The organism is Vibrio sp. SCSIO 43133, from assembly GCF_023716845.1.
GTDB classification, from domain to species: Bacteria; Pseudomonadota; Gammaproteobacteria; order Enterobacterales; family Vibrionaceae; genus Vibrio; species Vibrio mediterranei.
Map to the genome: position 1 here is coordinate 1,960,834 of NZ_CP068024.1, position 57,671 is coordinate 2,018,504.

Below are 57,671 nucleotides of genomic sequence, written 5' to 3' on the forward strand. Positions count from 1 at the left end.
AGATGTACAATACGCAGCGATTATCTTGTGCGATTGTCGCTTGGCCGTCTACGATACCTGGATGACGAGCACCAACTAAATCGGTCGAAACAATCTCTGTTGAATCGGTATAGTCTATTTGTGCCGATAGAGATGAGGTAAGAGAGATTTCACGCAAGTACGCATTAAGCTCATCTTTTGAGGTTTCTTTTTCAAGATTTAAGTTAGCCACCGCCATCGAGACATTAGGTGTTGGGACACGAATAGCGTTACCACTTAGTTTGCCTGCCAGCTCCGGAAGCGCTTTAGCAACGGCTTTTGCTGCACCCGTTGATGTTAAAACCATATTCAAAGAAGCAGAACGTCCGCGACGGTCACCTTTATGATAGTTATCAATAAGGTTTTGATCATTCGTGTATGAGTGAACCGTCTCAATGTGGCCTGAAATAATGCCATACTTATCATTGACCGCTTTTAAAGTCGGAGTAATCGCGTTGGTCGTACAGCTCGCTGCCGATACAATAATATCGTCCTCCAAAATCGACTCATGGTTCACACCAAATACGATATTTTTAATGTCACCCTTACCCGGAGCAGTCAGTAACACTTTATTTGCGCCATTGCACGCTACGTGCTGACCTAAACCTTCAGCATCACGCCAAACGCCAGTATTATCAACAACCAGTGCATTGTTGATTCCGTATTCGGTATAGTCCACGTCAGCAGGGCTGTTGGCATAGATAATTTGAATATAATTACCGTTAACAATCAGCGCTTTATTCTCTTCATCAACTACTATGCTGCCATTGAACTGGCCATGCACGGAGTCACGACGCAAAAGGCTAGCACGTTTTTGTAAGTCACCTTCACGACCTCCACGAACTACAATCGCTCTAAGAGTCAGTGGGTAACCTGGGCCACTTTTCTCGACCAAGATACGAGTTAGTAGACGACCAATACGACCAAAGCCATATAAGACAACATCACGAGACTCAAGTGCCCCATTGCTTTCTATACTCTCAACTAGCGCTGTCATTAAGAAATCATCGATGTTTTGTTCATTATCGTTATTCGCCCAATACTGTTGAGCTAGTTGGCCGATATCGATGCAGCATGGAGACAGGTTTAATTGAGACAGTTTTTCGATGAGAGGAGCAGTTTGAACAATGTTGATGGCTTGAGGAGAATAGTGTCGTGATACGCGATGAGTTTTAATAATGTCGATGGTCGTTGCATTGACGAGAGTTTTGCCGAACAACAGTATTTCAACGCCCTTCTCTCTGTACAGTCGACCTAAGATAGGTAGCATGGACTCAGCGAGTGTTTGGTTTAGTTGCCACTGATTCTGGTGAATTTCAGTTTGCGAGATGTTGCTATTACTCATAGTAACTGGGGGACCTCTATAAGTTAAAGGCTCGTTACTCTTGAATGTAGGGTACAAGAAATAAGGAGCTGTTTGGGGGATGTAATTGTGTTGTTATTTTTTATGCGCGGAAGTGTAACAAACAGAGACTTAATCTGCTAGGAAAAATAATTGACAGAATATATAAGGAAAAGTGTGACTTAAGTAGAATTAATGCAGGATATGATACCAACCTTAGTCGTAAAAGAACCTGACTTAGGTCGAGCTTATTTTTCGCATTCAATCAAGAAAAGGAATGGCTAACTCAACACCATTCCTATCATTAACACGTCACTAGGGAATATGGTGGCTAGTTGGACTCAAACTCTTCGTGATCTTGCTTTTTAATCACTTTGTGACCATCTTCTGCCACCCCTCGCTTCCAATAGCTACTGATATAGATGTCTTGTCTTGGAATTTCTTTTTCGTTGCGGAAATAACGGCGAAGTGCTCTCATTTCATCAAACTCACAAGCACACCAAACGAAAGGTGAACCTGTTAACCAATCTAAGTCCTCTGATGTTTTAGACAGAGAGTCAGTGGTCCAAATCAGTCTGATGCCCTCTGGGACCTCCAATATTTGTTCATCCGCACTGTCTTCTATTTGAATCACAGCATATCCTTTTGCATCGCTTGGGAGCATTTTTAGCTTAACCGCCAACGCTGGTAAAGAAGTCATGTCAGCATTGAAGAAAAACCAGTCTTTACTAGTATCAACATCTTGAAGAGTCCCTGGCCCCATGATGGATATCATATCGCCCTCTTTCGCAGAACTTGCCCAGCGTGCACCAAATCCACACAACTTGTCTTCAGTAATATGAGTGACGAAATCGACATCCATTTCACCTGACTCGACATTAAGGCTTCTTATGGTATAGGTACGTAACTTGGGGCGATTATCTTCCGAAAGCCCGGTGATATCTGTACCACCATATTCATTAAACAAGAACTTAATATAGCCACCGACACTATCCGATGGAAAGGCCTTCAGTTCTTCTGAATAAAAAGAAATACGTAGCATGTTAGGAGAAAGTGGATGCACTTTAGTGACTTTGAGAGTCTTAGGACGTGGCTTTTTCATGATTTTCTCTTAATGATTATTGTTTTCATTTAAGTCTATCATAACAATTCCAATTGTTACGCTCTATTTTCGTTGCTTTACACTTTACGATCTTTAACTAATAAGTTTCATAAGCTCGAACACCTCCCAAATTTCGCAGATAACATCATTTCATATGGAATGCCATAAAACACTGCTCATTATTTGACCAGCTTCAAATTTACTCCTATGTTTGATAAACCGCTCACGGCAAAGGAGGTAAAACATGAAGAAAATGAGCAAGGCATATCGCATGCAAATCATCAAGGAAGTAGCTGAGAAAAAACGCCGCGACCAGTTCGATGATCCTATGGCGGTCTACATCAACCATCTATTAGATGAAAGGCCACAAGCGGATAATGTCGTTGAATATAAACAAGAATTCAGTGGAAATTACTTTGATGAGAGCATAGGGGGATGGATCAGTAAAACTTGGCAGAGCAAATAACATATTCGCTTCACTCAACCACATGATTAATCTAATCTGAAAATTTGGGACTGAGCAGAAAAGCTCACTATGAGGCGCCATGATCTAGCGGCGCCCCCAGAGCTTATTTCTTACATCACTAGCCTTTTCTAACCGCTATTACCTCGATCTCTACTTTTGCATCCATAGGAAGACGCGCGACTTCTACACAAGACCTTGCGGGGAAAGGAGCATTGTGAGCGTTAAAGAACGCTTCATAAGCTGCATTGACTAAAGCAAAATCGTTGAGGTCTTTGACAAACACTGTCGTTTTTACAATATTACTTGCTTCCAAGCCAGCTTTCTTGACGATCGCTAATGCATTGGTTAATGACTGAGTTGCCTGCTCTGCCACATCTTCAACCATTGCCTTAGTTTCGGGGTCAATTGGCAACTGCCCTGAAGTAATAACCATATCACCAAATGTAACGCCTTGAACATAAGGGCCAATAGCAGCTGGTGCGTTATTTGTAGCTATTGCAGTCATAGTTGTCTCCTCTTGTTTTTATCTGGTTAAGCTAGCTCGTCTTTTGCAAGCACAAGCTAGCTGCGAATAGTTGTTTAAGGTTTAGCCAACAAATGTCGGCAACAGACCCATCATAGAAAGGATGTGGAACACCGCAGTCAGGACACCAAAAGTAATCACTAGAGTAATCATCACCTGACCACCAGGTGCTTTAAATCCATCAGCGCCTGCATGCACTTCGCGTGTTTTCTTCGCCAATAATGCCGGGATGATACATGCCCATACCGTTGCCGCAGCACCCGCGTAGCCAATAGCGATCACGAAACCAAATGGGAATAGTAGAGACATAACAAGTGGCGGTAGGAAGGTAACGAGCCACGTTTTGGTGCGACCTTGTTTTGTATCTTCGAACTTAAAGAAGTCTGCAAGGAAATCAAAAACACCCAGACCAACACCAATAAATGAAGACAAAATTGCTGCCATTGAGAAAGTATTGATTGCGTTCGCGACTTTATCTGACTCAATTACTGAGCCAAGAGCTTTTAGCAATGCATCTACATTACCACCCTGCTCGATAACTGGGCCGAAGTTTGCTCTAGGAAGATTGCCGAAAATACTAAATAGCCATAGGAAATAAAGACTAAGTGCGATAACAGTACCGCCTAGAATGGCGTATTTGGCTTTTGTCTCTTCACCGTAATAAGCGCGCATTGAAGACACTGAGTGATGGTATCCAAATGAGGTCAGTGCTACAGGCAACATTGCCATGGCGTATGGCGCATAAGCATTCTCTTCACTAATGGTATCGAAAAGTACCGCCATATTTACTTTCACAGCCAAGCCTGATACACCAAACACAAAGCTTAGAATCATGAAAGCAATTAGCACAACCGAAATTCGGTCTACCGCACGGGTTGAATGCCAAACAAACGCAGAAAAAATCAAGACAAAAAGAACGGATGCGATTTTAGCATTAAGACCGAGTACATCCTGTAATATAAGTCCTGAAGAAGTGATGTATGCGTAGAGTAAAATACCACCCACGAAATACACTGTAATGTTGTTAATAAGATTAATCTTATCGCCTAATAAGTCCTTTGTAACTGTGTCAAAAGACACTTTTAATTCGTAGTGTTTGAATGCTTCTAATAGCATCCAACCAGAAATTGTCATGACCACCATAGTTATTGCGATGGCCAACATCGACCAAATAGTCCAGGCGCCAGCACCTGCACTTGGTAGTCCCAACATACCAGCGCCTACACAGACACTCGCTATAATACAGGCACCACCTATCAGAGACGGATTCTTTTTCATCATTCTGTTCTCATCAAATTCACGTTATTAGATTAGGGAGATTCCCCCTACTTCTCTGCTTTTATTTTTTGTATTGCTAGAGAAAAAGAGCGCAGCCAAATGACTGCGCTCTGAAGTGGTTATGCTTCTTCGAGCACTTTCGCTTCTGCTGGATTAACTACGGGTTCAACTTCTTTTAATCGAGCAGTAAAGTGACGTAAAACTTCAGGCTCATAAGTGAAATCCAATCCTTTCACTTTATGCGCGTTCTCTTTCACTTTCTCAAATGCTTCAATAACGTAATCCATATGCGTTTGAGTATAAGTAGCACGTGGAATTGTTAAGCGAAGCAATTCAGCTGGACATGGATGCTGTTTGCCAGTTGCAGGATCACGACCTAGAAGTAGTGAACCGATTTCCACTGCACGAATGCCAGCTACTTTATAAAGCTCACAAGCAAGAGCGTGTGCAGGGAATTGGTCTGCTGGAATATGAGGTAGCAATTTACCTGCATCAACGAACGCAGCGTGACCACCCGCTTGCTGACAGACGACGCCTATAGCTTCTAGGCCATCGACTAGGTATTGGATTTGGTTAATGCGGTACTCTAACCAGTCTTGACGCATACCGTCGTAAAGACCTACTGCTAGACGCTCCATTGCGCCACCTTCTAGGCCACCGTATGTAGGGAAACCTTCTTGAACCACACATAGAGTACGACAGTCAGTATATACATCCATGAAAGATTCATCTTTGAAGCACAATAAGCCGCCCATTTGAACCATTGCGTCTTTCTTCGCAGACATTGCTAGGCCATCAGCATACTTGTATGACTCACGAGTGATCTCTTCGATAGTCCAATCTTTATATCCAGGTTCACGTTGCTGGACAAAGTATGCGTTTTCAGCATAGCGAGCAGAGTCCATAATGACCGGAATATCGTATTTTTGTGCGATTTCATATACCGCTTTTAAGTTCGCGATAGAGACTGGCTGACCACCCGCAGAGTTACACGTGATAGTACTTACGATGTAAGGCACGTTAGCTGGGCCAGCTTCAATGATAGCTTCTTCTAGCTTCTCTAAGTCAAAGTTACCTTTAAAGTCTGCATTTACTGCTGTATCAAACGCGTCTTTTGTATAAACGTTCTTAGCTACGCAGCAGTTCACTTGAGTGTGACCTTGTGTAGTATCAAAGAAGTAGTTAGACAGTGCTACCATCTTTGAACGGTCCAAACCTTTCTCTTTTTCACGCTTTTTAATTAGTACTGGGATGTAGATCTGTTCAGCACCACGACCTTGGTGAGTCGGAATGGTCAGTTCATAACCAAAGATGTCTTTTACTGCGTTAGCTAAAGCGTAATAGCTGCGGCTACCACTGTATGCTTCATCACCGCGTAGCATTGCTGCTTGCATATCTTGAGTAATTGAACCTGTACCACTGTCTGTTAGTAGATCAATAAATACATCTTCACTATCTAGTAGGAATGGGTTCATACCCGCTTTAATAATTGCTTCTTCACGGTACTCACGCGTAGTACGTTTTACTGGCTCAACAACGCGAATACGGAACGGTTCTGGTAGATGTTTGAAGTTTTCCATTTTAATTTACCTAATATATTTATTTCTTATCTAATATTTAATTAACCAACAGCAAGACAAGAAATATAATTAAAGAGAACCCTATCCAGAATATATATCCAGATACGATTTAATTTGTTTCTATATTTAATCTATGAACATATTTAAACCATCACAAAAATGCACTCTATTGCATATCAATTCGTTAGGTATAGCTGCACATAGGCTATGCGCACTGGACAGTGCGAGAGACAGGGTTATCTCGAAGGGAAGAAGAAAGCGATTTTGTAATCTAGAGTAATCCAGATACTTGTGATGTTGAACTTTTCCATTTGTTTACCTACTTGAGATGTTCAATACCTTGCTGAGTGAGGTATATTCCAAAGTAACTAAGTTAATTATCTATAATTAACCGTATATGTCATTACTATAGAATATAATTTGAGAAGTCGCTAACAAAAAAGTTGATTATGCAGGATATACGGCTGTTTAATAAAGTTTATTTTTGACGACGATCAACACAGCGTACTAGTTAATAAAAACACTTCGAGCCATTAATAAAAATAAATCTATAAATATCACTATTCTTGAGTCATAAATTCGATAACTCGTACCATCATAGGTTCAAAGTAAGGATTCCAACTCAATCTCGCGCTGATGGTATCTTCATTAAACAATCCCCAAGCTGAGTAAGACAAAGTTGGCATCTTAGCGCAGTCGACCATATAGACCTCTCCTTCTTGAGAGCCACCGCATTGTCTCATCCACCCTCTACGTCCATACAAGATATTATCGTCGCGATACAAGACAGAAATGTGTGAACCACTCTGTATGTTAGAATCTGGCAGTTTCATACTAAATTGCACGAAGCGCGGATCTGAGTAGTTCTGTTCACCAAACCAAATAAGTGAACTATTCTCGTTACTAAAACGGGTTTTAAAGAGATCGTATATAACTTTGGAGTTTATTAACTCATCTGTTTCCGTCACTAACAGTAGTGCAGGCAATTCAAAAGGTTTCTCTTTTAGCGCGTCTTGAACATCAACCGCAGTTTGGTAGTACAGCGCCGCCCCATTCATTGCCAGTGAATCATAGCGAGTAAAGTTCTGCTCCTTCTCGACACTTACCCAATCGACAAAATGACGCGCAAAACTCGCCATTGAAACTAGTGGGTCTTTCGGCGCAAACGCTGGCGAAAATAGCACAAGCCCCTGAATTGCTTTCGGATGAGCTAAAGCGTATTCAGTCACCAAATTGGTGCCTGTTGAAAAACCGCCTAACCATATTTTGTCGACATCATCACGCAGCAGGTTTACTTGATGTTCCACCGCCAAACGCCAGTCTTCATTGGTTGGGTTCATTAGATCAGCTGGTCGAGAACCGTGACCCGGTAACAGCATGACATGAACTAAATAGCCATGCTCTGCTAAGTAAGGCGCAATATCGACAAAGGAGTAAGGCGAGTCCCCCAGTCCATGGACCAGTAATATACCTTCCCCATTCGGATTGTCAGGTAGCAGTCTGTAAGGGCTTACAACATCCATTTCGACTTGGTAACCGGCTCCGTGAAATACTCGAGTTTCATCAAGCCAAGTTCTAGTCTCATCGACATATTGTTCAAAACTGGATTGTGTATAAGGAGCGATAGAGCCCGAACTGGTATACATTTCGGGCTCTTGTTGGATAATTTGATTACTACAACCAACAATGACGAGTGCAATGATGAAAACGAAAAAACCTGTTACTTTACTCTTTTGCACTATACCGTCCTTGTTGTTAGCAGCAATACGAACTTAGCTGCTGGTAGATTGATGATCTCTGAAGTAGCTTTCGGCATCCATAACTTTACCGTCTGGGAGCGCACATTTGCTCGAATCTTGCATATAGACGCCACCTGTAGATTCACAATATCTCGCCGCCTCGTTTGGCATTTCCTTGTGGTTTTCTCGGTAATAATCCCAGGCGTCCACCATCTCACCCGACTTTAACGTACATTGACCACTTTGAAGATCATAAGAACCATGCTCTTCACAATATACTGCGGCAGGATTAGCCATCCCGATAGGTTGCTCTTTGTTAGCCTGGTCGCTGTTTGAGCATCCAGCTAATGCCAGCGTAGATACCGCAATAAGACCAGCAAGGTATTTTAAGCTATTCTTTTTCATATTATTTCCTCTTACTTACCTTAGATAAAGTTAGATGAATCTAATCAAACTTCAACCTTTTCCGCATATTGTGTAGGTAATCTAAGTTCTAGTATCTTCAAAGAATATTTGAAACTGCATCAAATTCCACAGTGTTTTTACTTGCGGCTGGTTTCGCTATCCTCGGGCTAACTCCCGTTAAGTAGAGACACGTTTATGAACATTGCTGACAACGCTAAAAACCGCTATTCAACCAAAGTATTCGACCCATCTTTTAAGCTATCTTCCCAGCAGGTAGATGCGATTAAAACACTCCTCCGATTTAGTCCATCCAGTGTGAACTCTCAACCATGGCACTTTATCATTGCCAGTACTGACGAGGCCAAACAGCGTGTTGCGACTGCCACACAAGACCGCTACAGTTTCAATGCTCCCAAAGTGCTTAACGCTTCTCATGTCATCGTATTCTGTACAAGAACAGAAATTGATGACAACTACTTACAGTTGTTGCTAGAAAATGAAGAGAAGGACGGCCGCTTTGCTACTCCAGATGCAAAACTAGGACAACAGAATGGCCGACACTACTTCGTTGATATGCATCGCTCCGATTTGAAAGATGCTCAGCATTGGATGGAGAAGCAAGTGTACCTTAATGTAGGTACGCTCCTACTTGGCGCTTCGACTCTGGGTATTGATGCCGTACCTATCGAAGGGTTTGACAGCACTGTTCTTGATAAAGAATTCAACTTGGCAGCGCAAGGATACCGTAGTTCGGTTATCGTACCGCTCGGAAAACATAGTGAGCAGGACTTCAATGCAAAACTGCCTAAGTCGAGACACAGCTCAGACTACCTATTCAGTGAATGTTAACTATTTAAACGAGGTAAACAAAAACTAGCCTTATATGATTAGGGCTAGTTATTTAAAATATCACTAACCTTGTCAAACTGACTTTGACACTTCTCTTTCAAGAACTTTTGGAATTCTCGAATAATTGGTCTTAACTGCCTCTTATCAGCACATACCATATAAAGCGGCACTGACTCACCTTGCCAGTCAGGCAGAACTTTTCTCAGCTTCCCCTCAATAATGTCCTGACTAGCGTCGATTAACGACTTATTGACGATTCCTCTGCCTTTTAACCCTAAACGCCTCACGACATCACCATCATTAGCTGATATCGCTCCTTTGGTCTCTATAACAACTTGTTGAGAATCGTAGGATAATGGCCAGTGGTTATGTACTGAGCCCGCCACCATAAAGCTGATGCAGTTATGTTGATTCAAATCGTTTGGGTGTAGCACTGGAGAGTGATGACGAATGTAGTCTGGGCTAGCACAAAGCACTCGAACATTCTGCGGACATAACGGTATTGCCACCATATTGGAATCTGGAAGTTCCCCATATCGAATAGCAACATCAATTGGTTTGCTATACATATCCACCAACTGATCAGATAACTCAAGACGAACCGTAACGTTTTCATGTAAGTCAGTGAACTCATTAATCCAATCAAGCAGTAAGTTTCGCCCAAAGTCAGACGGTGCAGACACATAAATGTTACCTGTTAGCGCGCCACGAGCATTTGCGATCTCCTCGACACCTTCATTCAAAGTTGCAAGAGCACAATTAACTTTGGCTAGGAATAGTTCTCCCTCTCCAGTTAAGCTCAATCTTCGTGTTGTTCGAACAAACAGCGGGAAGCCAACTTGCTCTTCTAAACGCTTTATTGATGCACTAACGGCTGCAGGCGTCATATCCATTTGATTCGCTACTTTAGAAAAACTACCTTGTTTGGCCGTTTCGGCAAACAAAGTCAGTTCGTTCAGTGCTTTCATGTTACTTTCACCATATTCACTACAATCTTTTCCATCATATACAAAAAATACCTCGACTCATAAAAGAAGAGGTATTTTTAACTAACATGCTGATTGTTTAATCAAAATTGATGGCAAGCTTACCGATCATAGCGCCACTTTCCATCAATCGGTGCCCTTGCTTTAATGACTCTGCATTGAAACCATTGATCTCTTTGGTCAAGGTTGATTGAATTCGTCCAGAGTCAATAAGATTAGCGACTTGTTTTAAGATATCACCTTGTTTGTACATATCCTGTGTTTTGTATATTGAGCGTGTGAACATAAGCTCCCAAACAAAACCGACTGACTTACCTTGAAGCTTACTAAGATCAATACCGCTATCAAACTCAACGATTGAACCGATCATACCTTGAGGTGCAATAAGTTCTGCCATCGCATCCCAATGACCAACCGTGTCAGCGACATTGAAAATATAATCTACCGTCTCAAACCCTAAGTCATGAACAGATTCGACCAAGTTTCTATGATTGGCCACATAGTCTGCACCCATCTCTTTTACCCAAGCTTCGGTCTCTGGGCGTGATGCTGTCGCTATAACCGTTAGGTTAGTGAGCTGTTTTGCAATTTGAGTAGTAATAGAGCCGACACCACCAGCACCACCGATAATTAATAGCGTTTTACGCTCTGACGGGTCTACACGAAGACGATCAAACAGAGCCTCCCATCCCGTTAATGCAGTCAACGGGACTACAGCCGCTTCTGCGTCAGTGAGTCCTTTTGGAGCTCTCGCGACAATTCTTGAATCAACAGCATGATATTGTGCATTGGTGCCTGGGCGAGTGACATCACCAGCATAGTATACTCGATCGCCCTCAGTGAAGTTGGTGACCTTACTGCCCACTGATACCACTTCTCCCACGGCATCAAAACCCAGAACACGTGGACTTTCTAATGTTTTATTCACTGCTGAACGAACACGTATTTTTGCATCTGCAGGGTTAACGGAAATGGCCGCAACTTTTACAAGTAGGTCAAATTCGCCGATTTCAGGCATAGCCATTTCAAACTCATACAAGCTGTTTTCTTCATCGATAGTTTTTGATTCACTAAAACCGATTGCTTTCATCATTGTTGTCATAACGTGTTCCTCTATAGTGTCTAGCTGCAAGTGTTCTTGCTCAATGACTTAACTATAGGTTGAGAGAAGGAAGCTAAAAACCACCAAAGACTTGAAACACTTTCAAATAAAAACCGATGTATCTAACAAGCTCAAAACTCCAGATGATAAATATTCTTATCTTTACTTAACTTTACACATATGCGTCTAGAACAAAAAAAGAGCATAAGGAATAATTATCGCCATAATCCCACAACAAAAATATGGACTAATATGCTCAACAACAAACTTAGTAAACCTACCATGGTGTTTCATTGGCTAACTGCTGTTTTCTTTATAGCGACGCTTGCCATAGGACTTTATCTCGGCGATATGGCCAATGGCCCAGACAAAAATGAGCTAAGGAATCTTCATAAATCACTCGGAGTACTTGTGATGTTTGCAGCTTCAATCAGGCTAGTTTGGCGCCTGAAAGAAGGCATGATCGGTTCCATCAAACAGCTACCTGAGTGGCAAGAGAAATCTGCCCACTTTGTTCACTGGTTTTTGCTTTTAGCTACAATAATGATGCCGCTATCTGGAATCACTATGAGTATCGGAGGAGGACGTTCGGTCGAGTTTTTTGGCATAAGTCTTATCTCAGCAGGAGAGAAAATCGAATGGCTACAACAAATTAGCTCTACCATTCACTTCTCATCGGTGAACATTGTAATCGCTATACTTGTATTGCACGTTCTGGCAGCCCTAAAACACCAACTCGTTGATAAAGATGGCACACTCTCACGTATGTTAGGCAGAAGCTAAAAACATAATTTCAAATGATGAAAGCACCACGTTTTGGTCTTTCATCATTTGATGTCATTAGAAGACGGGGCGTAATTATTCGATTGTGAGAAGGTAACGGGGAGTATGTTACTTGTTTCTCTTTCCAATTCCTTGAAAATTCATGAGTAAATTATTAATAGAGGTTCTCACTCATGAATGGCATTCGACTGTGGCATTTCGCACAAGCTTCTCTTGGTATTGTCCAATGGGTTGGTATTGCGATTCTTCTCAACCCAATCATCATTGAAAGAACATCTAGTGGCGCACTACTAGGCCAAGTCATGGCACTCATTGGAGGTGCCGGTTTATTAGCACCGTTGATTGGTGGGATGGCCGATCGTTATTGTTGTCATCGTCTACTACAACGAATGGCCTTGTTTATTCATTTTATTGCTCTGTTAATTCTTTACTTCGCTGAGACAACCGCAGCGATCTACTGGACAGTAGGTATTCTGATAGGCATTGGTAGTGTCGCATTGTTAGTACTGAATCCGACCTTTGTAATCGCGTCTAGCAAAAACCAAAATGATGAAGGCCGGGGTCTAGCCAGCTTATATCAATGTCAGTTCTTTGGTGTTGTTGTGACTGGTTTACTTATTTCTATTGCTGACTTCTACAATGTGCCAAGTGACGATCAGCTGCTTATACTTATGTCTTTGGTCATCATCGTGCTTTGTTTGGTTTCTGTTTGCCCTCCTCCATCCATTGAAACGGATAAATCCTACTTTGAGGGTGCTGAGAAGAAATTAGGTAATGAAACCACTTCACAACAAGGTGCAGCACCTTGGTTTCTCTTTTTGTTGGCAGTCTTCTTCTCAATGTTTCTCTCTTCTAACCTGATGGAACTTGGTCCTTTGCTAATCAAAGAAGTTTATCAAGTCAATATCGGCAACTCCGCACTTGGTATGGCTATCTCTGCCATTATCAGCATTTTTATGCTCGAATCGGCCGGAAGATGGATGCAAAGAAGCGGGCCATTTAAAGTTTGGTATGCCGCTCAAGTGATTTATTTAATAGTCGGCACTCTATTTTGGTTAACCGCTGGAAATGATGTTCAGGCTTTCGTGCCTATCGCACTGTTAGTGTTACTCATGCAAGCAATGTCTTGGAATGACATGATCATTCCATCCATCGCAGGTCGTTTGAGTCCTAATTCTCCAGCGTTAACTCAGGGTCTTTTGATGTTATGTATGGCAGGCGGTTTTGGTGTCGGCGCAATGCTTGCTGGCTTATCCATTGATAAATTCGGCTACGCATCAGTATTCACCTTGTCATTAATCGGGATTATCATTGCGCTCTTGTGTATAGGATTACTCACCCTGTCTACCCAGAAAAACCGACGTACCATTTCTGCCTCTTAAAGCCCCTTTCCGCTACACTCCCAAAGCACAGTAGCTCGATACTGTGCTTTGATATTGCTCACATTCTTCCTTAACTACCTATACTGTTTAGTATCTAGTGCTAATCTTAGAATATTATCAAAGGCTTAGTTCAAGGAAGACAGAATGGCCGATCTATACTTGGCATCGACCAGTGAGTTCACTGCCAAAGATTATAAGAACAATGAGTACCTAGTAACTCATGCGACAATTCAAGAGCGGTTCTTTGAACCTTTTGAGATCAATCTACAACTGGTCGCAAAAGGGCTCTCTGCCTCTGATCAACTCGGTCAGACAATGACGCTTAATCGCTATACTTTTGAGTCAGGCTCACAAAGCCTAGTGCGTAGCTTTCATGGCTACATCGCAAAGATCGTTTGCACGGGTTTCGATGAAACTCAGCAATATGCGTTTTACAACATCACTTTACGGCCTTGGCTATGGTTACTTAACTTTTCTAAGAAAAGCCGTGTTTTCCAAAACCAATCAACCAAAGATATCATTTCTTCTGTGTTTAGTGATGCCGGTTTCTCAAGCCTATTTACAGCCAAATCTCTACCAAGTACCAAACGTGAGTACTGCATACAGTTCAATGAAACGGATTATGACTTTGTCTGTCGGTTGCTTGCTCAAGAAGGAATTCAATTTCACTTTGAACACACATCAAGCAGCCATAAACTGATCTTACAAGACGCGGAGAAACCATACAGCAAAGCGGATATCAATAAGTTCGATATGGCTAACCTACCCTCTGGTAGCAACCCACTCATTCAATCTTGGCATTCTGACCTTCAGTTTCACGGAACGAGTTTGGAGCTCACTGATTACGACTACAGTCAATCTAAGTTGCTCTCCAGTAAAGCAAGTAAATCGAGCAATAAAATCGCCAATAACACTAAACTAGCCGCAACACATTTTTCTAACGATAGCGTTTCTGGAGACATGACCGATCTGTCCACTCTGGTCAAACGTCGTGTGGAAGCGATAGAAAGCCAGTACAGTACAATACAGGCATCCAGTGATGTAGACGCATTTTATGTGGGGCAATACTTTTCACTAGCCAGTCACACAGACAATACACAGTTGGGTGAATACTTAGTAGTCTCGCAAACCGTTCAATATGATGGCCAGTCAAGCGGTCAATCGAACTGCCAAACTCAAATCACTGTAGTGCCCAATTCCACTCCCTATTTGCCAACCGTCATTGACAAACCTTCAATTCAAGGCGTTCACAACGCCGTAGTTGCAGGAAAAACAAGTGGTGATATTAGTCAGGATGACCAGGGGAGAGTAAAAATCCAATTTTTGTGGGACAACGAAACGAGCGGCGATGATACCAGTTGCTATGTTCGCGTTGCTCAACTAATGGCGGGGAAAGGTTACGGGACACAGTTTATCCCACGAGTTGGCCAAGAAGTGCTTGTCACTTTCATTAATGGCGACGCGGATAAGCCAATTATTACTGGCTCGGTATACAATAGTCAGAATGCTCCTCCATATAAGACAGCAAACTCTACTCAAACTGGTATTAAAACCATGCTTAAAGGTCAGAGTAATGAGTGGTACTTCGATGATAAAAAAGATAACGAACTGTTTTATCAACATGCCGCTAAGGACTTTACCTTAGAAGTAGAAAACAACGTCACCACGACCATCAAAGGTGAAGTCGCCTATAAAGCGACCAAAGCTATTACCTATACCGCTGAGGACGCGATGACGATGAGCGTTGCTAAAGCGTTTAGCGGCAAAGCCAAGACCGTCAGCATTGAGGGCGAAGACTCTCTAGAGCTAAAAGTAGGCTCAAGCAAAATCACCATCAGCTCTTCCTCTATCAAGATTGAATCTAGTGCAATCGAAATTAAAGCCTCTAACGCACTAAAACTTCAGGGCATGACGTTGGATGCCAAAGGCTCAACGTCTGCCAAATTATCCGCTGCGTCTGTAACTGTAGACGCCTCAGGAAGTGGAACTATAAAAGGGGCGAGCTTGACATTAGACGCCCAGACGACTTTAACCGCTCAAGGAAAGCTCTCAGCCGATCTCAAGTCAAACCTGAAGGCATCCATTAACGGTGCTGTCATGTCTGAAGTCAAAGGCGCTATAGTGAAGGTAAATTAATGATGACTCAACAACTTCAGTATCGAAAGATACCCTACGTAAACCCTGAGCAAATCACGCCATTGTTTAGTGCTTCAGAGGATCTCACTGAGATACTAGCTCAGTCACAGAGCATTGAAGATTTTATAGCGGCATTGCAAGAGAAAGAGCTCTATTTCGATCTGGTTCAATTTCTTGCACACGCTTTACCGGTAAGGGAAGCCATCCTTTGGGCTTACTTATGCCTTGAAATTCGGATGCCGGACTGGAACAAAACACAACAGACTTGCCTTGCAAACTGCAAACAATGGGTATTTGAACCAAGTGAAGAGGGAAGGCGGCGCTGCGAACTCTATGCAACTCGATTAGAGTTAAAGTGCGCACCATCATGGTTAGCACAAGCTGTATTTTGGAACGGTGCTGGTAGTATTGTGTCACCTGAACTCCCCAGTGTACTCCCCGACCCCAAGCTATACGCCAAAGCCTGCGCTGGGGCTATTAACACCGCCGCTGCGATACCTGAATGGGACAAGCATGCCGACTATTATCAACAATCCATCGCAGTCGCTCTCAATATAGCTCATGGAGGCTTAGGAAAGTTATGACTTTGCCAGCAGCTCGTTCAACAGACATGCATGTCTGCCCAATGCAAACACCTGCAGTGCCCCCTATTCCGCACGTAGGAGGGCCTATAATTGGGCCAGGAGTACCAACCGTTTTAATCGGGAACATGCCTGCGTCAGTCATGGGAGACATGTGCACATGCGTAGGGCCACCGGACAGCATAATTAAGGGCAGTGCGACAGTGCTTATTTGCAATCGGCCAGCAGCTAGATTAGGTGACACAACAGCACACGGAGGTACCATTGTTGCGGGAATGCCCACAGTCCTAATAGGGGGATAAGCCCCTAATTTTATTATAGTTAATTAGCGTTCGCGTGTGACGTCGTTCCAATATTCCTACCGAAAAGTAAAAAAATGACGAAATTTCACAAATTTCCGAGACTTTCTGAAAAACGCTTCTAATATTAAAGCAATGTAATCATGTTGTTAAGCTATTGACACTTTAAAAAGTAAATAGTTTTGTTAATTGCTTTGATATGCATAAATGAAATAAACCAAGGAATGGTATGTACAGTTTCGATGACCTATCAGGCGCTCTATCGGAAGACGCTCCCAGTGGACAATACTTAAAGCTTGATCGCGGCGAATATAGAGCGATCAGAAATGGATATAACACCGCCCTTTCATCCTTTAGACAAATGTTAGAAGCCCCAGATGCATTTGCTGACGAAGAAAAGTCTGAACTCAATGATCAAAACTGGCAGCAGTTTAGAGAACAGCTCAACGAAGCACTCGGTTCGAAAACAAAAGATACGGAACTTTGGAGCTGGTACATAACTAGCTTGTCATTTGACCGAGAACCTATACCGAAGCTGATTGAAGGTTTTAAGCTTCTTCAAAACTACATTGACAACTTCTGGGATACCTTGCATCCAACACTGCCTGACAACAAGGTCAAGGCGACGGATGAGTCTGGAAAACAAAAAGAACTGGTGGAGTTTCGCATCAAACCGTTATCGCAGTTCATCGGTGACGCACCCGAGGCCTCCGCGCTCTTTATGCCAACACAGTTCATTCCTCTTGTTGGCAACATCACTTATTCTCGCTATTTCCAAGCAGAACGCAGCGGCACATTGAGTGATCTGCAAAACGAAGCTAACGACGCTTTTAGCCTTGAATGTACCGACTTGATTCTCGGCTTAGGGCAATTGGTAGAGCAGGTAAATCAGGTAGAAACTGTGCTTGCAGAACGTTGCCAAAGCCATGGCGTCCAAGCGCTCAGCTTTAAATTCGTCCGTGAAATCTTCGAAAGCCATTTAACGGCACTGCGAACATTAATCGGTAACCAATATAGTCAGTGGCCTTTAGACGATATTAACACTGAAGCAGCTTCTGGCGAGACTCAATCTCAACCAGATAGCTCTGAGCAGTCAGACGCTCACGATAATATAGACTCGGTCAGTTCTAATCCAGATACCGTTAGTATTCCCGATGCGACGCCTAATAAAGCACCGGAATCTACACCCCCTATTTCAGCGACAGTTTCAACTATCTCTACACAGCCTCTCACAAGAGACGCCGCTTATAATCAATTGAGAACTCTGGCGGACTTCTTTAAGCAAACTGAACCACATAACCCAACTAGTTACCTACTTGAACGGGCAATTGTTTGGGGACAACTACCCTTACCAGAACTGATGAAAATTCTGGTAGGAAATAATTCCAATGCACTTAATCAAATCGATTCACTGATTGGAATGAATGACGCCCCTATAAACATGGAAAACAGTTCACTATCAACTCAGTCTGGTGGTCACTCTAAGCAGTACTCAGAGTCTCCTACTAGCAACTCGAATGATGCCGAATCCTCGGCCTCAAACCAATCCAACAACAATGAAGTAACTCAAGCTACCGCAAATTCAGACGTTTCTGATTTTGAATGGTAACGGTTTAACGCGATACGCGAAGGAGAAAACTGATGGCTTCTATTTTTATGAGAATTGACGGAACCAAACCTAAAGGTGCAGCAACCGTTGAGAAAATTGGTGGTAAAGATGGGTTCTTTGCCATTGATAATGTTTCTTGGAGCGCCGTTCGTGGCGTAGGTATTGATGTTGGTAATGCCAACAATGCTGACCAAGGTATGGTAGCTCTAGGGGAAATCACTATTGGCCGTGGCTGTGATGGTGCCTCACCTTACCTTACAACTTTCTTATATGCACCAGGTGCTGAAGGTAAAACCATTGAAGTGGTGATGACTAAACCAAATCGCGAAGGTTCTGGTGCTGATCCATACCTTATCTTAACGCTGAAAAACGCACGTATGTCTAACTACACAATGACAGGAACAAACGGTTCATTACCAAGTGAGAGCTTTGCGCTTACCTACACCGAGATTTCAAAAGCTTACTATATCGAGGGAGAAGGCGGAAAAATCGAGAAAGGCCCAGAAGTCGGCTTTGATGCAACTGAAGCGAAAGTCACTTCAACCGCTAGCTAATTAATCAAGGAGAGATGTTGTGGCACTAAATTCTCAGCACAAACGCGTAAGTAAGAACCGCGTTAGCATCACATATGATGTAGAAACCAATGGAGCAGTTGAAACAAAAGAGCTGCCTTTTGTTGTGGGTGTAATCGGTGATTATTCTGGTCATAAACAAGACAAAGAAGATGTTGAAGATCGCACATTCTATAACTTAGACAAAGATAACTTCGATCATGTTATGAAACGCGTTGGTCCTGAGTTATCCATGAAAGTAGACAATGTTCTTGCCGAAGATGATAGTCAATTTGAAGCAAGCCTTAAGTTTAATTCTATGAAGGACTTCGAGCCTGAAGCCATCATTGACCAAGTCGAGCCCTTAAAAAAGCTCGTAGAGACTCGCAATCAGTTGAAGGTACTACTTTCTAAGGCTGATCGCTCTCGTGATCTAGAGAAGTTATTGAAAGAAGTGTTGCAAAGTGCAGACACCATCAACGCCTTATCTCAAGAACTTGGTATTGAACAGAAAGGAGCAGAAGAATGAGCACTGAATCAGACGTACAAGGCCAACCGTCCGCTGAGGAAGGCTCACTGAGTTTCCTTGACAGAGCGATTGAAGCCACAACACAAACTCCTGCGGATACAACTAAAGAGCTGTTTTCAGTACTTGCTGAACAGGCACTTTCAGGCACCGTAACGTGGGATAAAAACTTAACTAAAACTATTGAAAGCGCCATCGGCGAAATCGACAAGAAGCTGTCAAAGCAGCTTTCTGCGGTGATGCAACAAGACGACTTTCAAAAGCTTGAAGGTTCTTGGCGTGGTCTACAAAAACTCGTCAAAGAGAGCGACACTGGGCGTTCATTGAAAATCAAAATGGTTGATTTCTCACAAGATGAATTGCTCGAACAATTTGAAGATGCACCAGCTATAGACCGCAGTCCTCTCTTCAACGCCCTGTATCAAGATGAATACGGTACAGCAGGTGGTGAGCCCTACGGCACATTCATCGGTGACTACGAGTTCAGCGCAAAAGATGAAGATGTAGCACTTCTTCGTTACATGGGCGAAGTAGCTGCAGCGTGCCACGCTCCATTCATTGCCGCAGCCAATGCGCAAATGTTTGAGTTCAATGACTTCTCTACATTTGAAGAAGGCAAACCTGTCGCAGCAGGCTTTGACTCTCCTGCATACGCTGCTTGGAACTCGTTTAGGGAAAGTGATGACGCGCGTTATGTCACTCTGACGCTTCCTCGTACTATGGCACGCTTACCATATGGACAAAAAGGGCTAAGCACAGACGTCTTCGCTTATGAAGAGCTGGATGTTGATATGGATGGTAATCCGAATCCGAAGAATAACGATGAACTTGTCTGGTCTAATGCGGCGTATGATCTAGGTCTTAAGATGACTCAAGCATTCACTGCATATGGCTGGTGTACTGCTATTCGAGGTCTTGATAACGGCGGTAAAGTAGAAAACCTGCCTAACCTAACGTACAAGACTGAGGCTGGCGATCTAGTCCAGCAATGTCCAACAGAAGTGAATCTCACCGACGAACGAGAGAAAGAACTCAGCGACCTTGGTTTCCTTCCTCTAGTTCATTACAAGAACACCAACTATGGCGTTTTTATCGGCGGGCAAACTACCCAAAAACCGAAAATCTATACCGATCCGGATGCTACGGCTAACGCTGCTATCTCCGCACGACTGCCATACATCATGGCAAGTGGTCGAATTGCCCATTATTTGAAAGTAATGGGACGTGATCGTTTGGGTTCAAACATTGAAGCACCCGATATTCAACGTGAACTTCAACTTTGGATCGACCAATACACCAACGCAGGTGCGATTGGTAACGATTCTCGAGCTCGTACGCCACTGGCAGAGTCTCGTATTGAAGTGGTTGAACAGCCGGGTAAACCTGGGGCTTACTCTGCGATTGCACACCTAAGACCATGGCTTCAACTCGAAGAACTTACCACCTCTGTTCGCATGGTTGCGAAGATTCCTGGTTAATTGTGATAAGCCGCAACCTTTGTGGTTGCGGCTAAATGCTGCGGTAGTTGATGTAGATGTTTAGTACAGACTGGCAAAAACAATTTAACGCGCTCGACCCCAAACAAGATTCATACTTGTTTGACGCACTCGCAATGATGGTCGAACTAGCAAAAAAAGAACACCAATACTCTACTTATTCAGCAGAGCGTATTATTGCGCAAATTACTCAACTCATTCTTGTCTTAGATGAGCGCCTTTCCAAACAAATGGATCTCATTCTGCACAATGACGACTTTCAAGCTCTAGAGGCAAGTTGGCGTCAAGCGCTTTACCTAGCAACACAACCAGTCAGCAGGCAAAGAACCAAACTCAAAATTCTTGATATGAGCTGGGAAGAGGTATCAAACGACCTCAATCAATCATATTCCATCAAACAAACTTTTTTGTTCAATGCCATTGGCAATAAAGAACTTAATACGCTAGGTGGACAACCCTTTGGTTGTATCGCCTTCACACACCCTATTTCCATGGACCTAGACGTTAATAGCGAATTTGACGACATCTACACACTGGGTCTAATTGGTCAACTGGGTGAACAAACTTTATGTACCATGCTAGCTTCTCCTGATTCACTTTTTTTTGCCGACTCAGGCGCCGACTGGCTTTCCAATACACAAAGAATAGAAAAGGTCTTAAACGGCCCAGATTACACAGCTTGGCAAGCTCTGCGCAAGCAACCTAGTGCTCGTTTTCTTGGCTTAGCGATGCCACGTATCAAATTGCGTCAACCGTACAAAGATCATCGCTGTGGATTCCTTTATCAAGAAAAAGGCGACACGCTTTGGGGATATGCCAATATTGCTTTCCTATCTACGGTCATGAAGGAACACCATCGTATCGGTTGGTTTGGCTTCCTAAAAGCTCGTTGGAGTGATAAAGAACAAGGGGCTCTTCTGGCATGGAAACACAAAACATCTGAGCTTACTTACAGCGAATGTGACAGTTATTTAATTGGTAGAATCGCTAGCTTTTATTCCAATCAAGGTTTCATCTCTCTCGCAAGAAACGCACTAACAGGCAAGCTCTACTTCTCTGGTAACAATTCAGTGTGGGCACCATCAGATAGCGATAACGACAAAGTTTTGGCTCAACTACAAACGACACTAATGTGCTGCCGTGTCGCCCATTTTCTCAAAGTTCAAGTGCGTGAAATGATTGGTAACTTCAGCGATGCGCGAGAATGTGAACAGTTTCTACGAAACTGGATTGAGAAATTCTCCAGTAATGTGAACTACGCCAACGAAGAGACCTTGGCAAAATATCCTCTCAGCAAAGCACACATTGCCGTTAACGAGATAGAGTCCCTTCCCGGCCATTTCTCTTGCACGTTACGAATGGTTCCCCAATATCAGTTTGACCATTTTAACGGTGAAGTGGTGTTAACTACGGAGCTTGGGGAGGTCAGCCAGTGAGTTTCTACAATGCTTTTATTCAATCATCTCGCCAAGACGATGAGATTGACGATATTCGCTACCATCTGACTCGATTACTAGAGTCTGAAGCACCGTTAATTGCTGTCGAAAACAGTCTTTCTGAGGTCAGACGTTCTAGCTTTACCTTCGGTATTACTGATGTTCAGCTGTTGACCGCCAACCTCGACCAAACACAGTTGGCAAGAAAAATAGAAACATGGCTTACCACATATGAACCGCGATTATCCGATGTTTCTGTGGAGATGTTAGAACGCCGGGAAGGTCAAAACTGTATTCAATTTACCATTGTAGCCAAGCATCTATCTCAGGACGGAGAACAAACCCTCGTCTTTGACTCGAAAATAGCGCTTGGTGACTTCAGTGCCAAGATATCAGAGGAAGAATATGACTGATCCTTTGCTTCGATATTATGAAAGAGAGTTAGCTTTAGTAAAGCGTTCCTTAGGGTTCTATGCCGAGGAGCACTCTCATATTGCCTCATTACTCGATATGCATCAGGGGCAAATCGAAGATCCCAGCCTCGCGCGTTTGCTGGACGGTGTTGCCTTGCTCAACGCTAAAACAGAAATGGCATTGGAGACCCAATATTCGCAAGTTATCGATAGCTTGATAGACGTGATATACCCTTCCATCAATCAACGAGTTCCAAGTATTGGTTACGCAGAATTGAATGCACCGGATGGTATTACAGAGAACGCGAATATTCCATTGGGTAGTCAATTTTCAAATATGATTGGGGAGCAAGAGTGCTTGTTTCAAACGGTTGATAACTTAGCGATCAACCCATTCAGCATAACAGATATTTCAGCAACCACTGCACCGTTCTCAGTCCATAAGCCAGAAGAGGCGGAACTGGCCAATGCTGCGCTTCAGATTCAATTATCAACGGGAGATGAAGGTGTCTACTTTTCCTCGCTAGCTTGTTCTGACTTAAACTTCTTTGTAAAAGGTTTTGCTAACAACGCAGACTTATTAGTAGAACTCCTGCTCTCAAACTGTCTCGCTATCTCTCTGTCAGATCGTGAAAATAACACAATTGCAGAATTGAGTGGCGTGCAACTACAGAGCCGTGTCGGTGATCCTGATTTTAAGTTTTTACCCGCAAAAGGTAATCAGTTTGATGGCTTTCAAATCATAAGAGAGTTTTTCTTATTCAAAGAAAAGCGACAGTTTTTCATTATAAGAAATTTCGCTAGCGCTATTAGCAAAGTTAATGACCATCAATGTACTTTGAATATCTTCCTGAATGACATTCCTTCTGAGTTTTTGCGTTTATTTGATACCGACGTCATTCGTTTAAATGTTGTGCCCGTAATTAATACTTTCGAGCACATAAGCGAACCGATTACTGTCGATGGGCGTCGCCTCGCTTATCTTATTCAACCTAACAGTGGCAATGACTCTGTCATCGACATCATCAAGATCCAATCAGTCAAACAAATCACTGCATACGGAGATGTCGAACTGGTGCCTGTTCTAGGGGACAAATACAAACACAGCAAAAAGACACACGCTACAAGTACTGCCTATTGGGAAGCGAAAATGAACTTAGAGCGACAGTTTGAAGTCGTCGTTTCAGAGTCTCTTTATCAATCGGAAAATGCCACGCTAATTGCACGTTTATTGTGCTGCAATGACAAACTGGCCTGTAGTGCGTCTGGTGAGCTTGAATGCCGAGAGAGCATTGATCTCCCCGGAGTCATGACCCTGATGTACCCGCCATCCGCGCCGCAAGATGTACAAAATAGTGAAAAGTCATTAAGCCAGCTGATTGGGCTTTTAACATGTAACTTTAACTCCTTGCTGCAAAGCGATGATCCCGCATCCATGCTAAAAGGAATTTTTAAGCTATTCGCTCATGATGCCAAAAACCTCGATGAAATTAACACCATCAACAATGTGAAATTCCAAACGCAAGTCTCTACCCTGCGAGTTCACAATAAAAATGTATTTGTCCCGGGTACAGAAATCACGGTAGAGCTCAACTCTGAGATGCCCTATCACTCGTTCTCAATAGTCATGAACGAGTTTTTCAAACAATTCTGCAGCTTTGACCGCTATATACAACTTAGTGTCAATCTATATGGTAAGCCGCAAAGCGGCCTCTGTTTCGCGAAAGTTCACGGGAACCAGCTATGTCTTTAAACCTGTCTAGTTCACCTATGAACAGTCTCTGCAATCAGCCCGATGATTTTGAGTTTGCTCAAGCTATTCGTGTTCTTCAATCGTATTGTTCTGACAATCCTCAGAACCGGACTCGATTGAAACTAGAATCAGAAGTCATTCCCAGTGGAAATTTAAATGACATTAGTCAGATAGAAGTCACCAATAGACAAATACGTTTATCTATCGCAAAGACGGCTTTATCCGGTGTATATGGTGTCATCCCTGATTACATCTATGAAGAATTGCTTGAAGCACTACATCAGGAAGACGAAGGATTAAAAGCCTTTCTTGATGTCTTCAACCAACGTCAATTTGAGCTTACTTACAAACAAGAGACACGCGCTTGGTTACTGCTTCAAAATGAGCAAAACAATAAGTTAAGTAACACGCTTTATCATTTGTCAGGATTGGAAAATAGCAATCGTCATTTGATTCAATATACCATGCTGCTCGGTCAAAATAGCAGAAACATTCGTACGTTAGAGCAACTATTAAACGACTACTACGAACTAAAGATATCGGTACAGGTCACCCCATATGAGACTCGAAAGCTACCTGAAGCCGCAACTAGCAATATTGGTAAATCTGTTAGGTCTAGGAAAAACAATAAATTAGGACACGGTTTATTAATAGGAAGTCGCTGTGATGTACCTAGTGCCAGCATTAAAGTTTATATCGAGCCTCAGAATAGACGCGAAGTCGAACAGCTCAAACGGGATTCAAGATTAGCAAACGATGTGAAGTCAACGGTTCAACATTATCTCAAAGATGATACTCCAGTAACGATCTATCTTCTCATTCTTAGGCAGCATCTAAATGCACCAGTTCTTAGCTCCAACGCTTTAAGCTCTGCGAAACTGGGAGAAGTCGACTGCTTAGCTCCTGAGCGTTTTCCACAATCCAAGGTACGAATAAGGCTACGCTGATCTAGCTTTAGGACTCTAGGGACATCAAAAAAGGGAATTTATACATGGCACAAGTAACACTCACTAATTTAGTTAGCAAACTCTCACCCGAGTTAAAGCAGGCTCTAGAAGTATCGGCTGGAGCAGCAATGAACCAAGGGGTGCCTGCTATCGAAGTAGAACATTGGATTTTGCAGCTCATCTCGCAGAAAGACAAAGGTCTAGAAAATCTCTGTCGTTCTCAAAACATTGCTCAAGATGCTTTGGTTAGTGAACTCACAGATAAAATCACGCGTCTTCCCAAAGGAAGTGAAGGACAACCAACACTAAGCCATGAGCTCACTGAATTGATTAAAGATGCGTGGATGATTGCCTCGGTAAACTACGGACATGGTGAAATAGTCAGTCTGCACCTTATTCAGTCCATGCTTCAACAAAACGTAATGGGTGTTTCCACTTTGAAACTTGAGAGTTTGAAAGATGTTTCCACTGAATCTTTACAAGGTCTTATTCGAAAAAGTGGTGCGTCGACTTCTACCACCTCCCCTGGCACCAGCACAGGTGGTGAGTCGTCTAGCGGTGGCGATGCGCTCTCAAAGTACACTATCAACCTGACCCAACAAGCTCAAGATGGCAAGATCGACCCCATTTCTGGACGCAACAGTGAAGTGCGCAAAGCTATTGATATTTTGTGCCGTAAGAGACAAAACAACCCTATTTTCGTAGGAGAACCTGGCGTCGGTAAAACCGCAGTGGTTGAAGGCTTAGCGCTTCGAATTGCAACTGGCGAGGTGCCAGCGGCGATTCAAGGTGTTCAAATTCACTCTCTCGACCTTGGGCTCCTCCAAGCAGGAGCAAGCGTTAAGGGTGAATTTGAAAACCGACTAAAAGATGTCATTAACGAAGTTAAAAGCTCCGAGGAGCCCATTATCGTCTTTATCGATGAAGCACACACGTTAATTGGTGCTGGCGGTGCAGCCGGACAAAATGACGCCGCTAATCTGCTGAAACCGGCCCTGGCTCGTGGAGAATTCAAAACCATCGCAGCAACAACGTGGGCGGAATACAAAAAGTACTTTGAGAAAGATCCTGCTCTAACCCGAAGATTCCAAGTTGTCACCATTGAAGAACCAAACGCAGAAGACGCAATGCAGATGCTAAGAGGGGTTGCCGACTCACTTCAAGGACATCATGGTGCCTTCATTACCGAATCAGCCATTGCAGCCGCCGTTAATCTATCAATACGCTATTTACCATCAAGACAGCTTCCAGACAAAGCCATTAGCTTGCTCGACACTGCAAGTGCTCGAATTGCCTTAACCCAAGGCGCAAAGCCAGAAATTATCGAGTCTTTAGAGCAAATGATTCGTTATCAAGAAAACGAATTGATGGCATTGGCTAAAGAGCAAGCGCTGTTCGGTGGCAATGAAGCCGATATTGCAGAACTCACACAGCAAAGAGAGCAAAACCAAAACAAACTCGATGCCTTGAATAGCCAGTGGAATCAAGAAGTTGAGCTAGTTGATAAAATTAAAGCAATACAATCTGATATCAGCAACGCGAGCGAAGAAACCGAAAACCCGGAGCAAATGACTGAAGAACTGAACAAGCTGCGAGATGAACTGGCAGAGTTACAAGGAGAGACTCCTCTGGTTCACGCATTAGTTGATGAAGGAACGATCGCTGAAGTGATTGCAAACTGGACCGGAATTCCCGTTGGAAGCATGTTGAGTGATGAAATTAATAAGCTGCTTACTCTGGAAACCGAACTCGATAAGCGAGTGATTGGGCAGAATGTGGCAAAACAAGAGCTCGCTAAAGCAATTCGTATTTCCAGAGCTGGCTTGACGGACAACCGTAAACCTATCGGCGTATTCTTGATGTGTGGCCCAAGTGGTGTTGGTAAGACTGAAACCGCTATGGCACTTGCAGAACAGCTCTATGGTGGTAGCAACGACATGACCATCATTAACATGACGGAGTTTAAAGAAGAACATAAAATATCAATGTTGCTCGGTAGTCCGGCGGGCTACGTGGGCTTTGGTGAAGGCGGTGTATTAACCGAAGCGATTAGACGCAACCCCTACTCTGTTCTGTTACTTGATGAGATGGAGAAAGCACATCCTGGTGTCCACGATCTCTTTTATCAAATCTTCGATAAGGGACATATCAAGGACAGTGAAGGCCGCAGTGTCGATTTTAAAAATACCATTATTATCATGACCTCAAATGCGGCTGACCAAGCTATTTGCGATGCTTGTGACGAAGCTGAATCCCAGCTTGATAACAGCACGCTGTTAGAAATGATTCGACCTGACCTTCAACGTTACTTTAAACCTGCATTTTTAGGCCGTACGACCATTGTGCCTTACTACCCACTTAACGATAGTGAGTTAGGCAAGATAACCGAAATATCACTGAATCGTATTAAGAAAAAACTGGCTGAGCAATACCAAGCATCATTCCGATGGGATGAGTCGTTCATTAACTACGTTGTGGAGAAAAACAACGACCCAACAACTGGCGGTCGTGCGGTAGAACAGATCATTAATCGCTCGCTCATGCCCAAGTTAGCTGAAGAGTGTATTAATCGCTTGAGCAGACAAGAAGCCATAAATCATGTGGAGGTCTCCGGTGATGACAAAAATGGTTTCTCTTTAAGTATTAGCTAGCAAAAAGGCGATAGTGATGAGTCGACAAAAAACGGATATTCAGGATGAAAGCGTAAACAGCAAGTCTCGCGGTATGTTACCGGGGCTTAGCTTCAAGCTTTCTTTCGCTATTTTTGTCGTCTTGTCACTGTCTATTTTCCTGACCACCAGCTTAAACTACCTAAATTTTGATAAGCGTTTAACTGAGACGACTGACTCCAAATATAAGGTGGTCATGCAAGAAACCTTGTCCGACATCAACAATGCTATTGCCTTCGGTGTTCCTTTGCATGGTATCAGCAATGTACAGTCTCTATTGGAACGTCATTTAGCCAGCGTTTCTGGCCTAATCGCTCTTGAAGTTACCGATAGACAAACTGAGCGGCTCTACTTTGCCAACCACGCTGAGGTCTCTATCGCAGAGAGCCAAACTAAACAGCTACGCACACCTATTTACAATGCATTCGGTCAGTTGGACGGCGAGATCTCACTCACTTACTCCCTCGAACATTTAGGCTCGTTGCGCAGTGGGCTCATTTCAAAAAGTGCTTTCTACGCTGTAATTTGGATCGTTATTGCGACACTGTGTAATTTAATTTTCATTCACGGTATCACAAAGCACATGTTGCGCCGAACCTCCGAGGTCGATCAATGCTTGTCGTCGCAAGAAATTGCAGGATGTAAATTTGAGCTTGCAAGCCAAATTATGGAAGGCAACCAACAGCATTTAACCCGTTGGCAAAAATTCAGACAAAGACACACCACGATGTTGATTCTGGTGTTGGCATTCACCACCACTTTTGTTGCCAACTTTATGACTTCATTACAAATGATGGACTACTTCGCGGATATCTATCAACAAGAATTAAACGAAAAAGCCTCCATTATTGCCTACTCCCTCGTTCAATTACTAGATTACCTCATCGCTAGTGGCTTTGATGTCGCTAATCTACGTGGTCTTGATAGTGAACTAGCCAACTATCTGGTCAATCACAACGACATTATCGCGATTTCTATCGTCCAAGAATCACAAACATTAGTGAACGCTGGTGCTCAATTCGATGAGTTGCAACTCAACACCCATTTATTTCCACTCAATAACCACGACACCATCGCCTTAACCATATCATCGGACAAGAATCTCGTTGCCACTCTCCTTAAAGAGAACTTGCTCGATATGTTATCCATATTGGTTGCCTCTTTGCTAGTCGTTACTGAAGTGATTCTTTTCCTTTGTAACTATATGATCATGTCACCGTGGCACCAATTAAAACAGTTAGTTGCTCGGCTCAGTAAAGGCTTTACAGACACGACTGCTAAGGTCACAAGCCGCGATGAAATCAGCTCGCTACTTGCAAAAATTAACCGAACAACTCTAGCAGAAAACACCTCACAAACATCGATAATTGAACATCAGAACTATCGTTTTGTCCGCCTGCCCTTATTTTTGTTTGTCTTTGCCGAGGCGGCATCTCTCTCTTTCTTTCCCAACTATGTCTCGACCTTAGTGATGGATGTCTCTTGGATACCATTAAGTATGCAAGCGAGTTTTCCTATCTCGTTATTCATGTTGGTCTGGGCGATTTCTCTACCCTTTGCAGGATACTGGTCAGATAAATTGGGACGACGTAAGGCGCTAATTATCGGTGGTTTGGTTATCACAGTTGGCATGGTTTCCACCAGTTTGTGCAATACATTATCTGCGATGCTTCTCAGCAGAACGATTACCGCATTAGGCTATGGATTAGTGTTTATTTCAGCGCAAGGTTTTGTCAGTGACTATACCGACAATTCAAATAGAACCAAAGGTATGGCGACGTTCTTGTCTTCGTTCTTCTCGGGCTCCTTGTGCGGAGCAGCTATAGGAGGCTTGCTTGCTGACCGTATTGGATATAGTGGCACCTTCTTCTTAGCTTCGGGGATCAGCATCGTTGGCGTGTTGTTAGTTTGGCGCTTCTTCGAACAAGGCGACAATAACCAGTCTTCAGTGCCAATTAAGCTATCCGACTTCAGTGATCTATTGAGCAATAAACACTTTGCTCTTATAAGCTTTTGCAGCGCTATTCCAGCCAAAGTAGTTCTTACCGGCTTTCTCTATTATTTATGCCCTGTTTATCTACAGCATCTTGGCGAGAGCAATGCCATGTCCGGACGTATTTTGATGATCTATGGGTTAGCCATTGTGGTTATCTCGCCCTTAACCGCGATATGGATAGACAGATTTAAGAACAAACTTGTCTTCGTAGTGATTGGCGGACTGTTGTCCTCATTTGCTTTGCTCAACATCTATTACTTTAATGGCACCCTTGGATTGCTAGTTGTTGTTCTCGTTGTTGGTATCGCTCACAGCATCGGTATTTCACCACAGATCCCTTTGGTGATGAGTCTAATGAAAGTCTCCACCAGTGAACGGGGAAAAGCGATTGGTATTTTTAGACTTACAGAGAGGATCGGTAATGTGACAGGCCCTATTTTAACTGGAGCATTGCTTGGCATTTATGGGTTTATTAGCACCGTAATGATCCTAGGCGGACTGCTATTCGTCAGCACTATAAGCCTTGTATTGGTGTATTACTTTTGGCAAAAGAAAGACAAAATATTTAGTGACGTTGAAGGAGCTTCCGCATGATTAAATCGCTTCAATCCATCGTCTTAATCGTAACTTTGCTGCTGACGTCGATAGTCTCGGCAAATGAACATAGTCCTAACTCTAACTTGCAGGACTCCAAACATGTCGTCATGCTGCTTTGGCGAGGAGTGACTCAAGCAGAGCAAGGGTTTGTTGATGAAATGAATAAGAATGATAGCGTCCGAATCACTATTTTAGATGCGGATAAGAACCGAGAAACTTTAGCAAAGCACATCGACTCCCTTGAAGGTCTTAGACCTGATCTTGTTTATACCTTTGGGACCACCATTACCTTGTCACTTTTGGGTAGCACTAATGCCCCTACAAAGTTTAATAGTAGCGGTGAAATACCGGTTGTTTTTAATATTGTGAGCGACCCTATTGGCTCAAAAATAGTAGATAGTGTGGATAGTTCACAAAGAGCCCAAAACTATACTGGGGTTAGCCATATTGTCCCCTATGAAGTGCAGCTTAACGTCATCAAAGAACTGGGAGACATCCGTACTGTTGGTATTTTGTTTAACCCTTTAGAAAACAATTCGCAAATTGCCGCGAACACTTTACTGGCCGTCGCGACACAAAACGGTATTAACGTCAAACGCTACCCAGTCCAGAAAACGACTAACGGAATAGAAAAGGCCAATATTCAATCTTTGGTCGTCGAAATGAAGAACGACGACGTGGATTTAGTGTACCTACCGGCAGACTCGCTACTGATATCGAATGCTAAAGTAATTACTGATATTGTTCACAGTGCGGGGCTACCTACTTTCTCAGCCACAGAATCACCAATACGCAATAGCGGTGCGCTTGTTGGTGTTGTTAGCCGCTATTATTATGCTGGTCAATTTGCGGCCTTTAAAGCGCAGCAAATACTCACCGAAGACACTTTTGCTGGAGATATACCCATTGAAACGCTCCAACAGTTTTCCTATATCGTTAATGCCGATACCGCAAATCTAATTGGGTATTTCCCTCCCGTTTCTATGTTGAAAATTTCAGAGTTAGTAAGGAATAAGGATGTTCTTGAAACCCCATAACATGACAAGTTATCTATCATTTTCAAGGCGATGTACTTTGTTGCTCGCTAGCACCATAGTTGCATATGGTGCTACGGCTAATACGATAGGTCCATCTAGGTTGATGTTAACAACCCAAGACTGGCCTCCCTATCAATATTATGAACACGCCGAGATGAAAGGTGTTGCGATTACTACAGTGAAGTGCGCACTTGGTTCAATGGGTCAACCATACCAATTTACTATGACCAGTTGGTCTGATGCCCAAATGCGAGTCCAAAATGGCAATCAGCATGGTTTTTTTGTCGCGACCGAAACTCTGGAGCGAAATGAGTATGCAGCAGTTTCAACCCCAATCGCCGAACAGAAGATTAACTGGTATTTCGGGGCTGGTGTCGATCCCAAGATCACCGAATTAAATAAACTCAACCTCAAATTTTCTGCAAAATTTGGGTCAAACAAGTGGTTTTGGCTTAAAAGACAGGGATTTAACGTAGTGAAGCAGCCAAGAGATGCTAAAGTTTTATTAAAGCTGTTAAAACAACGTGAAATCGACATTGCACTTGAAGACCAACTGGTTTTTGAAAATGAGTTAGACGTAGCTGGATTGTCCAAAGACTACTTTCGCTCACAGCATATGGAAACAAAAAAGATGGGGGTCTACTTTTCAAATCGATTCCTCAACGAATACTCTGGGTTCTTAACAAGCTTTAATCGCGCAGTGGAAAAGTGTAAGGGGTAACCATGGCCATTAGTATTCATTTAGTGTCAATTCCGGAGCAGGAAGCCGTCGCGTCCCGAATTGTCCACCTTCCAGAGGAAGGTGGTGTGATTGGCCGCAGCCCAGATTGTGATGTAGTTCTGCCAGATCACTCCAGTCGAATATCGCGTAAACATGCTGCCATCACTCTCACCAGTGACGGTTACTTTATTCAAGACCTAAGTCGCAATGGCATTAATCTCAATGATAAATCGGTACAAGGTGGACTTCAGCTACCTATTAGCGATGGCGATATCATTGCAATAGCAGATTACAGTCTTCTCGTCAGCACATTGACGGCTTCGAAAGCGGCTGTGGTCAATAAGGAAGTCGATGTTGATACCCTTAGTTTCAACATCGACGCCAGCGATGATGTTGATTTTCTTGAAACCAGCACACTCAGTTCAATACAAGTCGACCCTATGACCAACGATTTTTCTACCCAGAACGTACTGGCCGATGACCCATTTTCATCGGATCCTTTTGACGGTTTTGAACAGGAAGAGATTTCTCGATTTGAAGAGCCAATAAACAACGTCCAACACGTCAACTTTAGCGAAGAATCAGCGCCATCTTCGACCATTGAATTCGTTCCTATGAATAGAGAAAACGATGACATCACCTCCTCGTTACAGCAGCTCATTGCGCTATCAAAAGAAAACCAAAGCCTGTTGCAAAACCCATCATTTCAACACGACCAACTTTTTACTGCCTTGGAACAGACCATAGAACAATTTTTAGATGAGTTCTGCCCTGAACAACTGGAGTCTCAGTTTAATGAATATGTAGGCAACAGCCTGTTTGTTAACAAAGAAAAGCGTTACTGGCGCATTTATAGAAAGACCTTTGAGCGCAGACAGAAAAATGGCGATTTTCGCCGCCAATTTAAGGCGCTGTTTATCGAAAATATGCAGCGTGGAGGAGAAGACTAATGCGGTTTTCAATGCTATCGACCGCTTTGTTTGTACTCAGCATTACAGCATGTTCTTCCGACCCTGTCCCAGTGACCACGGCCTATAGCATGACTGTTAATGCGGACGATACCATTAACAAATATCAATCTGACTCGGCCAACCCTGTCGTGGTCAGATTATATCAACTCGCAAGTAAAGAGAGCTTCGAGCAAAGCAGTTTTATTACTCTGTATAACTCCGACCTCCAAGCGCTAGGAAGTAGTCTGGTGGTCAAACAAGTTTTACCGTCAGTGATGCCTGACAGTAACCAAACTATCTCACTAGATATCAACAAAAATACCCAGTACATCGCCGCATTAGTGGAGTATGCCAACTACCGTGAAAGCAATGGAAAAGCAGTAACTGCTGTACCCACTGATGGTGAAAGTAGCATCGCGCTTAGACTATCTGGACTTAATGTAGAGCTTGACATCGTCGCTCCTGAGTCTAGTTGGTGGCAGATATTCTGATAGAACGATAAAAAGGATTTTTCGTGGACGCGCATAAGAAAGTAGTATGGAAAGAAGGCATGTTTATTGCCCCTCAACATTTTCAACAGCAGGATAGATTTGTCCAAAACTATGTCAGACAAAACGTCGACACACTCTCTCATTTTGCCCCATTTTTTGGTTTGACGGAGCTCTCTATTAACACAGACCTGTTAAAGATTGGAAAGTTAGCCATCACCCAATGCTCTGGGATTTTCCCCGACGGCACTCAGTTTAACACCGTCAAAGAAGTCGCCATAAATATCCCTGTTGGTACTGTCGATAACACTATATATCTTGCTCTACCTTTAGCTCTGCAGGGCAATAACGATTATTGTGAGGATGAGAGTGGGACAAGCCGTTATGTCACCAAGTCCATCAATGTATTTGACTCAGCGACTCATGAAAACACCAGCCTTGAAGTAGATGTCGCAAGATTAAACGTTCAACTTCTCTCTGACCACGATGATCACTCAGGTCACTCATTGATTCCTGTTGCTCGTATACTTGAATGTACTGAGGCTGGCGAGGTCATTTTAGACCGAGCATTTATCGCAGCGTGCCTTCACTACGGAGCTTCACGTTATTTGACGGATAAAGTTAAAGAAACTCACGCCTTATTGGTCAGTCGGACGCAGAACTTGTTTAAGCGCATTCAAGCAGGTCAAAGTCAAAAAAGTGACCAGTCGTTAATGCTTGACTACCTATGGCTACAGACTTTGAATAGTTGGATGCCTTGGTTTGATTTGACATCACAAAATGAGCGATATAGCACTTATGACTTGTACGTGCACCTCAATCGTTTTAGAGCTGAGTTAATGGCATTGAGCCCTGAACTCGCTCCAGAAGCGAGCGCGCTAAAAGTCGATAAGTTGTACAGTAACTTCAGTCCACTTTTTGCCGATTTACGTAACCTCTTGACGCTTGTTCAACAAGACTCAGTAATAGAGTTTACTTGGGATACTGCACTATTTGAGAAACGCCGACTACTCCGAACCATTATTAAAGACCCATTATCTGTCCAATCAAGACGCTTTGTACTCAGTGTGACCTCTTCATTGTCAGCAGGTGAACTCAGTGACACCTTCATAGCTGCGGCGAAATTAAGCAGTAATACCCGTATTGTTGAATTGGTTCGCAACTCTCTCTCGGGTATCAGCCTCACAGCTCTTCCTGTTGCACCAAGCGAACTTAAACCGGTTCAAGGTACTACCTATTTTGAACTCAATACTTCAGACCCTATGTGGCAAGAGATGCTAACTATGAGGGATGCCTTGGCACTTCACGTCGATACTCGTGTGCCTGATCTTGAAGTACACTTATATGCGCTGAGGTAATCCATGCTCGACTATTTGGATGAAGAGACCGTCATTTGGGAACAAGACCCAAAAAAGAAACTATCAGAAGTTAATTCTGATAAGCCTGCGGTATTTCGAACACCAGATGCTACACAAATGGAGTTTCTTAAGCACTTCGACAAATCAGAAAATCAGCTTATCAATATCAGTGCTGAGCTCTTGGCGGTGACATTAAAAATCGACAGTATTCCCGAACCAGACGATATCGCCGAGTTAAGAGAACAATTGGTAGCGAGGATTAGTGACCTCAAGGATAAGGGGAGTCACCTCAATTATCCCGTAGCTGTCATTGATAAGTTGTGCTTCTTATTTGCCGTAGTTCTTGACGAATTTATCGTCTACACCGACTGGGGGGAAAAACGCGGTTGGGAAAACAAAACACTTCTCAGTGAGCTGTTTGGAATGAGAAATGGTGGGGAGCTGTTCTTCTCCGTAGCAGATAAGGCTGCGAGACAACCCAATAAAATGATCGACCTTATCGAGATCATCTATCTTTTCTTAAGTATTGGATTCAAAGGGCAGTATCACTCACAAGGTTCTGAGCAGCTTAAACGCTTTATCCACCAGCTAGAACAAATATTAAGTCAATACCGCCAATCAACTCGCATTCATTGCCAAACTCGCGTGACTCACCCTAAAGTTCGTCGTCCTAGCCGCAAAAAGCGCTATGCCGTTATCAGCTTACTGTTCGCTACACTTATCGGCTCAACGCTAGCCCTCACCTACTTCTGGTACAGTAAAACTCTACCACAACGATCTCGAGATTTTACTTATCTGCCAGATTTCAGCCAGCGATATATTCTGTCCGGACAAGTTAACGATATTGTGTTTATTTCGAGCGATAGCGACCTTTCGTCCCCTCCTATTAGAGGAAGCCGAGTAGAAGCTCAACAGAGTCCACGTGTTGCCGCCTCTCCAATTAATAGTGACTCTAAACTCTGGTTAGTTCAGCTCGCTACCTTCTCGAATGAACAAAATGCACAGCTGTTTATCGAGCGTTTGAGCGCTAGCAAGTACGAGCCCCGAGTCGATAGTTACAAACAGTATTTTAGAGTAGTAGTCGATGTTGATGATCGTTCACAAGCGATTGAAACCCAGAAATGGCTCAAAGATAACCAAAATATCGATTCAATTGTGATCAAGACAAACAAACAACAATAACGATCTAAAGACAGTTTTCAGGGAAGAAAATAGACATGGCAGATGGAAAAAAACAGAAGACAACAGCAAAGCCATTAATCAGCGGTATTTCCTCCGGATTTTTGCTTTGTATATTACTGTTGGTAACTGTGTGGTTTACGCCAGCACTTAAGGCCTACCTCGTCATAGCGATTGCTTTTTGCATCATTCTATCTGGCATCCTCGGTTTCTTCATCTATTGGTTGAGCCGAAAGAACAATAAACTTAACGACCCTGATGAGAATAAAAAGAAAGAGCTTATTGCTAGACGATGTCAGTTGCTACAAAAGCATTTTCAAAACGTTCTTAAAGTTCAGAAGACAAACAAGAGACTACAGAGTCGTTATGATTTGCCCGTCTATCTTTGGTTCAGTGACAAACCGCAAAACGATTTCAATGTCATTACTCAAATGGGCTATGAAGCTTACCAAGTAGACGAGTTTGGCAATGATATCGAGTTCCCTATTCTTTTCTGGCTCAGCGAACACTCTTTGGTTATATCGGTTAGCCAAGGAGAAGACCAACACCCGGAATACCTCAAGACACTCTACAACTGCTTGAAAAAATGGCGTCCTAGACAGGCCCTTAACGGGTTACTGCTAGCAACCAATGCTGACGCATTACTAGGGCAAAAAGAAGCCATAAAGATGAGAGCGGATCAGATAAAAGCCGATTTAACGCGATTGAATCGAACCTTTGGTTTGTCTATTCCGGTGTACAGCATTATCACTCACAGCAGCAGCATCAGTGACTTCTGCCAATACTTCTCTGGTTTTGAAGACGCAAGGCGTGAAGACGCATTTGGCTCTATGATGCCATTTAGAGAACACGGTGGTATTGACGCAGACTGGTATGATCACGCTTATGACGCCTTGATAGGTCAACTGATTGCCAATATGACAAGTGCCCTCTCAGGGCAGCTCAACCTAGACTACCGCAAGTCTATCGCTGCGGCTCCACTTCAATTTGGACTGTTAAAACAAAACTTGTGGCTACAATTAAACCGTATATTTGGCGTCAATCAACTGGGTGATGGCTTGATGTTCCGTGGCTTTTTCTTCACTCATGAAGGAAGTGACAGTAAGAACGTCGATGCACTTGCCGCAACAATCAGCAACGACTTAGGTCACGAGTTCTATCATCCAAAATCTAGTCAGCCAGTTAAGCAAGTACTTTTTGCCCAGCATCTTATGACTCATGCTTTAATCCCTGAACATATGCTTGTGGGAGTAAATAAGAAGAAAGAAAACTGGTTGCTGACCATGCAAACCACTTATACGCTTCTGTGCGCCTTATTATTAATTGCAATACTTGCAATCATCAAATTGGATTTCGACTACCAAAGCCAGCGGGAAGCTCGCGCTGATGCTCTTCTGGAACGCTACAAAGAAGCAATAACCGCGTCACCTTATGACGTGGAAAATCTTGCAGACAATATTCCTAACCTTTATTCACTCCGTAAGATCTACGAACTTTATAATAAGCCAGAACCTTGGTACGTGTTACCGTTCATGCCTTCTTACACTATTAAGCCAGAGGTTGAACTAGCCTATATCACTGAGTTACAAGCCGTGTTGATGCCGTCTTTAGAAAAGTCTTTGGCCAATGACTTGTTCGTATACGTTAATCTTGAAGAGCAAGCGACAACACTTTCATTACTCAATAGTTATCGTCTGCTATTTACTCCTAACAAGAACAATACAGAGGAACTAAGAGCCTATTTTGTTCAATCTCTGGAGGATCAAGGAGTAGGTACAACGAGTACTCTCAATCAATTGACCAGTTTACTTGATGATGCCTTCGCCAATCATTTGATACCTGAAGAATCTAATACTGATTTAGAGCAACTGGCTCGTAAAGTCATTAATCAAACAGGTATTGAAACGCTGCTTTATCAACATATTAAGAGCCAAACTAAATACGCCAATCGAATAGATATTCGCTCAGAGCTTGGTAGCAACTACTCTCAAGTCTACTCATTCTCTTCTGGCTTTGTAGGCTATCTTGTTCCCCATATCTTTACCCCGAGTGGATTTACCGAGTTAGATCTTTCCGTAGATTCCCCTATTATCAAGGAAGCTTTATCAGCCTACGCGGGTGTTGCTGGCGAAGCACCGAGCGCATTGGAAATGTATCGGATTAGTAGAGACCTACGCCAACTCTATAAAAATGATTACATCAACTATTGGAAAGACTTCACCAATAACATCGTCGTCAATCCGGTTAAAGATGATACTGAACTCAGTCGCCTTCTGACATTATTGACCAACGCGGGAGATAACCCGATCCAAAATTATTATAATACGATCAGTAAATATACGACGATAAACATAGAGCCAGTAGAACCAGCGAAAGACGAGAAAGCGGCCGAAAAAGAACAGACACCGATTGACCAAGACCAAATGGAGGCAATGAGACTGATTAATGTCAGTTTTTCCGACTTTCATAGCTATGTCAGTTCGGTAAACGATGCACCAAAACCAGTAGATCAATGGCTAGCTGCAGTCAAAGCTGCGAAAGCTTATCTTGATACTTTTTATCAAGCTGAGGATGCTCGCAAACTCGCCTATGACACGTTAGCAAAGCCATTACAAAGCTCCAACCCGATCGCCGCTATACAACTCACCGCCTCAACTCAACCTACTATGACAAAGAGTTTGTCTGATGCGATTACTCAACTTAGCAATGATGCTGTATTATCGCTGGCGCATCAGCATTTGAACCTGCAGTGGAAAAACTCAGTACTAACCACATTCCAGTCGAGCTTAGCCAGTTACTACCCATTCAGCAAAAATGCAGAAACTGACGCAAGTGTTGCTGATGTAAAAGCGTTCTTTTCTTCGAGTGGTGCTTTTGAGGCTTTCAATAAAAAATACTTAAACTCATTCTTACAAGGCACTGAAGGAAGCCCTTACCTTCCAGGGCTGCTTCCGCGTTCTGGGTTAGAGATCACACCGGAAGTCTGGGATATGGTTGATGTTGCTAATCAAATACGCAGCGCGCTATTTCTGGCATCACCAGACAATGTTTCGGTTAAGTTCCAAATGAAAGCCTTAACAATGAGTCCAAAAGCAACAGAATTTATGATTTATAGCGATCAACCACTGTTCACCTACCGACATGGGCCAACCCTGTGGAAGTCCATAAGTTGGGATGGAGAGCAACAGGCAGAGGATAACCTTAATATTGAACTTAAAGACAGCGTAACATCGTTGTCCCAATCCAATTTCAGTGGTAATTGGAACTGGTTTAAGCTTATCAACTCACAATTGGTTAAGGCGGATAATCAAGGCGCGGAGATTTCCATTGGCAACAAAGGCGAGCAAATTCGTCTTTCGGTGAAGACGCAAGGTCAAGTAAACCCATTTACACCCGATTTTTTTACTCAATTTAAGTTACCTGAAAATATCTAACGATGTTTCGAATTGAGTTTAGACATGATCAACAAGGGCTATCACTCATAGCGTCAGTCCTTGAAGTTCAACCTGAAGATATTGAATGGCATTCAGACCATGTTTTTGAGTGCCACTCAGCAAAGTTAGGTCATTTGAAAGGCCGTTTAGGTCGAGGAATAACTGCTAAAAAACAACTACTACTTGAAGCTGAACTAACTACGCTCATTTCCCCACAAAATGTGTCATCGCGGCAGTCTCTGACCTCTTTAGATGAGACTCATTTACTCCTAAATACTTGGATAGAAGGTGAAACATTGAGTCAACTCGCGCGAAGCAATACACCACCTGTAAGTTGGCATCATGATATTGAACAGCAAATCCTAGCTTTACATCGTGCTGGTTACGTACACGGTGATATCAAGCCCAGTAATATCGTCATTGGATCTGATGGACACGCTACGCTAATTGATCTTTCAATGGCTATTAAAATTGGCAGTTCATTGAAAACACTGCCTTTTCGCCACTACTCACCGTCATACTCTCCACCACAGCAAATAGACGCGGTCGGTAACATAGAGCCTATATTGGATTGGTATGCCTTAGCTATCTGTTACTGTGCCACTCATCGTGCACATCCTTACGAGGGCTTAGATATTACTCAGCATCAAACAAGCAAAAAGTTGACGTTTTTTTCACACTGCCGGACCAGTTATCAGAGAATTATTACTCACACACTAGCTGAGTTTCAGAAAGAAAAGCAAAATTCGTGTCATATCACATACTGGATGGACCATTAAAGCCGATTACTCATATATAATTCGTGACAATTGAGTTTAATCTAAGAGTATTATGTTTCTAGCTCCTTACGTTTCTACTAACAACGAACAATTCGAGTTCACACGCCAACAAGCAAGCCACTTTGCGAAAAAAGTAGCGGGCGACTTTAACCCTATCCATGACGAAGACAACAAGCGTTTCTGTGTTCCTGGCGATCTACTGTTTGCAGTATTACTGCAAAAAGAAGGAATCAGTCAGAAAATGCGCTTTGATTTCTCAGGAATGGTCAGCGATGGCGTAGCTCTAAACGTTGTAGAAAAGGGCGAAACAGAAAGTACTGTTGTCGATCAAATTGGCAAAGAATACCTTCAGATGACTCACGATGGTGAGACAAGCCACAACCAAGAGTTTATCGAACACGTAGTCACTAACTACGTTCAGTTCTCTGGTATGAATTTCCCTCACATCATGGTTCCGCTCATGCAAGAGCAACAGATGATGATTAACTGCCAGCGCCCTCTAGTTATTTACGAGAGCATGGAAGTGGAATTTGAACACCTGAACCTCACCCACCCTGAAGTCGAGTTTACTGGCGCGACTTTTGATGTAGAGGGTAAGCGCGGTGTGGTTACGTTGAACTTTGCGTTTAAAGAAGATGGGATTGTTGTGGGCAAAGGCATTAAGCGAATGGTTGCAAGTGGTCTTAAACCTTATGACAACGATGCCGTTGATGACCTAGTATCACGTTTCAACGAAAGAAAGACCTATTTTCTTGAGCAGTTTAACAACGCGGCCTAATCAAAAGTAAAAATGAACATTCAAAGCCTCGACTTATGTCGAGGCTTTTTGGTTTGTTATGCACGCATTTTTCACTAGTTAAGCGTTATAGAAGCCGATTGAATATCTCGGTATTGCTTTAAGCTATCGAAATAGTAATGTGCTTTCTGCACATGCTCGAGTTCTAGCATCCAAGTGGCGTTTCTTTGGCAGCAACAAAACTTAGCGATTTTGTCGAGCAGTGCATTGCTTTGTTTGTCCAATACTTCTCTGACACTATGTATCAGGGAAGTTTGTTCAATTGAAAGGAATTGAAAGGTAGCATGAGCATTGTTTAGTACACCAAACGCTTGGTGTTGCTTACCTAATTGATTAAAAATAGCAGACTGTGATACCGCCGCGTCATAAAAACCGGTCAACATGCAGGCAAACTGGCAAGGCTTTATACTTGTATCATCAAGAGCAGCATAAATATGTTGAGGAAGGTGGTGCAAAACTTCATCAAAAAGATGGTAAGCCTCTGGCCAATGACCTTGTTCTACTAATTGTTCTGCTTTTAAAAAACGATTCCAACACGCCTCAATATTCATCGCTAAATAGTTCCAGTCCACAATACCGACAACCATTTAAATGCAAATTAGAATCAATTGCAAATAAATATCATTTGCAACTCTATATCCAACGCCTTACTTTCGCTTTATACGAAAGATAATCATCACCAAATATTTTTTCCAACGCCCGCTCCTCGGGTTTAATCTGAAAACGGTTCATATACGGTATAAAAAACATCGACAAGAACAGGCTCAACCCATCTTCTAACCAGAAGCCCCAAGACAATAACAACGTAAATAAAGCAACATACATCGGGTTTCGAGTTTTCGATAAAATACCAGTGTCAACCACACTGCTTGCTTTAGTCGGCTTAGTCGGGTCAACCGTTGTTTTAGCCTTCTTAAACTCAAGCACGCCTGAAATACCCATGTAACCACTAAAAACAAACAGTGCTGTAACCCAAATCGACTTAAGTGGAATATGCATATATAGCCAACCGTTATCAATAGCAGCTAGTGCATACATCGAAACGGCAAACAGGATAAACAGCAGTACTGGGGGGATTTTTAGTTCAAGCGCTTTCATTGATTATTCCTTTATCAATAATAGAAGCGCCCCAATCTGGGGCGCTTCATAAAGTTAGTTCAGTAGTTGTAGCAGAGCCTGTACAGGATGCTTGACCTTCACATCTTCAAACCTTTTTACCTGACTTCGACACGAGTAACCTGTGACTAGGCAGCGCTCTTTTGGCAACTTGTCTAGATTTGGCTGCCAACTTAAGCCATAAATATCTTTCGACATTTGCAACTTGTCTGATTCATGCCCAAACGTTCCTGCCATACCACAACAGCCTACAGGTACTGTTGTTAGTCGACCGCCGAAATGATGGAAAATAGCGCCCCACTCTTTTTCCGCATTAGGCATCTTGGTTTTCTCTGTACAATGTGCAAACAAATACCAATCTGCTTCATCCACCATCTCAAGAGCGTCTTTATCTTGTACCAGAGGCATGAGCCACTCATGAGCGGTTAACACATTAAATGTCCCACGTTCCTCTTTAAGAATCTCTACATATTCATCGCGGTAGCACAACACTAGGGCGGGATCGACTCCAACCAATGGAATATTCAACTGAGACACCTGTGTTAAGAAATCCGCCGTTGATTTTGCCCCTTTTGCAAACTGACTTAAAAACCCTTTAATGTGAGCTGCTTTGCCATTGGGCTTAAAAGGTAACAACACCGGTTTCTTACCCATTTTGAGTATTAGTTTGGCAAAATCTTCGACCACTTCAGCATCGTAGAAACTAGTAAAAGGATCTTGGACGATGCATACATAGTCACTGCGTTGACCCGCAGGAATGGCCTGTAACTGCTCCAGGCTAAACTGAGCAACAGGTTGCGACTTCAAACGTTGTTTGAGAGTAGGAACAGAAAGAAGCGGCGCGTCAATGTAGCCAACTGTTTTCTCGGTGAGCGTCTGAACAACTCTCTGGTTCAATCCAAAATTAACCACCTTGGGGAATTTGGCCATATATGGCAATAGTGTCTCGATATTTGCCACTAAATAATCTTTAGCAGGTCTTTGATATCTTGAGTAATAAAGATTTAGGAATCGAGCTCTGAAGCTTGGTACATCAACCTTTATTGGACATTGGCTAGCACACGCTTTGCAAGCGAGGCAGCCATTCATGGCGTCATATACTTCGTGGGAAAAATCATATTCATGACGTTTATTAAACGTGTTCCGCCACTTCTCAATTAACCCTTTCGCACTATTTGAGCGATTAATATTGGTCTCTAACTCAAGAACATCGAAGCCCTGTTCCGATAGCTGTCTTAACCACTCGCGCACTAAGCCAGCCCTACCCTTTGGTGAATGACGTCGGTCTGCGGTTACTTTCATCGAAGGGCACATAGGTGAAGCGGTGTCATAGTTAAAGCACAGACCATTACCGTTACATTCCATTGCTTGGGCAAAACTATCACGAACTTCAATCGGGATCTGTCTGTCGTATGTTCCTCGCTTGGTATCCGAGACTTTAACGAGCTCATCCGTACTCTCTAACGGAGTACATATCTTACCGGGATTCATTTTGTTCAACGGGTCACACGCGGCTTTAATGCGTCTGAGTTCATTAAACAGTTGCTCACCGAAGAAATCAGGGCCATATTCAGAACGGAAACCTTTACCGTGCTCCCCCCACATAAGGCCGCCGTACTTGGCGACAAGCTTGACGACTTCATCTGAGATTTGATGCATTAACGACTCTTGTTCGGGGTCGCACATATCAAGTGCAGGTCTTACATGAAGCACACCTGCATCCACGTGACCAAACATGCCATAGTTCAACCCGTGTCCATCGAGTAAATCGCGAAACTCGGCAATAAAGTCAGCCAAGTTCTCCGGGGGCACACAAGTATCCTCTGCAAACGCAATAGGTTTCGCGCTGCCTTTCACGGCACCCAAGAGGCCAACAGCTTTCTTTCGCATATTGTAAATGCGTCCAAGACTAGCAACGTCACTGGTCACTTGGTAACCAATGATACCGTCCTGCTCTGTCTTCAGTTTCTCATCTAGACTCTTAGTTAAAGCCGCTACTGCTTGAGTCACTTCTTCTTCATCTTGCCCCGCGTACTCAACCATATTGATCCCCTGCATTTCTTTGCCTGGCACATCACTAATAAGGTCGCTCACTGTATGCCAAACAATATCCTGCTTGGCCAGATTCAATACGCGTGAATCAACTGTTTCCACAGATAACGCATTTGCTTCAACCATGAAGGGAGCATTTCTCAATGCAGCATCAAAGCTGTTGTACTTAACGTTGATGAGAGTACGAGCTTTAGGGATTGGCGTAAGATTCAGCTTAGCTTCAGTGATAAATGCCAGTGAACCTTCTGCACCACAGAGAATTCGCGTAGCATTGAAACTCTCTGTCTTTGGATCATAAGCGTTTTTTAAATCATAGCCGGTTAAGAAGCGATTTAATGGTGGAAACTTTTCGTCAATCAGTACGCGGTTTTGCTTACATACCTGTTCAGCAACCTGCAATGCATTGGCAGCGAAACTGTCTTGCTCTAGCTGATTCAATGAACCGTCACTTTCCAAAAGCGAACCGTCAGCAAACACCGCTTGCAGCGATAGCACGTGATCCGATGTCTTACCGTACTTTAATGAGCCCTGACCGGACGCATCGGTATTGACCATTCCACCCAGCGTCGCACGATTACTGGTAGAAAGATCTGGGGAAAAGAAAAAACCATAAGGACGCACGGCATCATTTAGCGCATCCTTTACAATACCAGTTTGAACTCTTACCCACCCTTCTTGTTCATTAATCTCAAGGACCTGGTTCATATGTCGGGATAAATCGACAACAATGCCTGACGTCAAGGACTGTCCGTTAGTCCCTGTACCGCCGCCTCTCGGAGAAAACGCAATAGCCGCGAATTTTTCTTGATTAGCAAGTTTACCTATAAGCTGTACATCTGCCGTTGTTTTTGGATGCACTACCGCTTGCGGCAATTTTTGGTAAACGCTGTTGTCCGTTGCAACGGCAAGGCGACTCGAATATTGAGTTTCGATATCCCCGGTAAACCCTTCAGCCTCAAGCTGTTTCAGATAAACCAGTACGGTGGGGTTAATGTCGGTTTGAGAGTGTAATCTTGGTAACATTTAGCTTCCTGCCCCTAATTCTGCTGATCCGCTCAGCAAAGGAGTGTATGTAAAATAAAAAGTTCACCTACTTAGTCGCATGGTCGTTTAAATAAACGCGTTTTTAATTATTGTACGTAGCTGAAACCGAATAGATTTTATAGGTATTGGACACTTTACAACAATTAAAAATGTGATCAAATCGGAAAGTCATAGCGATTGACTATGGTTTATGCCTTTTCAAGAGGTTTGCTTCGTGACACACTCCTTTAACCACGGAAGAAATGATTAAACGAAGTAATCAATAATGAAGAAAACCAAAGTAATCACCACCGAAGATATTCTGTTAAAACTCTGCCAGTCCGTTTCAACTGTTTTGACCTCTGCGACACAATCAAGTGTGACATACTCAGCAATGGTTCAGAAAATCACCAAAACCACGTTAAAACCTGACTTTGGCTGCTTCGTCCTCTTTGATGGCGGTTTCTCGGGTTTAGTGGTTATTAATTTCACTTCACAAGCAGCACTTGAAGTTTACAGTAATTATATGCGTCACATGGGTATGCCTGAGGAAGAGCTCGCAATTCACCACAATGCAGATGAAGTTGGCGATGTCCTCGGCGAACTCATGAATCAGCTTGTTGGCGACTTCACCAATAAAGTTCGCAAAGAACTACAGACCAACATTACCCAAAACCAACCGAAAATGTTGTCGATCAACAAGCAAGTGGTTCTGTCAGTCGACACAAACTTAGAACGACCTCAAGCCCGTCGAGTTACCTTCTCTACAGCTAATAACAACATTTTTTATCTTGAGTTTGCTATGGACAAAACCGAGTTTATTCAAATGGAAGAGTTTGAGATTCAACCAGATGAGTGCCCAGATACCATTATTGAGCAAGCCATCGCAGCCAAAAAACAGCGTACAGACACCAAACCAGAAAACGACAATCAAGATTTGCTCGATGAACTAGGTATTTAAGCGGCGGCTCTACAGATTCTCTTGGGACTCGGGTTACCGCTCTGAGTCCCACCCTACATCTTCTGCCCTTCCCCTTTTAGCTGAAAATCGTTAAAATAGTGCCCTTTTTCTTTCGCGGTACAGAGAACTCAGATTGTCGATGGATAAACAGAAAGCCCTCAAAAAGATTGCTAAGTGCTTAGAATTAGGTAACTCAGCGAACGTCAATGAAGCAGCCAATGCCATAAAAATGGCACACCGCCTCATGCTCAAATACGGCCTAGACAAGGACGATATTGAGTTTATTAAGATGGGTAAAACACAATCGACGCACTTACTGCCTACAACGATAAGTTCTACACTGCTGCGGGTGATCCGGGGCATCAATACCAAATTTGGCGTCGAAGCTGTTTTACTCAACCATAAAGGTCTAAAGCGAGTTGAGTTTATCGGCGAAGCTGACCGTGCCATCTTTGCAGCTTTTGCTTTTGATATCATTTATCGTGAGATGAATGAGCAAACGGGTCAGTTTAGAAATAGCTTCGCAGGTTCTGGTACTTCAAATACAGAAGTGACAAAACGTGTTAATTCATTTGTCTCCGGGTGGATAGAAGGCGCGCTAGAAAAACTGCCTGTTATTGCCCCTGATGATGAATCGGCAAATAAAATTAATAACTATATCGATAAAGAGTTCAAAAACATCGATAGAGAGACATTCAAACAGCAGCTAAGAGAAGCGATGAAAAATATCACCGCTGACTACGAAGTTGGGCTGAAAAAAGGTCGAAAAGTATCGGTTAATCGTCCGATAGACGGCGCTCAAGCACCAAAGATGCTGAAATAGAAAGACCACACAACAAGGAGAGCGATAAATATGAGGATCAACTTGGCAAAGACATGCTCCAAGTTACTGTTTGTTTTTATCGCTCTGTTACTTTCATTCTCCTCTCTCGCCTCCATTGCGCAGCTTGAACAACAGGCACAACTTAACAATGCTGAAGCTCAGTACCGTCTAGGACTGGCATATGAGACTGGTGAAGGTGTTCGCAGAGATCTCAGTTTAGCAGCTTACTGGTATCAACAAGCGAGCGAAAACGGACATCGCGCGGCAACCTATAATTACGCACAAGCACTAGAATATGGACGCGGTATAAAATCCAATCCTGCAAAAGCCGTTTTGCTCTATACGAAGCTCGCCGCTGAAGGCGACCATTCTACTTATGGAAAAATCGCTCGGCTTTACCGCGATTTTAATATCGACATTGCCAACGAAGATCAAGCCGTGATTTGGTATGATCTCGCAAGAACCCAATCAACCGAGTTTGACGCCGAATACGCGCTCGCTTTGAAAAAACAATTCGATGCTCATCAGTTAAAGCAAATTGCAGCGCTTAAGCAGCAAGAGCAATCTGTCACAAGTACACAGACGAGCCTAACAACATCTAACTCAGTACCAACTACCCCAAGCATAAACTGGTCATTACACCTAATCTATATCTCAATTCTATTGAGCGCTTGCTTCGCTGCATTGATGTTTTTCAAGAAATTCAATACAGCAAGCCAACACCGCCGCTCATCAATTCAAGAGATGAAAACAAGGCTCTCTCAACAACAAGACCTGATCACTAAGCTCAAATTACAACTTAAGAACGCCGCAAATCTTCAGAAAAGAGCATCATCCACAGCATCTAGTTCAACCACTTCTGCACTTAATGATGCTTACCTTCGTTTTGGCTTCACTCAAGGACAAATTAACAACTTAACACCAAAGCAAGTAAAAGCACGCTATAAGCAGTTGTGTCGTATTTATCACCCTGATGCTCAAGGTAGTGATGATGAAATGAGGCAATTAAACCTTGCTTTCAAAGCGATCGTGGAGCATCTAAAAGCCACTCAAAAGATCCATTGATATACCAATTTCTCAGAAAATCGCAATCTTGAAAAACATTTGAAACAAATTAAGAAACATTTATTTAACATTGCATGCAATTTTATGTCATAATACGTCCCGATAATAACACCCGTACAAATAAGGGTGGGGAGTAAAAATGCATACATTCACTATCGAAGGTTTCTGTGATTGGTGCCAAACGCCAAGTTTTGTGACCAAGCATGAGTATATAGACGGTCTATGTCACCACTCATGTGAAAAGTGTCTGAGTTTCGCCATTATGGACGTTAAGCAGTTCAATCAAGCAGAAATCGAATTTAGAAACCGATCGTCAGCTCAATCCTAAAGGAACCGCGCCTCTCTTAGAGAGGCGTTTTTGTTTCTCAATATCCTTATCTATTGTCACCCAGTAAAACCATTGCTCTATACAGTATTCTTATACAGTAGTTGTTAGCTTATACCTGTGTAAAACGAAAAGTATGAGATTGCCGCCCATTCCAATAGAAATTTTAATAATTAAATATCAACAACTTAGTTTATTTTGTCGTTTTTTTATGCAAAAAGTGCTTGATCTTTTTACGCCCAAAAACTACTGTATACACATACAGCATGTATAAAGGAACAGGGTTATGTTGCTCAACAATACAATTCACTCACAATACAATGTCCCAAACCAATACCGAGTTTTTGATGATCAAGGAACTTCACAACAGCTTCGTCGAATTCAGGATGATGTACTTGAAAAGGTTTCGCAGCTGGCTTCTAAGCCACAGTGGATTTTGTTGACGGCAGAATGTCCTCGCCCTTCAATTGGACAAATCATGCACTTTCATAAACTAGGTAACCATATGGTTCAGATGAAGGCTTCATTGCATTTATCGCAGTATCAGGTTGTCAAAAAAGCCATTCGCTCAGGTAACGCGTGTGCTGTTATCGCAAATGGTGAGTTCTCTCTAACAGAACAAAATCAACTTCAAGAATTGGCCGCTGACTATCAATGCGAAGTCATCTTTCTTGGTAAAGACAGTTATTTACATTAATCCAAATTCCGACCACTCGTTAAGTTAATCATGTAATCCCTTTTTTATGACGGTAAGTACTTGTTCAATAGTACTTACCGTATTTTTTATCCTCTCTTTAGGCAACTTATATAAAAATTGCGCAAACGTTTGCTATTTTTCTGGCAGCATAGAATAGTTCTGGTATGATGCGTGCAGCAAAGAGTATTACCACTCCCCATAATCGTCGCACTTTTTACGACACAACATTAGATAGGAATGTCTCCATGAGTCTCGCTGATCAAGTTCTAGCTGTAAACGATGATCTACCAATCCGCACTGATAAGCCTGTTCATAGCGGCAAGGTTCGTTCGGTTTATTGGTTGACCGAAGAGGATAGCCGCCGCCTAATCAAAGACAAAGGCTACGATGTTGCAGAAGATGCACCGTTAGCCATTATGGTTATCAGTGATCGCATTTCTGCCTTTGATTGTATCTGGCGAGGTGAAGGTAACTTAAGGGGCGTTCCTGGCAAAGGCGCCGCACTCAACGCGATTTCTAATCACTGGTTCCAATTGTTTAAGGATAATGGTTTAGCGGATAGCCACATTCTAGATATTCCTCATCCATTTGTCTGGATCGTTCAAAAAGCAAAACCTGTAATGATCGAAGCTATCTGTCGCCAATACATTACCGGTTCTATGTGGCGTGCTTATGAGAAGGGTGAACGCGAATTCTGCGGTATCACTTTACCTGAAGGCTTAAAGAAAGACTCTAAACTGGATGACGTCCTAATTACGCCTTCAACAAAAGGTATCTTACGTGGTATCCCTGGCGTCCCTGAAGCAGATGATGTAAACATCACACGCGACAACATTAGCGACAACTTTGCAGCGTTTAATTTTACGAATGCAGCCGACATTGATGGCTATGAAAAACTTCTTAAAGAAGGCTTCTCCGTCATCAGTAACGCTTTGGAAGCTATCGATCAAACGTTTGTTGATACCAAATTTGAATTCGGCTACGTTACCGATTCAAAAGGCAAAGAAAAGCTCATCTATATGGACGAGGTTGGAACACCGGATTCTTCCCGCATTTGGGATACTAAAGCGTATCAAGAAGGCGATATTGTTGAGAACTCAAAAGAAGGCTTCCGTCAGTTCCTGTTAAACCACTTCCCTGACCCCGATATCCTTTTAAACAAAGAGCGTATGCCAGAGCGTGAAGCACTTGCAGCCGACAACGAACTTCCCCTATCTGCGCTTATGGATGTTTCCAAAACATATGTTGGTATCGCAGAGAAAATTACTGGTCGCAAGATTGAATTAAGCAGCAATCCAAAGCAAGAAATTATAGACATACTTCGTACCAACTACGACCTCATCGCAGACTAGGTTCCTAGTCGCTGCGCACATCAAAAAAGGGAGCTTAAAGCTCCCTTTTTGGTTACATGGCACAACGTGATCTAGTGAAATTCAGCGATTAATATATCTTCGTTAGGTATCACGACAATTTTCACGTTACCTTTATCTTGAATAAGCTGAATCTGTTCAGATTCTAGTGAGTAAGGCATAACAACCTTAAGACAAGCGATATTTTCTTTGCGAGCGATTTTCATCAGCGCGACCAAATTCGACTCATCACTTCGTCGACTCGATAATGCACTTAGCGCTTTCTCCCAAAGACGGCTATCTGGATCAATATTCTGATTTTTTGTACTCTCTTTCCACGCTTCGCCAAACACTGGCGCTACAGAAGTGAGCGCTTCAAGGAACGTCCATTTTTTACTACAAGATGCACCGAGGAAACTGGTGTAATCAAATTCTACCGGCGATGTTTTCTTGTCACACATAACCACTCCCAATTACAGAATGCTATGCAACTACTATTATTCAAACTTTCTTATATAGCAATAGGATATATAAAAATCATCTTTTATACCCTACTTAGACTTCAAAAGGTGATATAAAAATCCAAATAGCAACATAATGTGAACAAAAGTACATCACCACAATGCCACTTGGTTAACTATGTATGGCACATCTATCAATAGCAGCATTCATCCATCTTTTGTTGAGTAAAACATCACAAACTCAACGAAGATCTAACACTCGACTCGCCTTCTTGTACTTTACTTTCCATCCAGACCAAGCAGGCAGTTCTTTGCGTTTAGGATCGTCTTTTCGAGAGCCTGAATGGAAGTGGACGTGTATAAGCTTGCCTTTGCCAAAATACTCGACAGTTAAACGCAGACCACTTAACTGAATGACCAATGGGTACTTAGCTGCAAAATCTGAATACTCCCAATCTGGAACGCCGTTAAACACAAAATCTCGCTCATCAATAAGCTCAAGATCTTCAAATGAACTTACACCGAGCATTGACAGTTGTTCAGCTATCCAAGACTCCAATGATACTTCGTCTACTGGACCGGTTTGGTCAGATAGACCCAGTTCAACATACAGCTTCCAATGCAGCATACGTTCGGTAAGCTGTTCTGCCAACGTGGGAAAGATAACTCCTTCAATGATCGATTGGGCGATGGCTTTCAAAGCGACATTGCCTTTAGGCGCAATCCTGCGCTCCGCCAGTTTGCGACCTGCATACATCAAATGTTCACAATGCTGAAGACCCTCGTCGGTCTCGATAGTTTCTCCGCTCACCCATTCCCCAACATTAAGTTCTTTGAGCTGAGTGATGTCCACAGGTAAAAGTAATGTGGCCAGTGTCATCGTCTGTTTAACGCCTCGGCCAGGTAAGCTATGAGTGGCTAATACCAGCCCTGCTTCTGTTTTCGGTTTAATTCGATTCTGTCTCCCTAACAGCACTTCGACAAAACCGTTACCAAAAGCGTCACGTCGCCGCTCTCTTCTCACATACAGCAAGGCGTTGTTCGCTTGGATAATTTGCTTTATCAATTCATCACGTTGATATCTAGAAGCCACTTCCAGACTCGGCAATTCAAATACACTACGCATCTGCTCCGATAACCCTTGTGCTTCACGCAAACAATCTTGGTCGACCGTCAAGCCTGTGTACTGCTTGCCTCTTACTAGGCCAATAAGAATACTTGCGTCACAACCTAACGGCTCTTCTAGGTCCAGCTTGATCAATAGCTCTTCATTACTGGTGATTTGAAACAGTTTACCTGTCGCACATAGTGCAGCCGTTAGGTCAATCATAGCCTCCTTCAGCGCTCGTGAAGGCATCTTAGTGACCAAATCAGCGTAAATAGTATCAATCGGTAATGGGTATAGCTTTTTTCCATGCTCAGTAATGCCAATATCATCTATCGCACCAAGTTGTAATAACTGCTCTTTGGCGGCTTGAAGTGATTTATCAGGTATCGCATCAATGAATTCGAGATCGTTAAGCGCTAACCCACATGTCGCAGCAGCCAACATAGGCTCGACAATAGATTCACGTTGAAGTTCTGGTGGGGTGACCAGATCAAGAGCAGCATGCTCACCATAAAGACGGATACATGTTCCTGCCATTACTCGTCCTGCTCGGCCAGAACGCTGAGCAGCACTCGCCTTAGAAATATGAGTCAGCATTAACGTGGTTTGTCCGTTACGCTGTACATTTCTTCTTTCTAATCCTGAATCCACAACAACCGCGATATTAGGAATCGTCAAAGAGGTTTCCGCAACATTTGTTGCAATCACGACCTTGCGCTTATCTTGAACTGACATTGCAACAGAACGCTGTTGCTCAGTCACAGAAGCATGCAGCGGCGCTAGAATAAGGTCATACTGCTCCGCAAGGGGTTTTAGCGAGGATACTACCTGCTGAATTTCCTTTCGCCCAGGAACAAACACCAAGATATCTGCTGCAAGCTCGTCTAACAATGGCTCAATCGCACTTTTAACACGTGTTTCTAGATGCCTTGCATCAGGCAGTTGTCGACTGTCGTTTCGATGGTGCTGAACTGCCACATCAAACACTCTTCCTTGTGCGACCAAGCGCTCGGCATCAAAGTAGTCAGCTAGCTTTTGACCTTCAATGGTAGCCGAAGTAATTACTGTTTTATGAGTTTGATTGCGCTTTAACATCGAAACCAGTAAGTCGGTGTCCCAACGTCGTTCATGAAATTCATCCACAATAACCACATCAAAGCTCTTCAGGCGGTCTTCGGCATACCACCTCAAGGCGACACCTGGCGTGACAAACACCACTTTTGACGCCTCGGTATAACAGTTTTCAAGCTTGATTGCATAACCAACGCTTTCTCCAACCTTTTCACCAAGTCCATGCGCCACGAAGTGTGCCAGCGACGTACAGGCAATTCGTCTCGGCTCTACCACCAGCACCCGTCCTTGCTCCATCGACCAAAGAGGCAATCTCGTCGATTTTCCTGAACCCGTTTCAGCTTCAACGATAAGGTGTGATTGTTTCAGGGCTTGTTTAAATTCTTGTTCAATAGAGTCAATAGGTAAGACTGTCATTTTGCTTTGCTAATCAAGGTCGTTGTGAAGGAGTATACCCATAGCAGGATTAACATTCGACTCACTTCGCTTTTTACCGCAAACCGAATACAAATAGTTAACATTTCGTCATCGCTTAGAATAGGTAATTGTGTTAAATTAACCCGCAAATTGTTCCCAATCCCAAATGACTGTTCCTAGACAGGTAACCGAATGAACAACAACAAAAGACCGCTCTATATCCCGTACGCGGGCCCTGCACTTCTCAGTACCCCACTTTTGAACAAAGGCAGTGCATTTTCTGCTGAAGAAAGAATGTCCTTTAACCTTGAAGGGCTTCTACCTGAAACAACAGAAACAATTCAAGAACAAGTAGATCGCGCTTACAAGCAATACACCAGCTTTGAAAGCGATATGGATAAACACATTTATCTGCGCAACATCCAAGATACTAACGAAACTTTGTTTTATCGCTTAGTACAAAATCATATCTCTGAAATGATGCCGATTATCTACACGCCGACTGTAGGCGCAGCGTGTGAGAACTTCTCCAACATCTATCGCCGTGGTCGTGGTCTTTTCATTTCTTACCCAAATCGTGATCGTATTGACGATTTGCTAAACAATGCACGTAACCACAACGTAAAAGTAATCGTTGTAACCGATGGTGAGCGTATTCTAGGACTGGGCGACCAAGGGATTGGTGGTATGGGCATTCCTATCGGTAAACTGGCATTGTACACAGCGTGTGGTGGTATCAGCCCAGCTTATACACTGCCTATTGTTCTTGATGTTGGTACGAATAACCCACAACGACTTGCTGATCCAATGTACATGGGCTGGCGCCATCCGCGAATTACTGGTGATGAATACCGAGCGTTTGTAGAAGACTTTATTCAAGCGGTTCAACGTCGCTGGCCAGATGCACTCGTTCAGTTTGAAGACTTTGCACAGAAAAATGCAATGCCATTACTTGAACGTTATAAGGATCGTATTTGCTGTTTCAACGATGATATTCAAGGCACCGCAGCGGTGACCGTAGGCTCTCTACTTGCAGCATGTAAAGCAGCAGGTAGCAAGCTTTCTGAACAGCGAGTTACCTTCTTAGGTGCAGGTTCTGCAGGTTGTGGTATTGCTGAAGCGATCATCGCGCAGATGGTGTCTGAAGGCATCAGTGATGCGCAAGCGCGCTCTCAAGTATTCATGGTTGACCGTTGGGGACTTCTACAAGAAGGCATGCCTAACCTACTCGACTTCCAACAACGTCTGGTACAAAAACACGAACAAACCAAAGAATGGACATCGGAGAACTCAGGCTTCTCATTACATGATGTTATTCGTAATGGTAAACCTACGGTTCTTATTGGTGTGTCAGGTGCGCCTGGTCTATTCAGCAAAGAGATCATCCAAGAGATGCATCAACATTGCGACCGTCCAATCGTATTCCCGCTATCGAACCCAACTAGCCGTGTTGAAGCAACACCAAATGACATCTTACGTTGGACAAATGGCCAGGCACTGGTTGCAACAGGCAGCCCATTCGACCCTGTAGTTGTCGAAGGTAAAACCTACCCTATCGCGCAATGTAACAACAGCTACATCTTCCCTGGTATTGGTCTAGGCGTACTTGCAGCGCAAGCATCACGCGTTACAGACGAAATGTTGATGGAATCAAGTCGTGCGCTCGCAGAGTGTTCTCCTCTTGCACAGAAAGGATCAGGTCAACTGTTACCGCCACTTGAAGAGATTCATTTAGTGTCTAAGAAAATTGCTTACGCCGTGGCGAAAAAAGCCATTGAACAAGGAGTGGCGAAAGAACGCTCAGATGAAACTCTGCGTGAAGCTATTGACGACAACTTCTGGCAGCCGGTTTACCGTAAATACAAACGTTCAGCATTCTAATCTGAATCGACATCACATTTAGGCTCTTGTTTACAAGAGCCTTTTTTTTGTTTAATAGTCAGCTCATTTCTATCGTTATACTGCAGCAAGGACATTGACATGCTCGATATTTTCGCTCCGGGAGGACGCTTTATTGCTCCTTATCTTTTTGAAGTTTCTACGGCATTAATCGCATGTTCTCTTGTCGTACTAGGTGCGGATATCAACCGCCTCTTAAGGAACGCATTACGAGATACAAATTTCGTAATTCGGACGGTCTGCTTTATACTACTCAATGCATTTGGCTATGGGTTGATCATTATTAAAGCCACCCCATTGTTAAAGAACGTATTAGTTAATACAGAACCAGGCTTGATGTTCGCCATCGTGGTTCTAAGCTTTGTGAGTATAGGTATTTGGGCTCAAAGGAATCGTCAGATTTAGTGACCTTTAGATTTAACAAGGAAACGTTGTTATCCAGCACCGTGCTTTCTTTCTTAAAGAGAGCACTTCGTATCGCTTGTTATACACTTGTTTTGTTCGTCGTCTTCATCGCGTCCATTGACCGTTGGGTGAGTTGGCAAGCCGAAGACCGGATTCTCACCTCTATCGACGATATTGATAATGTTCAGGTCGCAGTCGTTCTTGGCACGAGTAAGTATCTAGGTCGAACTCTCAACGAGTACTACTCCCATCGCATTGAGGCGGCGATTGACCTTTACAACGAAGGTAAAGTGTCTCATTTCCTACTCAGTGGCGATAACGCCCACCGTTCATACAATGAACCATGGACAATGAAACGAGACTTGTTGAGAGCAGAAGTTCCTGAGCCAGCTATCCACTTAGACTATGCCGGATTTAGAACGCTAGATTCGATTGTTCGTGCCAAAAAGATCTTTGATACCGATGACTTCTTAATCATCACGCAGAAGTTTCACTGTGAACGAGCTCTGTTTATCGCACGATCATACGATATTAATGCGACATGTTTAGCGGTGTCTGGACCGACATCCAAGTCAGGGTTTTCAGTAAGGTTAAGGGAAGTATTTGCCAGAACTAAGGCGTTTTTGGATTTGTATATTATGAATACTCAACCGAAGTTTTTGGGGCCGAAGGAGCCGATTATGGACACGGAAGAAGAAGGGTTAGTCGATGAACCAATTGCACCGTATGAAAAAGGCCTTCAGGAATAAAACCGAAGGCCTTGCCAGTTTATAACGGGTTATACAGTTGGAAAGTAATCATCTAAAGAGGTTTCAGCTTCGCCTATCTTGATAACTTCAACATTCTTGATGATCGTAAAGTCATCAGTACCATCGACACTAACTTTATACTCATTTCGATAAGTAGCCCCATGAGCTTCAACGGTAATTGCCGTTCCAGCTGCAAATACCAAACTATCTACACCGTGTCCGCCATCAACATAATCTTCACCTGAGCTTGCGTGGACCGTATCATCACCATGCATAACATTGATAATATCATCGTAATCGGAGCCAGTGACTGTATCCTCTCCAGCATCGGTCCACTTATCATTATAGGTCATTCCATGCCCTAAGCCACTGAAATCAATGACATCATCACCTCGGGTACCGTTTAGTATTTCTACGTTAGAAACAATGTCCGTGGATGTCACTTTGCCAGAAAGCACCGTCTCTACATTGAATGTATTACTACCATTCTCAGCTACAAATACGTTGAGAGAATCAGCGTTTTTGTACGTGTCATTGTAGGTAAGCGTATCAATACCTTCAGCTCCATCAATAACATCACTCTCTGCATAAGTCGCCAGATGTGCGGGCGCTTTTTTATCTGCGTAGATCGTATCATCACCAGACCCAGCATGAATATAGTCACTTCCCGCACCGCCATCCAAAGTATCATCACCACCTTGATAGGTGAATCCAACACCATTATCGCCAAATAGAACATCATTACCTGAGCCACCGGTTAGATCATCATGCCCATGTGTGCCAATTAGCATCGAATCAACATCATCTTCACCCTTCAAATTGTCGTAGGCATTATGTCCAGTCA

General features: G+C 43.1%; 51 protein-coding genes (2 of these 51 only partly in view). 35 read left to right on the forward strand and 16 right to left on the reverse strand.

The genetic code is table 11. From position 1 onward, the window contains the following. Positions 1-1,363 carry the 5' portion of a glyceraldehyde-3-phosphate dehydrogenase gene (locus tag JKJ11_RS09375; protein WP_252038048.1) on the reverse strand. 95 nt of this gene lie to the left of the window's left edge, so the window shows 1,363 of its 1,458 coding nt (coding positions 1-1,363); it begins with the start codon at positions 1,361-1,363; its stop codon lies beyond the left edge, outside the window. Between the two features lie 328 nt (positions 1,364-1,691). Further along, positions 1,692-2,465 carry a siderophore-interacting protein gene (locus JKJ11_RS09380; RefSeq protein ID WP_200874601.1) on the reverse strand — a complete coding sequence of 258 codons (774 nt, stop codon included), beginning with the start codon at positions 2,463-2,465 and terminating at the stop codon, positions 1,692-1,694. Positions 2,466-2,706: 241 nt separating this feature from the next. Between JKJ11_RS09380 and JKJ11_RS09385 the strand changes: the two genes are divergently transcribed. After that, complete coding sequence (locus JKJ11_RS09385; RefSeq protein WP_006070741.1) at positions 2,707-2,928, forward strand: hypothetical protein; 222 nt, start codon at positions 2,707-2,709, stop codon at positions 2,926-2,928. A gap of 118 nt (positions 2,929-3,046) precedes the next feature. Here the strand turns inward: JKJ11_RS09385 and JKJ11_RS09390 are convergent, their stop codons facing one another. The 6 genes from JKJ11_RS09390 to JKJ11_RS09410 form a co-directional block, all read right to left on the reverse strand. Beyond that, complete coding sequence (locus JKJ11_RS09390) at positions 3,047-3,433, reverse strand: Rid family detoxifying hydrolase (protein WP_252038049.1); 387 nt, start codon at positions 3,431-3,433, stop codon at positions 3,047-3,049. 81 nt (positions 3,434-3,514) lie between these two features. Beyond that, on the reverse strand, positions 3,515-4,729 hold the full coding sequence (locus JKJ11_RS09395; RefSeq protein ID WP_006070743.1) for an aromatic amino acid transporter: 1,215 nt from the start codon (positions 4,727-4,729) through the stop codon (positions 3,515-3,517). 119 nt (positions 4,730-4,848) lie between these two features. Next, positions 4,849-6,309, reverse strand: coding sequence for a tryptophanase (tnaA, locus tag JKJ11_RS09400; protein ID WP_006070744.1), 1,461 nt, complete (start codon positions 6,307-6,309; stop codon positions 4,849-4,851). A gap of 236 nt (positions 6,310-6,545) precedes the next feature. Continuing rightward, positions 6,546-6,620 carry a tryptophanase leader peptide gene (gene tnaC / locus JKJ11_RS26070; protein WP_081411542.1) on the reverse strand — a complete coding sequence of 25 codons (75 nt, stop codon included), beginning with the start codon at positions 6,618-6,620 and terminating at the stop codon, positions 6,546-6,548. Between the two features lie 249 nt (positions 6,621-6,869). Next, entirely contained in the window at positions 6,870-8,048 is a 1,179-nt protein-coding gene (locus JKJ11_RS09405) for an alpha/beta fold hydrolase (protein ID WP_252038050.1), read from the reverse strand. 33 nt (positions 8,049-8,081) lie between these two features. After that, positions 8,082-8,453 (reverse strand): DUF333 domain-containing protein, encoded by a 372-nt coding sequence (locus tag JKJ11_RS09410; protein WP_006070746.1) that lies wholly within the window; start codon positions 8,451-8,453, stop codon positions 8,082-8,084. 195 nt (positions 8,454-8,648) lie between these two features. Here JKJ11_RS09410 and nfsB point away from each other — a divergent pair, with 195 nt between their 5' ends. After that, a complete protein-coding gene (gene nfsB, locus JKJ11_RS09415) occupies positions 8,649-9,302 on the forward strand; it encodes an oxygen-insensitive NAD(P)H nitroreductase (protein WP_006070747.1) in 654 nt (217 codons plus the stop codon). 44 nt (positions 9,303-9,346) lie between these two features. Here the strand turns inward: nfsB and JKJ11_RS09420 are convergent, their stop codons facing one another. Both JKJ11_RS09420 and JKJ11_RS09425 read right to left on the reverse strand, forming a co-directional pair. Next, entirely contained in the window at positions 9,347-10,270 is a 924-nt protein-coding gene (locus tag JKJ11_RS09420) for a LysR family transcriptional regulator (protein ID WP_006070748.1), read from the reverse strand. A gap of 97 nt (positions 10,271-10,367) precedes the next feature. After that, positions 10,368-11,390 carry a zinc-binding alcohol dehydrogenase family protein gene (locus tag JKJ11_RS09425; protein WP_252038051.1) on the reverse strand — a complete coding sequence of 341 codons (1,023 nt, stop codon included), beginning with the start codon at positions 11,388-11,390 and terminating at the stop codon, positions 10,368-10,370. 252 nt (positions 11,391-11,642) lie between these two features. On the opposite strand from JKJ11_RS09425, the gene JKJ11_RS09430 reads away from it, so the two are divergent. From JKJ11_RS09430 to JKJ11_RS09545, 24 genes are all read left to right on the forward strand, one after another. Continuing rightward, the gene (locus JKJ11_RS09430; protein ID WP_252038052.1) at positions 11,643-12,173 is read left to right on the forward strand and encodes a cytochrome b; all 531 of its coding nucleotides are present in this window, start codon (positions 11,643-11,645) and stop codon (positions 12,171-12,173) included. Positions 12,174-12,346: 173 nt separating this feature from the next. Continuing rightward, on the forward strand, positions 12,347-13,555 hold the full coding sequence (locus tag JKJ11_RS09435) for an MFS transporter (RefSeq protein ID WP_006070751.1): 1,209 nt from the start codon (positions 12,347-12,349) through the stop codon (positions 13,553-13,555). A 144-nt stretch (positions 13,556-13,699) separates the two neighbouring features. Then, positions 13,700-15,691, forward strand: a complete 1,992-nt coding sequence (locus tag JKJ11_RS09440; RefSeq protein WP_252038053.1) for a type VI secretion system Vgr family protein — start codon at positions 13,700-13,702, stop codon at positions 15,689-15,691. Next, positions 15,691-16,275 carry a DUF6931 family protein gene (locus tag JKJ11_RS09445; protein WP_252038054.1) on the forward strand — a complete coding sequence of 195 codons (585 nt, stop codon included), beginning with the start codon at positions 15,691-15,693 and terminating at the stop codon, positions 16,273-16,275. Before JKJ11_RS09440 ends, JKJ11_RS09445 begins: the two co-directional genes overlap by 1 nt. After that, on the forward strand, positions 16,272-16,574 hold the full coding sequence (locus JKJ11_RS09450) for a PAAR domain-containing protein (protein WP_038230304.1): 303 nt from the start codon (positions 16,272-16,274) through the stop codon (positions 16,572-16,574). Before JKJ11_RS09445 ends, JKJ11_RS09450 begins: the two co-directional genes overlap by 4 nt. Before the next feature lie 226 nt (positions 16,575-16,800). After that, positions 16,801-18,180 (forward strand): type VI secretion system protein TssA, encoded by a 1,380-nt coding sequence (locus tag JKJ11_RS09455; RefSeq protein ID WP_252038055.1) that lies wholly within the window; start codon positions 16,801-16,803, stop codon positions 18,178-18,180. A 32-nt stretch (positions 18,181-18,212) separates the two neighbouring features. Continuing rightward, the gene (locus JKJ11_RS09460) at positions 18,213-18,734 is read left to right on the forward strand and encodes a type VI secretion system tube protein Hcp (protein WP_006070756.1); all 522 of its coding nucleotides are present in this window, start codon (positions 18,213-18,215) and stop codon (positions 18,732-18,734) included. 19 nt (positions 18,735-18,753) lie between these two features. Then, complete coding sequence (tssB, locus tag JKJ11_RS09465; protein ID WP_006070757.1) at positions 18,754-19,260, forward strand: type VI secretion system contractile sheath small subunit; 507 nt, start codon at positions 18,754-18,756, stop codon at positions 19,258-19,260. Continuing rightward, the gene (gene tssC / locus JKJ11_RS09470; RefSeq protein ID WP_252038056.1) at positions 19,257-20,735 is read left to right on the forward strand and encodes a type VI secretion system contractile sheath large subunit; all 1,479 of its coding nucleotides are present in this window, start codon (positions 19,257-19,259) and stop codon (positions 20,733-20,735) included. The genes tssB and tssC overlap by 4 nt, the downstream gene beginning before the upstream one ends. A 56-nt stretch (positions 20,736-20,791) precedes the next feature. Beyond that, entirely contained in the window at positions 20,792-22,189 is a 1,398-nt protein-coding gene (locus tag JKJ11_RS09475) for a type VI secretion system contractile sheath domain-containing protein (RefSeq protein ID WP_252038057.1), read from the forward strand. Next, a complete protein-coding gene (gene tssE / locus JKJ11_RS09480) occupies positions 22,186-22,602 on the forward strand; it encodes a type VI secretion system baseplate subunit TssE (RefSeq protein WP_031495885.1) in 417 nt (138 codons plus the stop codon). Before JKJ11_RS09475 ends, tssE begins: the two co-directional genes overlap by 4 nt. Next, on the forward strand, positions 22,595-24,355 hold the full coding sequence (tssF, locus tag JKJ11_RS09485) for a type VI secretion system baseplate subunit TssF (protein WP_252038058.1): 1,761 nt from the start codon (positions 22,595-22,597) through the stop codon (positions 24,353-24,355). The genes tssE and tssF overlap by 8 nt, the downstream gene beginning before the upstream one ends. Then, positions 24,346-25,302 (forward strand): type VI secretion system baseplate subunit TssG, encoded by a 957-nt coding sequence (locus tag JKJ11_RS09490; protein WP_124939801.1) that lies wholly within the window; start codon positions 24,346-24,348, stop codon positions 25,300-25,302. The genes tssF and JKJ11_RS09490 overlap by 10 nt, the downstream gene beginning before the upstream one ends. Before the next feature lie 44 nt (positions 25,303-25,346). Continuing rightward, positions 25,347-27,953, forward strand: a complete 2,607-nt coding sequence (gene tssH, locus JKJ11_RS09495; RefSeq protein ID WP_252038059.1) for a type VI secretion system ATPase TssH — start codon at positions 25,347-25,349, stop codon at positions 27,951-27,953. A gap of 16 nt (positions 27,954-27,969) precedes the next feature. Further along, positions 27,970-30,561: an MFS transporter gene (locus tag JKJ11_RS09500; protein ID WP_252038060.1), complete on the forward strand. Its 2,592-nt coding sequence runs from the start codon at positions 27,970-27,972 to the stop codon at positions 30,559-30,561. Further along, positions 30,558-31,601 carry an ABC transporter substrate-binding protein gene (locus tag JKJ11_RS09505; protein WP_252038061.1) on the forward strand — a complete coding sequence of 348 codons (1,044 nt, stop codon included), beginning with the start codon at positions 30,558-30,560 and terminating at the stop codon, positions 31,599-31,601. Before JKJ11_RS09500 ends, JKJ11_RS09505 begins: the two co-directional genes overlap by 4 nt. Further along, positions 31,582-32,322 (forward strand): transporter substrate-binding domain-containing protein, encoded by a 741-nt coding sequence (locus JKJ11_RS09510; RefSeq protein WP_420883062.1) that lies wholly within the window; start codon positions 31,582-31,584, stop codon positions 32,320-32,322. Before JKJ11_RS09505 ends, JKJ11_RS09510 begins: the two co-directional genes overlap by 20 nt. Before the next feature lie 2 nt (positions 32,323-32,324). Next, positions 32,325-33,272, forward strand: a complete 948-nt coding sequence (locus JKJ11_RS09515) for an FHA domain-containing protein (protein ID WP_006070767.1) — start codon at positions 32,325-32,327, stop codon at positions 33,270-33,272. Continuing rightward, positions 33,272-33,763, forward strand: coding sequence for a type VI secretion system lipoprotein TssJ (tssJ, locus tag JKJ11_RS09520; RefSeq protein WP_006070768.1), 492 nt, complete (start codon positions 33,272-33,274; stop codon positions 33,761-33,763). The genes JKJ11_RS09515 and tssJ overlap by 1 nt, the downstream gene beginning before the upstream one ends. Positions 33,764-33,786: 23 nt before the next feature. Continuing rightward, a complete protein-coding gene (gene tssK / locus JKJ11_RS09525; RefSeq protein ID WP_124939804.1) occupies positions 33,787-35,118 on the forward strand; it encodes a type VI secretion system baseplate subunit TssK in 1,332 nt (443 codons plus the stop codon). Between the two features lie 3 nt (positions 35,119-35,121). After that, positions 35,122-36,300 (forward strand): type IVB secretion system protein IcmH/DotU, encoded by a 1,179-nt coding sequence (icmH, locus tag JKJ11_RS09530; RefSeq protein WP_006070770.1) that lies wholly within the window; start codon positions 35,122-35,124, stop codon positions 36,298-36,300. Between the two features lie 35 nt (positions 36,301-36,335). Continuing rightward, on the forward strand, positions 36,336-39,731 hold the full coding sequence (gene tssM / locus JKJ11_RS09535) for a type VI secretion system membrane subunit TssM (RefSeq protein WP_124939805.1): 3,396 nt from the start codon (positions 36,336-36,338) through the stop codon (positions 39,729-39,731). Between the two features lie 2 nt (positions 39,732-39,733). Further along, on the forward strand, positions 39,734-40,510 hold the full coding sequence (locus JKJ11_RS09540) for a protein kinase domain-containing protein (protein WP_252038062.1): 777 nt from the start codon (positions 39,734-39,736) through the stop codon (positions 40,508-40,510). 52 nt (positions 40,511-40,562) lie between these two features. Next, entirely contained in the window at positions 40,563-41,288 is a 726-nt protein-coding gene (locus tag JKJ11_RS09545) for a DUF3581 domain-containing protein (RefSeq protein WP_252038063.1), read from the forward strand. A 74-nt stretch (positions 41,289-41,362) separates the two neighbouring features. On the opposite strand, the gene JKJ11_RS09550 is transcribed toward JKJ11_RS09545, so the two are convergent. Genes JKJ11_RS09550 through ydiJ form a run of 3 tightly spaced genes read right to left on the reverse strand, consistent with a single transcriptional unit; the run spans position 41,363 to position 45,497 of the window. After that, on the reverse strand, positions 41,363-41,893 hold the full coding sequence (locus JKJ11_RS09550; RefSeq protein ID WP_006070774.1) for a hypothetical protein: 531 nt from the start codon (positions 41,891-41,893) through the stop codon (positions 41,363-41,365). A gap of 46 nt (positions 41,894-41,939) precedes the next feature. Then, positions 41,940-42,404, reverse strand: a complete 465-nt coding sequence (locus JKJ11_RS09555) for a methyltransferase family protein (RefSeq protein ID WP_252038064.1) — start codon at positions 42,402-42,404, stop codon at positions 41,940-41,942. A 54-nt stretch (positions 42,405-42,458) separates the two neighbouring features. Next, the gene (gene ydiJ / locus JKJ11_RS09560; RefSeq protein WP_252038065.1) at positions 42,459-45,497 is read right to left on the reverse strand and encodes a D-2-hydroxyglutarate dehydrogenase YdiJ; all 3,039 of its coding nucleotides are present in this window, start codon (positions 45,495-45,497) and stop codon (positions 42,459-42,461) included. Between the two features lie 286 nt (positions 45,498-45,783). Between ydiJ and JKJ11_RS09565 the strand changes: the two genes are divergently transcribed. The 6 genes from JKJ11_RS09565 (at position 45,784) to JKJ11_RS09590 (ending at position 50,720) form a co-directional block, all read left to right on the forward strand. Next, on the forward strand, positions 45,784-46,458 hold the full coding sequence (locus JKJ11_RS09565; protein ID WP_006070777.1) for a DUF3334 family protein: 675 nt from the start codon (positions 45,784-45,786) through the stop codon (positions 46,456-46,458). A gap of 139 nt (positions 46,459-46,597) precedes the next feature. Next, the gene (locus tag JKJ11_RS09570; protein ID WP_006070778.1) at positions 46,598-47,281 is read left to right on the forward strand and encodes a DUF2786 domain-containing protein; all 684 of its coding nucleotides are present in this window, start codon (positions 46,598-46,600) and stop codon (positions 47,279-47,281) included. Positions 47,282-47,323: 42 nt separating this feature from the next. Continuing rightward, positions 47,324-48,346 carry a tetratricopeptide repeat protein gene (locus JKJ11_RS09575; RefSeq protein WP_252038066.1) on the forward strand — a complete coding sequence of 341 codons (1,023 nt, stop codon included), beginning with the start codon at positions 47,324-47,326 and terminating at the stop codon, positions 48,344-48,346. 139 nt (positions 48,347-48,485) lie between these two features. After that, positions 48,486-48,674 (forward strand): hypothetical protein, encoded by a 189-nt coding sequence (locus JKJ11_RS09580; RefSeq protein WP_006070780.1) that lies wholly within the window; start codon positions 48,486-48,488, stop codon positions 48,672-48,674. Between the two features lie 283 nt (positions 48,675-48,957). Then, positions 48,958-49,368 (forward strand): hypothetical protein, encoded by a 411-nt coding sequence (locus JKJ11_RS09585; protein ID WP_006070781.1) that lies wholly within the window; start codon positions 48,958-48,960, stop codon positions 49,366-49,368. Positions 49,369-49,613: 245 nt separating this feature from the next. Beyond that, positions 49,614-50,720, forward strand: coding sequence for a phosphoribosylaminoimidazolesuccinocarboxamide synthase (locus tag JKJ11_RS09590; RefSeq protein ID WP_252038067.1), 1,107 nt, complete (start codon positions 49,614-49,616; stop codon positions 50,718-50,720). Positions 50,721-50,791: 71 nt separating this feature from the next. On the opposite strand, the gene JKJ11_RS09595 is transcribed toward JKJ11_RS09590, so the two are convergent. After that, positions 50,792-51,178 carry a hypothetical protein gene (locus JKJ11_RS09595; RefSeq protein WP_006070783.1) on the reverse strand — a complete coding sequence of 129 codons (387 nt, stop codon included), beginning with the start codon at positions 51,176-51,178 and terminating at the stop codon, positions 50,792-50,794. Between the two features lie 241 nt (positions 51,179-51,419). Beyond that, positions 51,420-53,774, reverse strand: coding sequence for a DEAD/DEAH box helicase (locus tag JKJ11_RS09600; RefSeq protein ID WP_252038068.1), 2,355 nt, complete (start codon positions 53,772-53,774; stop codon positions 51,420-51,422). 192 nt (positions 53,775-53,966) lie between these two features. Here JKJ11_RS09600 and JKJ11_RS09605 point away from each other — a divergent pair, with 192 nt between their 5' ends. The 3 genes from JKJ11_RS09605 to JKJ11_RS09615 all read left to right on the forward strand — a co-directional run bounded on the left by JKJ11_RS09605 (position 53,967) and on the right by JKJ11_RS09615 (position 56,827). Then, positions 53,967-55,655 (forward strand): NAD-dependent malic enzyme, encoded by a 1,689-nt coding sequence (locus JKJ11_RS09605; RefSeq protein ID WP_006070785.1) that lies wholly within the window; start codon positions 53,967-53,969, stop codon positions 55,653-55,655. 99 nt (positions 55,656-55,754) lie between these two features. Further along, positions 55,755-56,078: a DUF3392 domain-containing protein gene (locus JKJ11_RS09610; RefSeq protein WP_006070787.1), complete on the forward strand. Its 324-nt coding sequence runs from the start codon at positions 55,755-55,757 to the stop codon at positions 56,076-56,078. Positions 56,079-56,149: 71 nt separating this feature from the next. Continuing rightward, positions 56,150-56,827, forward strand: coding sequence for a SanA/YdcF family protein (locus JKJ11_RS09615; protein WP_242456535.1), 678 nt, complete (start codon positions 56,150-56,152; stop codon positions 56,825-56,827). Positions 56,828-56,856: 29 nt separating this feature from the next. On the opposite strand, the gene JKJ11_RS26040 is transcribed toward JKJ11_RS09615, so the two are convergent. After that, positions 56,857-57,671, reverse strand: partial view of a calcium-binding protein gene (locus JKJ11_RS26040; protein ID WP_198557915.1) — the final stretch only. Its footprint extends 1,642 nt past the window's final position; only the last 815 of its 2,457 coding nucleotides appear in the window; the start codon falls outside the window, past its right edge — the gene reads right to left on this strand; it ends in the stop codon at positions 56,857-56,859.

What these genes read in the sequence shown, in the direction of transcription:
- JKJ11_RS09385 (WP_006070741.1), top strand. Translation starts at nt 2,707, where the DNA reads ATGAAGAAAATGAGCAAGGCATATCGCATGCAAATCATCAAGGAAGTA.
- JKJ11_RS09390 (WP_252038049.1), bottom strand. Translation starts at nt 3,433, where the DNA reads ATGACTGCAATAGCTACAAATAACGCACCAGCTGCTATTGGCCCTTAT.
- JKJ11_RS09395 (WP_006070743.1), bottom strand. Translation starts at nt 4,729, where the DNA reads ATGAAAAAGAATCCGTCTCTGATAGGTGGTGCCTGTATTATAGCGAGT.
- tnaA (WP_006070744.1), bottom strand. Translation starts at nt 6,309, where the DNA reads ATGGAAAACTTCAAACATCTACCAGAACCGTTCCGTATTCGCGTTGTT.
- JKJ11_RS09410 (WP_006070746.1), bottom strand. Translation starts at nt 8,453, where the DNA reads ATGAAAAAGAATAGCTTAAAATACCTTGCTGGTCTTATTGCGGTATCT.
- nfsB (WP_006070747.1), top strand. Translation starts at nt 8,649, where the DNA reads ATGAACATTGCTGACAACGCTAAAAACCGCTATTCAACCAAAGTATTC.
- JKJ11_RS09420 (WP_006070748.1), bottom strand. Translation starts at nt 10,270, where the DNA reads ATGAAAGCACTGAACGAACTGACTTTGTTTGCCGAAACGGCCAAACAA.
- JKJ11_RS09425 (WP_252038051.1), bottom strand. Translation starts at nt 11,390, where the DNA reads ATGACAACAATGATGAAAGCAATCGGTTTTAGTGAATCAAAAACTATC.
- JKJ11_RS09430 (WP_252038052.1), top strand. Translation starts at nt 11,643, where the DNA reads ATGCTCAACAACAAACTTAGTAAACCTACCATGGTGTTTCATTGGCTA.
- JKJ11_RS09435 (WP_006070751.1), top strand. Translation starts at nt 12,347, where the DNA reads ATGAATGGCATTCGACTGTGGCATTTCGCACAAGCTTCTCTTGGTATT.
- JKJ11_RS09440 (WP_252038053.1), top strand. Translation starts at nt 13,700, where the DNA reads ATGGCCGATCTATACTTGGCATCGACCAGTGAGTTCACTGCCAAAGAT.
- JKJ11_RS09445 (WP_252038054.1), top strand. Translation starts at nt 15,691, where the DNA reads ATGATGACTCAACAACTTCAGTATCGAAAGATACCCTACGTAAACCCT.
- JKJ11_RS09450 (WP_038230304.1), top strand. Translation starts at nt 16,272, where the DNA reads ATGACTTTGCCAGCAGCTCGTTCAACAGACATGCATGTCTGCCCAATG.
- JKJ11_RS09455 (WP_252038055.1), top strand. Translation starts at nt 16,801, where the DNA reads ATGTACAGTTTCGATGACCTATCAGGCGCTCTATCGGAAGACGCTCCC.
- JKJ11_RS09460 (WP_006070756.1), top strand. Translation starts at nt 18,213, where the DNA reads ATGGCTTCTATTTTTATGAGAATTGACGGAACCAAACCTAAAGGTGCA.
- tssC (WP_252038056.1), top strand. Translation starts at nt 19,257, where the DNA reads ATGAGCACTGAATCAGACGTACAAGGCCAACCGTCCGCTGAGGAAGGC.
- JKJ11_RS09475 (WP_252038057.1), top strand. Translation starts at nt 20,792, where the DNA reads ATGTTTAGTACAGACTGGCAAAAACAATTTAACGCGCTCGACCCCAAA.
- tssF (WP_252038058.1), top strand. Translation starts at nt 22,595, where the DNA reads ATGACTGATCCTTTGCTTCGATATTATGAAAGAGAGTTAGCTTTAGTA.
- JKJ11_RS09490 (WP_124939801.1), top strand. Translation starts at nt 24,346, where the DNA reads ATGTCTTTAAACCTGTCTAGTTCACCTATGAACAGTCTCTGCAATCAG.
- tssH (WP_252038059.1), top strand. Translation starts at nt 25,347, where the DNA reads ATGGCACAAGTAACACTCACTAATTTAGTTAGCAAACTCTCACCCGAG.
- JKJ11_RS09500 (WP_252038060.1), top strand. Translation starts at nt 27,970, where the DNA reads ATGAGTCGACAAAAAACGGATATTCAGGATGAAAGCGTAAACAGCAAG.
- JKJ11_RS09505 (WP_252038061.1), top strand. Translation starts at nt 30,558, where the DNA reads ATGATTAAATCGCTTCAATCCATCGTCTTAATCGTAACTTTGCTGCTG.
- JKJ11_RS09510 (WP_420883062.1), top strand. Translation starts at nt 31,582, where the DNA reads ATGTTCTTGAAACCCCATAACATGACAAGTTATCTATCATTTTCAAGG.
- JKJ11_RS09515 (WP_006070767.1), top strand. Translation starts at nt 32,325, where the DNA reads ATGGCCATTAGTATTCATTTAGTGTCAATTCCGGAGCAGGAAGCCGTC.
- tssJ (WP_006070768.1), top strand. Translation starts at nt 33,272, where the DNA reads ATGCGGTTTTCAATGCTATCGACCGCTTTGTTTGTACTCAGCATTACA.
- icmH (WP_006070770.1), top strand. Translation starts at nt 35,122, where the DNA reads ATGCTCGACTATTTGGATGAAGAGACCGTCATTTGGGAACAAGACCCA.
- tssM (WP_124939805.1), top strand. Translation starts at nt 36,336, where the DNA reads ATGGCAGATGGAAAAAAACAGAAGACAACAGCAAAGCCATTAATCAGC.
- JKJ11_RS09540 (WP_252038062.1), top strand. Translation starts at nt 39,734, where the DNA reads ATGTTTCGAATTGAGTTTAGACATGATCAACAAGGGCTATCACTCATA.
- JKJ11_RS09545 (WP_252038063.1), top strand. Translation starts at nt 40,563, where the DNA reads ATGTTTCTAGCTCCTTACGTTTCTACTAACAACGAACAATTCGAGTTC.
- JKJ11_RS09550 (WP_006070774.1), bottom strand. Translation starts at nt 41,893, where the DNA reads ATGGTTGTCGGTATTGTGGACTGGAACTATTTAGCGATGAATATTGAG.
- JKJ11_RS09555 (WP_252038064.1), bottom strand. Translation starts at nt 42,404, where the DNA reads ATGAAAGCGCTTGAACTAAAAATCCCCCCAGTACTGCTGTTTATCCTG.
- ydiJ (WP_252038065.1), bottom strand. Translation starts at nt 45,497, where the DNA reads ATGTTACCAAGATTACACTCTCAAACCGACATTAACCCCACCGTACTG.
- JKJ11_RS09565 (WP_006070777.1), top strand. Translation starts at nt 45,784, where the DNA reads ATGAAGAAAACCAAAGTAATCACCACCGAAGATATTCTGTTAAAACTC.
- JKJ11_RS09570 (WP_006070778.1), top strand. Translation starts at nt 46,598, where the DNA reads ATGGATAAACAGAAAGCCCTCAAAAAGATTGCTAAGTGCTTAGAATTA.
- JKJ11_RS09580 (WP_006070780.1), top strand. Translation starts at nt 48,486, where the DNA reads ATGCATACATTCACTATCGAAGGTTTCTGTGATTGGTGCCAAACGCCA.
- JKJ11_RS09585 (WP_006070781.1), top strand. Translation starts at nt 48,958, where the DNA reads ATGTTGCTCAACAATACAATTCACTCACAATACAATGTCCCAAACCAA.
- JKJ11_RS09590 (WP_252038067.1), top strand. Translation starts at nt 49,614, where the DNA reads ATGAGTCTCGCTGATCAAGTTCTAGCTGTAAACGATGATCTACCAATC.
- JKJ11_RS09595 (WP_006070783.1), bottom strand. Translation starts at nt 51,178, where the DNA reads ATGTGTGACAAGAAAACATCGCCGGTAGAATTTGATTACACCAGTTTC.
- JKJ11_RS09600 (WP_252038068.1), bottom strand. Translation starts at nt 53,774, where the DNA reads ATGACAGTCTTACCTATTGACTCTATTGAACAAGAATTTAAACAAGCC.
- JKJ11_RS09605 (WP_006070785.1), top strand. Translation starts at nt 53,967, where the DNA reads ATGAACAACAACAAAAGACCGCTCTATATCCCGTACGCGGGCCCTGCA.
- JKJ11_RS09610 (WP_006070787.1), top strand. Translation starts at nt 55,755, where the DNA reads ATGCTCGATATTTTCGCTCCGGGAGGACGCTTTATTGCTCCTTATCTT.